The sequence below is a fragment of the Bremerella alba genome (assembly GCF_013618625.1).
In the GTDB taxonomy this organism is placed as follows: domain Bacteria; phylum Planctomycetota; class Planctomycetia; order Pirellulales; family Pirellulaceae; genus Bremerella; species Bremerella alba.
This window is the reverse complement of the sequence record NZ_JABRWO010000022.1, coordinates 1-47,936: the sequence shown is the minus strand read 5'-3', so window position 1 is coordinate 47,936 and position 47,936 is coordinate 1. Positions and strand designations below refer to the sequence as shown.

The following is a 47,936-nucleotide window of genomic DNA, read 5'->3' as shown; positions in this document are numbered from 1 at the left end:
GACCCCATCTCCCCCCACCCATGCAAGCGGACGTCCGACGAACGCGACTTCTCGACTTGGTTCGGTCTCGAGGCTTTGCCTCGCTGCCGGAACTTGCTCAGGAATTGGATGTCTCTGAATCGACAGTCCGCCGTGACGTGGAAATGTTGGAGGAAGCTGGGTCGGCCCGCAGGACGCACGGGGGTGTGTTTTACTCGGGGCCTTCTCCCAATCTGCCTCACTTTGAGCTTCGCCACGAAATGCAGTGGAGCAAGAAGCGGCAGATCGCGAAGGCTGCGGCTCTGCTGATCGAAGAAGGCGACACGGTCATCCTCGACGGCGGAAGCACCACGTATGAACTAGCCCAGATGCTCGTCGGGCGAACCCTGCAAATTGTGACCAACTCGCTGCCGGTGGCCAACTTGTTCATGGCCAGCACAACGACCGAGTTAATCCTGCTTGGGGGCTACGTTCATAACGCGACCGGTGTTTCTTTGGGCCCTTATGCCGACGAAATGATCTCGCGACTAAGTGCTCGGCGTGCCGTGCTCAGTGTCGCAGGGATAACCCAGCAAGGACTGTACAACAGCAACCTCCTGCTCGTTGAAACCGAGCGGGCCATGATGAAAGCTGGCGGCGAAGTGATCATTGTTGCCGACAGCACCAAGTTTGGCCGTCAAAGCCTCGCTCAAATGTGCGAGCTTTCCGAAGTCGACAAGCTCGTGGTAGATCACGAAATTTCGGAAGCCTGGCAAAAGCAAGTCCAGGACGCCGGAGTCGATTTGATTGTTGCCCCTGCCGAGATGGCGATCATTGATCGCCCCGTTTCCCATAAAGCAAGCTAACCCCAACTAGGGTTTGATACGAATGAGTTCCTCGCTGAATCTCGATCATGCCACCATCGAACGGATCGTTCGTCAGGTTGTCCTTTCGCAAAATGGCGCCCCAGTAGCGGCCCCTGCTCCTCCGGCGACCCCAAAGCTGGTGGTCAGTATTTCGGCTCGTCACATTCACCTGACCGACGCCCACGTCGAAACGCTGTTTGGTCCGGGTCATGTGCTAACTCCGATGAAGGACCTCTACCAAGACGGCTTCTTCGCGGCCGAAGAAACCGTCATGGTCGTCGGCCCACGTCGCCGGATGTTAGAGAAGGTTCGCGTGTTGGGTCCGACGCGGGATTACAGCCAGGTTGAGCTGGCATTCACCGACGCGATCTCCCTGGGCATCGACGCTCCTGTACGTGCGTCCGGTAAGATCGACGGAACGCCTGGTTGCGTGCTGGTGGGCCCCAAGGGTGCCGTTCAACTTGACCAAGGCGTGATCCGCGCCGAACGCCATGTGCACATAAACAACCGCGACGCCGAATTTTACGGTGTGAAAAATGGCGATCGCATGAACCTCCGAATCACCTCGCTAAGTTGCACGACCACGTTTGAAGACTTGCTCGTCCGAGCCGACGACGTCAGCAAACTGGAAGTCCACATCGACACCGATGAAGGCAACGCGTGCAACCTGGAAGCAGCTACCGAGATCGAGCTTTTAAAGAAAGAGCCCTGCGGCTGCAAGTCGAATCACTAGAACTAACTACGCTTTCGTTGGCCTCACTGATTTGCCACTGTGAGTCCTCTCCCGAGGCCAGCGAGAGCGTTTTTATGACCCCTGTTTTTTTGAAGACATCGCATCTGACTTTCAGGTGCGACAAGAAGTAACGGTTTCCTTTTTTGTTCGGGAGATAAAACCCCATGGCGAAAGTAATGGAAGCGTTGGGCATGATTGAAACCAAGGGCTTTGTGACCTTGGTGGAAGCCACCGACGCGATGTTGAAGGCAGCCAACGTGACGTTCGTTGGTTGGGACAAAGTTGGCAGCGGTTTGGTTTCCGCTTTCATCACCGGCGATGTCGCCGCTGTGAAAGCCGCCACCGATGCAGGTGCAGCAGCAGCTGGCCGTCTGGGCGAAGTTGTCAGCGTTCAGGTCATTCCACGACCGCACGAAGACATCGGAATCGTCCTGCCGCCACCGGTCAAGCAGGTTTACAGCTCCGAGTAGTCCCCCTTCCCACAAACAATTTATCTGCAAAGGAAACTTTCCATGCAAAACGCAATTGGTTTGATTGAAACCAAAGGTTTGGTCGGGCTGGTCGAAGCGACCGACGCCATGGCGAAAGCCGCCAACGTAAAGATCGTGAAGCGCGTCAACATTGGCGGTGGTTTGGTTACCACAGTTGTCAGTGGCGACGTCGGTAGCGTTCGTGCTGCTGTCGAAGCTGGTGCCAACGCCGCTTCGCAAGTCGGCGAACTGGCTGGCAGCCACATCCTGCCCCGCCCTGCCGAAGGTCTGGCTGACGTTTACTTCAGCTAAACCGACTTAACGTAAGCCGCTAGTCCGCGGTGCATCCCCAGCGAAAGGAGTCCCAGACTATGAAGGTCCTGGTAGCAAATCTCGGCTCGACCAGCTTCAAGTATCGCTTGTTCGATATGAACAACGAAACCCAGTTGGCCCGTGGCGGGATCGATCGAATTGGATCTCCAGAAAGTTCTTGCAGCGTTCAGATTGGCGATTGGAAAGAAGAAGTCACGGATCACATGCCTGATCATGCCGTGGCGGTTCGCAAATGCCTTTCCCAACTGACCGACGCAGAGCACGGGTGCCTAAAGGACGCCGCCGAAGTATCGGCGATCGGCTTTAAAGCGGTCCACGGTGGACGTGTATCGGGCGTGCAAAGGGTCAACGACGACGTCCTTTCTGCCATGGCAGAAATGAACGAAGTCGCCCCGGCCCACAACCCGCCTTATATCGCCGCCATGCGATTACTTTCCGAGCAACTTCCGGAGATTCCGCTAGTTGCCGCCTTTGAGACGGGCTTCCATCAAACGATTCCCGACCGGAATCGCTACTACGGAATTCCCAAAGCTTGGTCGGACGAGTTCCAGATCAAGAAGTGGGGCTTCCACGGAGCGAGCCATCGGTACATCGCGACGCGAAGCGCGGAACTATTAGGGCGTGACGATTTGCGAGTCATCTCTTGCCACCTTGGTGGAAGCAGCAGCTTGTGTGCGATCAAAGATCGCCAAAGTGTTGCGGCAACCATGGGCATGAGCCCGCAAACCGGACTGCCGCAAAACAACCGGGTTGGGGATTTCGATCCCTACGCCCTGCCGCTTCTGATGCAGCGTACTGGCAAGAGCCTGACCGAAGTTCTCGTGCATATCGGGAACCAAGGTGGACTACTTGGCCTCAGTAGCGGCCTCAGCGGCGACATGCGAGACCTGGAAGAATCCGCCGCCAACGGCAATGCGGACGCGCAGTTGGCTTTAGACATGTTTACCAGTGAAGTTCGCCGATACCTCGGTGGCATGCTGGTCGAACTGGGAGGAGCCGACGCGATCGTCTTTACCGGAGGCATCGGAGAGAACGGTAAGCAGTTACGCAAGGACGTATGTGCCAACTTGCAAGAGTTGGGAATCGAATTGGACGAAGCACAGAACGATTCCGTCAAAGGAGAGTCTTCGTTCCATTCGGCAAACAGCAAAACGCAGCTGTGGGTGATTCCGACCAACGAGGAAATCATCGTTGCTCGTCAAACCCGGCAGTTGCTGGAGTCGACCTAAAATGTTTATCGCCAAAGTAACCGGATCGGTTATTTCCACGCAGAAAGTCGACACGATGGTCGGTCACAAGCTGCTTGTGGTCGAGCCGTATCGGCTAGAAGCGAAAGATCGACAGTCGTTGGTGACCACCGGCCGAACGTTTGTTGCCGTCGATATGCTTGGTAGCGGCGTGGGCGACTTCGTGCTGATTACCCAAGGTTCAAGTGCCCGACTGACTCCGGAAACGAAATCCCTTCCGATTGACTGTGTCGTGATCGGCATCGTTGATCGCGCCCACATCGAAAGCACCTGTGTTTTCGACCGGGCAGAAGACACGGATCAACCGCCAGCCAAGGCCCAGCCCACTCCGGCCCCGAAACCGAAGCCGAAACCAAAGTCGGTGCCGAAACCTGAGCCAACGCCATCCCCAGAAAAACCGTCCGAGCAAGACTCGGAGAGTTAGCCTGCCGTAACATTCACGCGCTGACGCGAGGATATAGACATCATGCAATTTGACGAATCCATCATTCGCAACGTCGTGGCCCAAGTACTGGCCGAAGTGGGCAACGCTCCACCGGCAACCTCTGGGTTCAACGGTCGTTACGGGATCTTCGACTGTGCCGACGAGGCCGTGCGAGCCGCTCGCGAGGCTTTCGAAAAGCTCTCGGAACGCACGATTGAAGATCGCAAGCGAATCATCGATCACATCCGACGTATCTCAATCGATCAAAAGGTTGAATTGGGAACGATGGAAATGAACGAGACGAAGATTGGTCGTCTCGCCCATAAGATCGAAAAGCTGGAACTGCTGGGCCGCAAAACGCCCGGTGTCGAGTTCCTCCGCAGCGAGGTCTTCAGTGGCGATCATGGCCTGGCCGTGATTGAGCACGCCCCCTTTGGTGTAATTGGGTGTATCACTCCGGTAACCCACTCGCTTCCGACGATTACTGGTAACGCCGTTAACATGATCGCCGGCGGCAATACGCTAGTTGTCAATCCACACCCAAGCGGTAAGAAGGTGGCCGTCGAAGGTGTACGTCGATTCAACAAAGCCATCTCCGAAGACCTTGGCATCGACAATTTGATTTGTGTGATTGCCGAACCAACTCTCGAGTCGGCCGACCTGATCTTCCATCATCGTGACGTGGCCATGATCTGCGTGACCGGTGGCCCCGCCGTCGCCCGTGCCGCGCTCAATAGCGGCAAGAAGGCTGTGGTTGCTGGTCCCGGTAACCCACCTGTGGTTGTCGATGAAACGGCCGATCTGGATCGTGCAGCCCGCTGCATCATTCAGGGTGGAGCCTACGACAACAACTTGCTTTGCATCAGCGAGAAAGAAGTGTTCGTCGTGAACTCGGTTTTCGACGACATGATGCGAGCCATGGAGCGAGCCGGGGCCGCTCGCTTGAACGGCAGCGAGATCGATCGACTGACCTCGGTCGCGATCACCGAATACGGCGATCCCGGCAAAAAGAAACAAGTGGCCGCCAAGGAATTCATCGGCCAGGACGCCGCTGTTCTCGCTCGTGCGGCCGGCAAGAACATTTCGCAAGACGTAGAACTCGTCTTTGGCGAAACGGACGAACACAACCCATTCGTCCCCGTCGAACAAATGATGCCGTTCATTCCTTTTGTTCGCTGCCACGATGTCGACGAAGCGATCGAAAAGGCAAAGTACTACGAACATGGCTTCCGTCATACGGCCCTCATCCACAGCAACAATGTCCGCAATATGACCAAGATGGGTCGGGTAATGGACACCACGTTGTTCGTGAAAAATGGTCCGTGTGCTGCGGCACTGGGTGTTGGCGGCGAAGGTTATATTTCCTTCTCCATCGCAACCCCAACCGGCGAAGGTGTCACCACGCCGCTGACGTTCACGCGGGAACGACGCTGTTCGCTGATTGACGATTTGTGCATCCTGGGCCACCCGGCGAAAGGTTAGTCCTTTATGCAAACGGCACGCGTGGTCGGTACGGCCACCAGCACAGTACGACACGTGTCGATGCGGGGCTGGAAACTTTTGGTAGTGCAGCCGATGCAAGTCGACGGTACGACCCCAGATGGCCATCCGCTAATTGCGGTGGATGCCGTCAACGCAGGTCCCGGCGAGATGGTGATGATCACCAGCGATGGAAAATCGACTTCCGAACTTTTGAATTACCCCCGAACACCAGTCCGTTGGACGGTAGTCGGAATAGTTGACGAGTAAACGTGCAGTCCAACTTTAGTAGCCAAGATATCGAACGAATCGTCCGGATGGTCGTTGAGCGACTCATGCGGGACGGTGCGTCATCGCCTCAAGCGGCGACGGAATCGGTCGGCGAACTTCGTCTCGACGTGAAATTGGTCACCGTCGAAACGCTGAAGAACACACTGAACGAATCGATCACTGTGCTGTGCGTGCCCACCAAAGCGGTTGTCACTCCGGCAGTGAAAGATGAACTGAAACAACGCGGAGTCGAGCTTCGCCGAATCGACCAAACCGATTGTGGACAAAAGCAACAGACTCCGGCCGTGGTCAACGCCGCCAAGCTGTCCATTTCCGGTGCCTGGCAGTCGACCGCACGTACCGACCAAGTTGGCAACCTGAGTCAGGCCGTTGAGCGAGCGATCGCCACGGCCAAGAGCGACCAGATGGTAGTGCTTCTGTCGGAACAACCGGAACTCGCTGTGGCGGCTGCCAATCGCACCAACGGCGTCCGAGCGATGGTTGCCTGCGGAAGCCACAACTGGCAAGCAGCCGTAAAGAGCCTGGGAGCGAACCTGGTGGTTTGCAATCCCGGTCAATGGCAGGACTCGGATGTCCCGCGACTCCTGGCAACCTTGTGGAACCTTCGCGGAACCGCTGGGCCGAATTGGATCAAGTAACGAGAACACCATGCGTATCGCCAAAATCATCGGAAAAGTCACGCTCAGCCGCTCGGTCCCTGAATTTCAGGGTGCGGTGCTAAAGCTGGCCGTACCCATGATGCTCAGCGATATCGAGAACGAGGCAACGCCGCTGGATGACCTGCTTGTCGTTTACGACGAATTGGGTGCCGGCCAAGACAATTACATCGCGCTAAGTGAAGGGGGCGAAGCGGCCCAACCGTTTTACCCCGACATGAAGCCAGTGGATGCGTACAACGCAGCCATTTTAGATACGGTTGATATTCGTTATCGACCGAACCAATAAATCCTGTCCCCTCTTCCTTCCCAATGGAGAGCGGACAAGATCGCAGAATACATTAACGAAATCACCAAACGTACCCCTTGATTGCGAGATACGAATCGGCATGACGAACGTTCACAAGATCAAACAAGACATGTGCGATATCGGTCGGCGGATCTATAACAAAGGCTTCGCCGCCGCTAACGATGGCAACATCACTGTTCGCGTCAGCGACAACGAAGTCCTTTGCACGCCGACGATGCACTGCAAAGGTTTTCTGAAGCCAGAAGATATCTCGACGATCGACATGACCGGCAAGCAGATCGCCGGTAGCAAGCCGCGATCGAGTGAAGCCTTGCTGCATCTTGAAATCTATAAGCAGCGAAAAGACATCAAGAGCGTCGTGCATTGCCACCCGCCACACGCGACCGCGTTTGCAATTGCCCGCGAACCCATTCCACAGTGCGTGTTGCCGGAAGTCGAAGTCTTCCTGGGGGACGTGCCGATCACCCAGTACGAAACGCCTGGCGGTCAATCGTTCGCTGATACGATCATTCCTTTCGTCGATCGTACCAACGTTATCCTGCTGGCCAATCACGGTACCGTCAGCTTCGGTGAGAACGTCGAGCGTGCTTACTGGTGGACAGAAATTCTAGACGCCTACTGCCGCATGCTGATCCTGGCCAAGCAACTTGGTCATGTTGAATTCCTGAACGAGAAGAAGTCGCGTGAACTTCTCGACCTGAAGGACAAGTGGGGCTGGAAAGATCCTCGCAACACCGAACAGTACAAAGATTGCGACATCTGCGCGAATGATATTTTCCGCGACAGTTGGGAAGACTCCCACGTCCAGCGACGTGCGTTTGGTGCCCCGGAACCGATGGGCCCCAACGCGAATAAGCCTGCTGCTGCAGCCTCGTCTGGCTCGTCAGATCAAGAAGCCCTGATTCAGATGATCACCCAACGTGTGGTGGCCGAGCTGTCGAAGCAACGTTAATCCACCCCATTGTTCGAGAAGAGAGTAACCATGAAAGTTAGCATCATTGGTGGCGGTGGCCTGGTAGGCTCATGTGCTGGATTTGCCCTGCAGTGCAGCGGCATTGTCCGCGAGATCGCCTTGCTCGACGTCAATGCCGACTTGGCCGGCGGTCAGGCACTCGACCTGCTTCACGGCGGACCTAGCACCGCAGACCAGATCATTTCCAGCGGCAGTTACGAACACATTCCCGATTCAGACGTCATCTGCATCACGGCCGGCCTACGCCGCAAGCCAGATGAGAGCCGCCTGGACCTGATCAATCGCAATGTCGACTTGTTCTTGACGATCCTCGATTCGATCAAAAAAGTCGGCTATAAGAAGGATGCGACTGTCTTTGTCGTTTCCAACCCAGTCGACATTCTGACCTACCTCGCTTCCACCCGGCTCGACCTACCAACCAACCGAGTGATTGGCCTGGGCACGCAACTCGACACGATCCGCTTTCGGGCCCTGATCGCTGAGTTCTGCAAGCTGCCACCTACGCAGGTCAAAGCGTTGATCCTCGGGGAACATGGCGACAGCATGGTACCGATCTGGTCGTCTGCTTCGGTCAATGGTCTGCCACTTGAGAAGTTCCCTGGCTGGAATCCCAACGCCGCGAACGAACTGTTCACTCGCACCAAGGGCTCTGGGGCAGAAGTGATCAAGAAGAAGGGTGGCGCTGGCTTCGCAGTTGGCATTGCCATTCGCGACGTCATCGATGCGATCGCATTGGATAGCCATCAGATCTTGCCGATCTCCAGCATTCAAAACGGTTGCTATGACATTCGCGACGTGGCGTTGAGCGTGCCCACCGTCGTCGGTAAGAACGGCGTGGAATCGACCTTCCAACTCGACCTCTGGCCCAAAGAAATCCAGGCCCTACGGCGTAGCGGAACGGTTCTACGGGAAACGCTTTCGACCGTGCTCAACCGTGTCGGTCGTTCATAGGTCTTCGGGGCCACAACCGAAAATAAACAAAAAGCCTCGCATAGTCTGCGAGGCTTTTTTATGTACTAATCGCTGAATAGACGTGTACTAGCCAGCTTTGCTGGATGTCGACAAACGGACGGTCGGTCCACCCAGTAGAGTTCTCAGCAACTCGTCAGGTTCTGAATTGTGAGAGTCGCGTTCCTTCCAGGTTGTTAAGACCTCCCGCGACATTTCTAGCTCGCCAAGTGCGGCCAACGTTGTTGCATACCATCGCAGGCACAATGGCTCACGAGATCCCTGTCGATAGGCGGCTTCGAGATAAGGACGAGCGGCAACCCAATTTTCTTTCGATGCCAACGACGCTCCCCGAACAGCACTTCGCAGCGATTCAATTTTGGGATAGTCGGACGGCAACTTATCGAGTTCGACGATCGCTTCCTGGCGTCGGCCGTGCTTGACGTGGGTCTCGATCACCTGGCGACGTAGTCGAACCGATCGGGGACAATCCACAAGAGCTTCCATCAGGATCCGCTCTGCTTCTTCTTCCCGACCAACAGCGTGTGTCGTAATCGCCAGGCATGACGCGGCGATCTCGTCGATGTCGTCGATATGCCAGGTTTCCAGATTGATTTGGCCATGCTTGTAGGCGGTTTCAAAAGAACGTCTCGCCAAATCGAGGTGTCCTTTCGATTGCAGGTAGCCACCAATCGCACAGAGCAGTTGGGCATCGAGTGGAAAGATCTCTAATGCCGTCATGCAGGTTTGAATTTGTGTATCAAGGCCATCAGGTCGACTATCAAGCGCCGTGAGAATGCCGTAGAAAGCCTCGAGCATCTCGGCCGATCCATGCTCCGACAAACGGCAAGCCTGTTCGTAGAACATCAGCGCGTTGGCCTGATCGTTTAGTGTCTGCACGGCTTCGCCCATGCAAATCATCAGGCGGGCACTGGGGCCCGTTTCTTTGATTTCGCGTTCGACCAGTTTGGCGTCGCGACTGGCACGTTTGATCTTCCAGTTGGAATCGCTCTCGATCCCATTGCGCTGCACGAGAAATGGAACGGCTTCGATCGACATGCCACATTCGGCGAGCGATTGAATCACGTTTTCTCGCACACGCCCTTCATAACGAATGCCAGGATGATTGGGGTGCAGACGAACCTGGCCGATCTGTTCGCTGCCGATGGCTCCGGGAGCTTGCGGCGCGCGGACCAGCAGCACGTAGGCCGTCATAATGTCGACTTGGCTGTTGACGAACTGGCGAAGACTAGCCGCATCTTCCGCAGCGATCGTTTCGCCTGGATCGAGCCACAGGATCCATTCGCCAGTCACATGCGCTAGCGCGGCATTGCGTGCCTCGCCGAACGAATCCTGCCAGGCATGGGCCACAACGCGGGCCTGAAACTCACTGGCAAGGGACGAGATTGCGTTCGTGTTACCAGTATTCAACAGCACGATCTCATCCACAATCTGACGCACACTATTTAGCGTCTCGCGGATTAGATCCGTCTCTTCGTTGACTACCAAGACAGCAGTCAGCTTACGATTGCGAGATTCCTTGGTCATTGCAGATGAATACCTCAGGGACATAGCGGTACATAGACGTGGCGATGCATGATGGAAATTGAAAGCTGCGTGGGGCGATATGCAGCAACTTTGTTCGGCTCTAATTCCTGCCGTGGCGAGAGTGTAGCGAGCGCCGCATTTTGCGCAAAGACGTATTTCTGCTAGCAGCGAGAAGAAGATTGCCCCAGAGCACACCGAGAGAAAAGTGTTCAACCACGAAGCACACGACTGAACACGTACAAAAAGAGAAGTAATTCGTGTGCCGCTGGCCGGCCCGTGTTTAGGATTGGGATTCAATAAGGTGAACGCAACCCAGATTCGCACTGGCAAGATGCCAGTGGCAAATCATTTATCCATTTCTTGTCCGTGAGCAAGAAGCCTATAGCCGTAGCAAACGTCCTAGGTCCGGTATTCCGAATTGAACTTCACGTATTCGACAGTGAGGTCGCTGGACCAGTAGCGAACCTTGGTGTCTCCTTCGGTAAATCGAAGGGTGACATCGGTCTCGAACTTGTCCTTGATCGCTTGACTGACCGTTTTCTCGTCGAACTTAACCGGCGTGCCTTTTTGGTAGAGCAGATGTCCGTTGACTCGAAGTTCCATTCCCAGAGGGTCGAACTGTACGCCGGAATAACCTGCGGCAGATACGATACGTCCCCAGTTCGGATCGCCACCGGTAATGGCAGTCTTGACCAGCGCACTGTCGGCAACAGTCTTGGCGATTCGAAAGGCGTCGTCTCGATTTGCGCACCCTTCGATGTTGATCTCGATCAAATGGGTCGAACCTTCACCGTCGGCAGGAATCTGCTTGGCCAAGTCTTCACATAGCTGTTGAAGCTCAGCTTTGAAATTTTCGAGCGCCGCTCCAGAGATTTCGCCCGTTTCGGCTTTGCCGCTGGCCAGCAGTAAAAGCGTGTCGTTCGTGCTGCGGTGGCCATCGACGGTAATGCAGTTGAACGTACTGTTAGTCACCTCGGCCAGAACTTCTTTGGCCTGCTGTGGACTTAACTGCGCATCGGTAAGAACCACTGACAACATTGTGGCCATGTTCGGAGCGATCATCCCGGCCCCTTTGCACATGCCGATCAATTTGACAGGCTTTCCGTTGACTTCACAATCGCGTGAAGCCACTTTCTTACCTTTGTCGGTGGTCATGATCCCCCGAGCGGCCGCGTCGAAGTGGCTTTCGTCGGTTCCTAGTCGCTGGAACACTTCATCGAGCCCGACTCGAATTTTTTCCATCGGCAGGTGATGCCCAATGATTCCGGTCGACATCGTGAGAACCTGATCGGCAGAGGCACCGAACTGTTTGGCAACCAAGCCAGCCATCTCAGCGTTGTCTTTAACTCCTTGCTCGCCAGTGCATGCATTGGCATTGCCTGAGTTGGTGATGACTGCCCGGATTTTGTCGGAAGGGGTACGTGCTTTGTCCCATACGACAGGGGCGGCTACGACAAGGTTGGTCGTGTATACGCCAGCCGCGACGGTGTCTTCATCACAGACAATGAGCGACAGGTCTTCTTTATTGGGATTTCGCTTGAGTCCGCAGTGAAAGCCACCGAGTCGAAATCCAGCGGGAATGGGCGAAGTCATCCTTAGTCTTCCTTCATCTTGCAATCAAAGCAGTGCGGTCGTTTCCGCGAAACCATACATCAAGTTGAAATTCTGAACGGCCGCACCAGACGCACCTTTGACCAGGTTGTCGATGGCCGAAATCGTCAGCACGCGATCCTTCACGCGGCGGACCGTGATATCGCAGAAGTTTGTTCCTGAGACATGCTTGGTTGCCGGCAAATCACTACGCACGCGGACAAACGGTTCGTTGGCGTAGGTCTCTTCCAGCAGCGAAAGCAATTCCTTTTCCGATGCATCGTTATCCGGCAAGGCGTAACACGTGCTCAAGATTCCGCGGTCCATGGGAACCAGGTGGGGTGTAAAGATCACGCTGGCTGGCTTGCCGGCGTAGACCGTCAGGTTTTGTTCGATCTCTGGCATGTGGCGATGCGTACCGACACCATAGGCCGTGAAGCTTTCGTTGCACTCGGGGTAAAGCGTTGCCATCTTGGGTGTCCGCCCTGCTCCGCTTGCCCCGCTTTTGCAATCGGCGATGATGCCGTCGGCCCGGATGAAACCATTCTTCAGCAGTGGCGCCAAAGCAAGCGTTACGCCCGTCGGATAACAGCCAGGATTCGCAACCAGTTGCGCTTCAGCGATCCCCTTGCGAAAGAGTTCCGGCAAACCGTAAACAGTGGTCTTCATGCGCTCGGCATCGGGATGATCGCCGCCGTACCACTGCGTGTAAACTGCCGGATCGTTGAGACGATAGTCCGCGCTCAAGTCGACCACCTTCAGCCCGGCTTCCAAAAATTCAGGAATGACCGAGGCGGACGCGGCGTGCGGCAAACAACCGAAGACGCAGTTGCAGTGCTGGGCAACCTCTTGCGGGCCCCAGTTTTCCAGCCGTAGATCGAGCACTTTATGAAACTGCGGGTGAATGGCACTTATGTGCGGACGATCTTCCTGGCGAGTCGTCAGCGCGGTGATTTCCACCTCGGGATGGCGAACCAAGATTTTCAGTAATTCCAGAGCCGTGTAACCGGTGGCCCCGAGAATCCCCACACGTACCGTCATGGCATTCAGTCCATTGTTTGTGTCAAAAAAGAGAACCGACCGGTTAGTATAAAGGACCACCCGCCTGCGAACATAGGGAGGCCCCAACCAGTGGGCGAGATGAATTCTAAGAACCTGGAATACCCATTCCAACCAAAGACAGGCATTTCAGCAAGCACTTATTTGGCCGAAGTGAGGGCTTCCCCCAATTCGACCAACATACGCAGCGTCGCCCCCCACACACGATGTCCATCGACATTCAAGTGCAAGGCAGAGAATTGGACGCGGCGGCGGATAACCTGGTGCATGCCGAATTTCCTGGGATCCATCAAGTGCGCGAGCGGTAAGAAGATGAGCCCCGCAACTTCACACGGATCGGGGCTCCATACGGGCAAAGAGTCCTCAAGTGCGACAAAGGTTCGCACCTGGTGATTGCTTGCCCAAACATTGGTGGGGGGCAATTCGCCAAGCACCGATTTTACGGCAACCTGATGTCCGGTCTCCTCGTGGAATTCGCGTAGGGCCGTTTGTTGGGCTGATTCTTCCGGCTCGCACCTTCCCCCAGGCAGGGCGATCTCGCCGGCGTGAATACCTTCCGTTTCCGCGCGAATCATGAGGGGGATTGTCCAGTCCCCTTGCTCGCTGGGATAAAGCAGAATGAGGTTCGCGGCGTGTCGAGCGCGGGGGTAAGCGGGTGCCTTATGGCGACCATACGAGAGGTTAGGCGCTGAGTGCCGCAGTTCCGGAAAGACCATCTCGGACGCACCGAGGGTCTGTTGAAGTTTCAGAAGCCACGGCTGCTTTCTATTTTTTCCGGTCGGTAATCTCATAAACTTCGTAACTGGAATCTTGTTCGGTGCTGACGGGATAGACGCGGGGAAAGCCCCAGGAAATGGATATCTTATCTTTCCGAGCCAGGGCCCGATCGACAACCACAAAACGGATTCCATACTTCTCAGCCAACTCGCGGAGATCGTCCTCGGTCAGACCGGCCAGGCTAAGCGTTTCTCGATTATGAAAACTGCGCCAATGGGTATCGCCACGACGCTCGCGCCACTGAAGAAGCTTCAAATCGTCTTGCGGGACATCCTTGGTCGTTACCACTTCAGCACGCTGTGCATACCACTTGAACGTTGATTGCAAACGGGGCGTAAGAAATATGGCGTCCTCAGGCGTATGGTCTCGAATCCAGTAACAGGTCTCTTCCCAGTCCTTAGGGTTTGTCACCAGACTACTAAGATCCGCCGGACTCGCCATCGCCGTCCATCGGTCGCCGATCCGGAATGCCATTGCTAAGAAAACTAGAACCACGAGTCCGGTGATGCACACGCCGGTGAGACGAGGAGCGTTGAGGCGGTACTGGCGGCATAAAACGACCGCGTTAATTGCCAAGCCTAATGGCACCATCACATCGGCAACGCGGTACCAATAAAGCCGCAATAGTTTCGTTCCGGTCAACCAGTCCTGCAGCACAACAATGAAAATCTGATCGATGGCAATCCCAATGAGAACGAGCACGACGCTTCCGGCGACGACACCGTTCAAGATCCGAAGTTTGTCGTCGCTACGAAGCAGCCAGGCCGTGATCGCCCAGACAATTGCCGCCAAGGCAAAACGCACCTGGAACTGCCAGGAAAATGTGTGCACCACGAGGTGATGGGCCAATCGCTCGTAAACGTAGTAATAGCTGGCCCAGGAACTTTCGACCGGACTGGCTTCCCCATTCAACAGCAACAGCGGCAAAACGCCGACCAGCGAAATGCTCCCACCGATCAATAGCCCTGGCAAAATGGAAACGAGACGGGGACGCTGCTTCGGACAAACCAACCAACTAAACATCAGGCAAACCACCATCCAGCCCCCCACCAATACGTGAAACGCACTGGCGACACCCAGAAAAATCCAGGCCCGATTCCAGCGATCCGACAGGGCATCACCCAGTGCCCAGAAGGCAAACGCATACGCAAAGCATTTTGCTTCGACCCCACCTACCAGCCATTCGCCGGCCATGTGCAGATAAATGATGCCAATCGCTCCGGCAACGACGGCATAAAAGCCAACCCAAGGGCGAGGATCAATTTTGGCGATCATGCGTTGCCAACTGTAAGCGATCGCTCCCCAACAGATAATTCGTCCGATCCAGGCAGCCGCCGGAAACGACACCAGCGTCGTGATCCACCCGAAGCTCCAATAGAAGACGCCGTGCGCGTCTCCGGAGTTCAGAAAATGGTCGCTAGGGCACCACGCAGGATTCCAGTAGTGACGAGCCTTGGAAAGATAATGCGGTTCGTTGACTTCCGGTGTCAGGGGCCCCACTAGCAAAAAGAAGAAGAGGACAATGAGCCCAAATTCGATCCACCGCGGCGACATCATTGTCTGCGGCTGGCCCGCTTCCTGCGGTTCGCTGGGGGTCGATGGATTCATGGATAATTAAATTCGATTGGGATCCGTAAAAGCTAATTTGCTTTCACTTTACCATATCGCACTCCTGTCGCTTGCGTGGGACGTCGATAAATCCCATTGCCGCACGTCACGTAGAGCCAATCGAGTTCAGGGCCGGCGAAGGCAACATTGGAAAGAAACTGATCGGTTGGCTTGTGCATCACCCCGCTGATACGTGCGGTCGAATCGAACATCTGGAGCCCAACCTCTGTGGCCACGTAAAGACGACCGGCCGAATCGACGGCCATTCCGTCGGCTCGACTGGACGCGTCTTTCTCTTTCACCCGGCAGGTATAGACCGGTGCACCATAGCGAAGCGAACCATCTTTTTCCACTCGGTAGGCAATCAGGTTTTGCCCTGCCGAGTCGGACACGACCAACGTTCCCTCCTGCGGCCACAAGATGATTCCGTTGGGAGTCGTTATATCCGTTGCCACCACTTTCTTTTCGCCGGTAGGTCGCACGAGCCAAATCTGATGCCCCTTGGGGTCGGTGCAGTAAATGTTTCCATTACTAGCGACAACCAGGTCGTTGGCTCCCAGATCATCGGCAATCACCTCCATCTTTCCGGCGGTGTTGAATGCAACAATTTTGCGATCACGATTCTGGCTTCCGTACAGACGTCCATCTGAGCCAAACATCAAGCCGCTTGTGGCCCCCTGCCCTTGAGCGAAGGTGCTGACCTGCTTGGTTGCGTGGTCGATCTTCAGGACCAGTTGATTCGGCACATCGACGAAATAGACATCCCCATTTGCGTCGACCGCAGGGCCTTCCGTAAAACGGTAGCCGTCGGCGACCAATTCCCAGTCTTGGCCTGGGATCAACACATCAGAAAGAGGCATATCTTGGGCCGCTGTCCATTGTGCAAAAGCGAATAGCAGCGTCACTGAAAGTAGGATACGCATGGTCTATATCTCCGTTACGTTCGGCGGGAAATTAACGCAGGCAGCTAGTTCTGAGACACCACGTCGCTCCACACCCACCGCATGGTATCGGGGAAGATGGCTCCCCCGTGTCGCGCACTGTGCTTTCCTTCGCCGTAAACGAACTTGTAGTCATATCCCACAAATTTAAGTGCGGCGGCCATTTGCTGATTGGCAAGGGGCCAGTTTCCATGCAAGTTATCGAGGTCGTTACTACCGTCTTGCAAGAAGACCTTGATCGGCTTGATTTCGGTTTTGCGAATGACGGCCGGATAGACGTGCCCACCACGGATGTTGGTGAAGCTGCCGATGTGGCTAACGACTTTACCGAACGAATCAGGCCGTTCCCAAGCCGCAGTGAACGCACAGATACCGCCGGAACTGTTTCCGCAAATGGCTCGGTGCTTGGGGTTATCCGAGATTTCGTACTGGCCGCCGACATCCGCCAGAATTTCCTCGAGCAGGAAACGTACATACTGATCGCTGAGAGTGTCGTATTCGAAGCTCCGGTTCTTGCGAGGCCCCTGGCCAGGCTTCGCAGGCGGCACGACGCCTGGCTGGATGAAGACACCGATGGTGACCGGCATTTCTCCCGCGTGAATCAGATTATCAAAGACAACCGGTACCCGCGTGTGCCCTTTCTCGTTGACGAAACCGGCCCCATCTTGGAACACCATTAAGCAAGCTGGCTTCCCTTTTTCATATTGTTTGGGGACATAGACCCAATAGTCGCGCACGGTACCTGGGTAAATTTCGCTTTGATCCCAAACATGTTTTGTGACCGTGCCTTGGGGAACCCCTTCCTTTCGCTCGGCGTCGGGGCCAGGCGAGTATTGCTCGTCCTGAGCCGATGAATTCGAGGTAAACAAACAGCCAGAGATCATCAACGCGAAAAGTAATCGCATCATCGTGAGATTCACTTTGTAAGGAGGGATAGCAGAAAGGAGGCAAGGCTAGAGAAATCAGCCTAATCGCTCTGCCTGGCAGGCTCAAGCGGAGGAGCTTACTTGGGGAACTCGACTTCCAATTCTAACTCAATCATGCCGCGCAAAATTCGCACCGGAATCTTTTTATCGAGCGTTGTACCGCGAACGGCTGTCTTTAATTCATCAATTGAGGTGATATTCGTTGCCCCCCAACCGGCAAGGATATCTCCACTGCGAAGTCCTGCCTTTTCGGCGACACTCCCCTGGGTAACTTTAATGATCGGAATACCACCAGGCTGCGGGTCTCCGACTTGAACACCTAGAGCGCGTTTTCCACCTTCTTTATTCTCCTTAGCAGGCTGCTGGCCACCGGATCCGATTCCACCGAAGTAAAGATCGAGAACAGAACCCTCGGCGTTCTTGATCGGAACGATCTGATCCTTCACCAAGTGCTGCAAGATCTCGACGTTCATGCCGACAATTTTTCGGATGCCGGGCACGTTGATATGCTCGATGTCATCGCTGGGTCGGTGATACTGCGAATGGAAACCGGTGAAGTCATGCATCACGGGAATCCCGCGACCGTAAAATGAAGCATGATCGCTCGGACCATATCCGCCAGGTACTTTTTTGATGTTGATCGCATGCTTGGCGGCCGCCTGGTCGATCCACGCTTCAAACTCTTCAGCCGTGTTGTGTCCATAGACCGTCAAGAGATCTTTTCGCAAGCGACCAACCATATCGTAGTTGAGCATGGCCACTGTGTTTTCCAGTGCGAAAAGCGGATGGCGGACGTAGTACTCGCTGCCGATGAGCCCTTGCTCTTCCGCCCCGAAAGCAATGAACAATATCGTCCGCAGGTCGGCTCCTTCCCAGGCAGCGCACTGTCGGGCCGTTTCCAATAAAGCCACTGTTCCGGAAGCATTGTCGTCGGCCCCGTTATGAATTTCCCGCGTCCAGGGCGCCAGAGACCCCGAGCCACCATAGCCGAGATGGTCGTAGTGAGCCCCGACAACAACCACTTCAGAAGCCAATTCCCCTTTGCCCGGCAGCACGCCGAGGACGTTCTGTTGGGTTCGTTCAGATGATTCAATCTCTACTTCACCCGCCACACGCACTTCGCCCAGGCCGAATGAGTTCGGTTTCAAGTTTTCATCGACGCTCGTTTCCCACTCGGAAAGCGACGGCTTGCCAGCTTCCTTGAGCAAGGCATCGACAACCGAACGCTTCATATGGATGACTGGAATCTTCGGTTGAAAATCCTTCGGCATGCGAATTTGGAACGAAAGAAGTTTGTCTCCGCCACTCTTTTCCTTTTGAATAGCCGCCTCATCGGTAACCAAGATTACCGCAGAAGCGCCGTGCTCGATTGCGTTGACCACTTTCGTCGAGAGATAGGCGAACTTGGAATTGCCGGAACCTGCAAACTTTTGCGTGCGGCCGGCCTGATCGGGCTCGTGCCGAAGCACGATCACCGCTTTGCCGGTCGCGTCGAGCTGGGCATAGTCGTCGTAGGCATCACGCGGGGAACTGATTCCATAACCAGCAAACGCCAACGGTAAATCGAACGCCCCACTGATACTCGGAGATAGCGGTCGGTAATCATCGCCAATTACGGTTTGCGATCTTCCATCTGCTCGTTCAAAGGCGAGACGATTTCCCTCTCCTAAATCAACACGCTCACGACTGGCAAAGACTTGGAAAGGTTCGCCTTGAATCAGTTTGGTATTAAGACCTGCACTGGAAAACTGCTCGGCGATGTATTCCGCGGATGCTTGCAGCCCCTGAGAATAGGGCCCTCGTCCCTCTTGTTCATCGGAGGCCAGGAAATTGAGGTCCTCAGAGATACGCGAGTCGATCTGGGCGTCTGAGAAAGAATAGGTGGCAACCGGATACGATACTGCGATGGAGCTAGAAGCAACCTCTTGCTGCTTGGAATCGGGACTCGATGCGATCGACTCTTGCTGCTGACAACCAACACTGGTGATTGCGAGGAGAAGAACCAGTGTGATTGCGGGCGTAGGCTTCATGAATCCCCGTGCGATAAAATGATCGATTGATTGACCCTATCTTAATTCATGGGAGGATCGCACTGAAACACGTCGACGCGAATCAGTTTTGGGTCATTCGTCTCGCAATCGTAGTAGGCGGTGGCCTTCGCGCTAACACCCCAGGGCCCGAGATTAAATCCGCAAATGGACTGAACGACGCTCTGAACACCGATGGTCGCTTGAGCACGCACGGCGAATAGTGCTCCGCCGGGTCCTATGCTTTCCGCGATATAAGACTGACCGTTGTTGTTGTTTCCACTTGCGGCCGGGCATGGCAGATCTTGAATACCAGATGGATGAACAATGTAGTGGTCATTCCCTAAGTCGTCTTGCGTGGCAGGTGGATTGCCTACACAGGAATTGCTAGGTTCGTCGAAGTCCGTGTAATAACTATCTAGAATTAGCCCTAAGTCATCGCCATCGTTGGAGGCGTAAATACGAACGATCGTGCCATTTTGGCCAGGCGTCGGTATCGTCCTACCAATATCATCACCGCCGACTACCGAATTACCATCAAGGACACGAGCGGCAAAACGAAAGCGATCTCCGGGAGCGAGTCCGTCTTGCAGGAAGTCAATCGTTAAAACGGTCCCCCCGTCAGCACCGGAGAACACAACATCTGTATTGGGGTTTAAATGGCCGCCTACGAAGAAGTTATCCTGCTGTCCGTCAATTATCTCTGAAATATTATCCGTAATTTTACCGATGTCTGTACTGCTTGGCAGAAATTCAAACTCGAAATTATCAGGACTGACGTCAATCTCAATTCGATAGATCCGAAATGAACTATTGATGTCTTGATCGGAGCTCGTCGTGAGTGACACACCCCATTCGTTTCCATCTGAATTTCCAGCACCAAGGTTCCCTTGTGCCGTCACATCCATCACGATCAACGGCGAGTCTGCACCGCCGCCAAAGCAACTTGGCTCAACATCCGCATTAAAAATAACACTCTCTGCGGGGTTTCCCATATCTTCCGTTTGAACGATCGCCCCGAACACCATCACGCCTGGCTGCAAATAGCTGTTGTAGTCAGATATATCCGAACAGACCAAATTCTGATTTGGATTTGGCGACATGCCGCTGTTGTCATAATTGAGACGATCGGGGCCGTTGCTGAACGCAGTATTAAGCGTCATATCGGTCAGGTCGACGTCTTGCCGACGCACCGGATTAGCGATCGAGAACGCATTACCTACTTCACGGGCATCTAGCGTATCCCCACCGCCTGATTCAGCCCATTGCTTCACCGCTGCTAAAGCATTCGCTTCCAGGCTTTGCTCTAGTTCAACCCGGGCAAGCCAAATGTTACCGATCTCGACGGCAAATACCAAAAAGAGCACCAAGGCCGGAAAGGCAATAATGATCCACAGCAGCGAAACGCCACGCCGGGCACGCTTGCTCAGGAAGTCGAATCGTCGATGGAGTTGCGTCATGGAGAGGGTGCTCTAGAAGTTCATCTTGGTTCGATTCGGACCACTACCGGACAACCCTTGAAGCACCTGAGGATGCTGAGCGGCCACGTTGTTTAATTCTCGTGGATCGTCTGGCAGAAAGAAGAGTTGCTGGGAAGAACCAAAAATGGCCTTCCACGGCCCTTGCCTAATCGCGAACTGGTCTTCATCGCTAGGGTTAGTCCAGCGAAAGCGGCGACTCGACGTCGGTTTACCATCCATCCACGGTAGAAGCGACATTCCGTTGTGCGGGGGAACTCGGCTACTGGTGATCACACCGGCCAGAGTCGGAAGCACATCTAGCAGGCCACATGGCTCTTCGATTTTGGCAACATTATTTTTGGTGGATCGATAGATCATAAGCGGAACCTGGAGATTGCTCTCGCTGAGCACTCCCTTTTTTTGCGGCTGGTCCGCACCAGGCAGACCAGCAACCACCATAACCATCGATCGCCCGCTTCGCGCGACATGCATCGCATGGAACAGCCGCCCGATCGACTGATCGATTTCGGCGATCTGCTGCGTACGTATTTCCTGATCGTGCGATGTGACCGAGAAATGAAACTCGACGTAGACGGGACGTTTCGTAGGACGATTCTGCAGCAACTCGCGAGACTGACCCACGAGAAGTTCTGTCGTGGAAACGTTGTCGTCGGCATCTTCATTTAAGTTGGAAACGATCTTTGCTTCGGCGCCATTGAAGCGCAATTTCGTGGGGAGGCCTGTCTTCTCGTCGACTACCGCCAAAACATCTTCATCGTATTGGCGACGATCGTGAGCTGACATCCAATTCGCACCATCCACAAGAATCGTTCGATAGCCAGAGTTCCACATCATCTCAGCTATTCGATTATCTCGTGCTTTTCCTTTGCTGAAGCCTGAGCCGGTCTCCAGCATGAACCTTGCGATATCAACCGTAGGGCCTGCGTAGCATGACTCGAAGACCGTTCCTTGCTCGGCCAAAGCTTCAAGCAGTGGAGTCTTGCCGGGCTCGCCGTAGAAACCAAGTTCATCCTTAGTTACCCCTTCCAACACCACCAGCATCACCAACGGCGAGTTCTGACCGGGAATGCGGATCTGGCGATTGGCGTTTTTCATTGCACTGCGAATCTCGGATTTGACACCGGACAAGCGTCGATCCGCGTCTTCAATTTGATCTCGCAGTCCGTTTTCTGAGTCTTTGAACACCTCGCCATGCGAGGCCAGCATGCCATCGAGAGCCCGAGTGAGCGGATTTTGCATCTCCGAGACGTGAGGGTTGTCGTCGGCAGTCAGTGCTTGGGGATCGGCTGTGAGTTCCGGAAGCGTCTGCGCGGTCGGTTCTCCTTGTGCCGTGGGCGTGTTCGCGGCATTGCCACTGCCTGAACGCCATGCATCGGGCCAGAGAATCGCCGCAGCGATGACCAGCAATGCAAAGAGCACGATCGATCTACCTATCCAATGCATCGAGGATCTTACGGGTTTGAAGGAACGAAGTTGACCCGAGACAGCTCATGACGAAATAAACTCGTCATCATGACGTCACGTCCGGAGTAATCGACGCCAAAACAAGCCATGGCATTGGGTGCCAGACGCGTTGTCGGAATACAAATAGTCACTTGGACATAGTGATAGTTCGGATAAATCGTCGCTGGGGGATCGCATCGTTCCGTGAAGAAGAGTTCGCTTTTAAGCACGGTCATAGTGCTCGGGTCGTATACAGAATAATTCAGCTGCACGCGCCCGACCGTTTCAATCGATTCGTCAAAAGCTAGAATCCCGCCATGCCGCAGAACTTCGTCGATCGCATCAACAATCGCTTCATGAGGATTGTTCTCTGTTCCATCAATGACCAACTCTGCGGCAACCATTGCGCCGGCGCGACTGGCCATCTTGAGCGTTTGCTGATTGCTCTGAAGCAAGCCGAATTGAACAACGGCAAGCAGCAATACGAGAACGATCGGCAAACCGATGATGATCTCCAGCAGGCTGGCCGCGCGGCGTTTCGATTTGCGAAACTGCACCATGGATATACCAACTCCCCCCAAATACGTGACGATAGCTCTACCTATAATCACCAGCAACCGCTTTGCCAAACAGAATGCGGCTCTTCGGCAAGCAAACCAGAATTCCCCCTAAACACCCCACTCAACGAATTCGCTGGTTTCGATGTATTTTTTTCAAAATACCAAGGTTAGCTAGTTGAAACAAGGTTTCGTGCTTTTAAACTGAAACGTGTTCCACTTGAATTGACTATATGAACTAGTCAGCCCAAGTGGAAAAGTTCCTGGGAATTTACTGGCTTTTCTTAAAGCCTGTGATCATTTTATGACCTAGGGCAGGCAGCACATCTTCATGGGCAGAGGATTAACCATGACTTGGTTTAACAAGCAAATTCGACAGCTGGCGGGTGATTGTCGAGGCAGCGTATTCGTGGAATACCTGCTCTTACTCACGATCGTCGGCATTGGTGTTATCGCTGGTTTGGCTACCGTTCGCGGGTCTCTCTTGAACGAACTGCTGGAATTAGCAGAAGCCATAGCCAGTCTCACTCCGTAGAAGATCTCTCGCCGAGAGATCTTGCGGAAAAATACTAACAGACGTTTCGGGGGAGCGTACTGGTGCAATCTTATTCCTATTCCGGAGTGCGAAGAGCGCGACGCGGCATTCAGGTGCTCGAAGTCTTGCTGCTCTTTCCGGTGTTGCTGATTGCAACTTTCTCCTTCTTCGTTCTTGGACCAACCGTTACGGTTCGACAAACCGTGCAACACGCAGCCGAAGAAGCGGCACGCGAAGTCGCCAAGAAGACCGGAACACAAACCACGACCATTATCGCCGAGGAAGTCGTAGATCAGGTCCTAGCCGTACACGGTTTGGACCTCTCCATGCCCGGTATTCGTGCCGACGTGTGGGAATATGACGTCATCGGGGGCTCGATTGTCTCGACAGAGCTAGGCGACTTGAGCCTGCCAGATCCAATCCAGCCCAATGGAATTGTCGACCCGAACCAAGATCTCGACGACCCCAATCAGGTCATCGTCCAGGTCACGGTTGCTATAGGCGATACGCCGATTCCCAAAATATTAAGCAACATGAATTTCGACATCACAGGCCGCTACCTGGTGCATCGCGCATCGGCCTTTCGAGATCCTTAGACACGTTTGAAAGACCATTGTGATTCGCACGGATTCGCGAATCCTTTTCCGCATGGATGCCAAGCAGCACGCGTAAATGTCTGTTGGCACTTTGTCCACGTACCAAGAATCAACCCTGAATACCAATCGATACGAGCTGGAATCCCTGCTCAGTGATCGGTTCGTGCTCACCTGGCGACACCTTTCGGTCGTGGGGTTGGTCTGCGTTCTGTTTGTACTGCTCAGTTTCACGCCGCTGACCTCCCATACCACGTGGCTATTCGCGACCCGGGGAGAAGCCATTCTCGCGCAAGGGCAACTGCCGACGACCGACGTCACGCAGTCTCTCTCGCAAGGAATGGACTATCGCGAGACCTCTTGGCTTGCGAGCATTTTTTGGGCGGTCGTGGCCCGGCAATCGCTCGAGGCTGTTTCCTGGGCAACCACGCTACTTGCCACCCTCGCCATACTGCTTGTAAGCATTCCCTTATGGCAGGCAACGCGAAATTCGCTCCTCACGGGGCTAGGCATTTTGTGGTTTGCTTTGTTTGCCTGGAGCTCGTTAGGCCTTGGCGGATCGTTGCTTCTGGTCCTTCCACTCTGGATCGGAATGATTGTCCTCACCCTACGTGGCAGCAAAAACATCACGCTCCTCCAAAGCGGCGGCACACTTGCCATCGTCTTACTGTGGGCCAATCTTGATGCCTCCGTTTTCGTCGGGGTCAGCTTCCTGGCTTTGGCATGGTTGGGCAACTCGGCGACCACGCTAATCGAAAATAACAACCACTGGAAAAAGCTCTTCCAGGATCGAAATTTCCAAGTCGCAGCCATAACGCTCGAGCTTTCCCTGCTCGCAACATTGCTGACGCCGCTGGAAATTGGCCTTTGGACGGAAGCCTTCCAGGCCTGGTCGCTGCGTGATATGCCACTCGAAGTCACCAGCATCGCCGGGCTTTGCTGGTTGGTGGCGATGGTTCTGCTAGGGGTCATCCTGCGCAAGCATCAAGGACGACTACCAATCGTCGAAGTCCTTACCGTTTCTGCGTTGGGCCTAGTCTGTCTTTCGTATGCGTCCCATCTCGTTTGGTTCGCTCCGCTGGCAGTCTTAGTGCTCGTTCCCCGGATACAAACGGCCCTGGGCATTGCCGCTGATCCCGCTCTGGTTCCGCCGGTTACCAATGATGAAGCCGAAGCCAAGCCTCCGATGCTGCGTTTCGCTTATTCGCTTGGGGCCGTGCTGCTCTGCTGGATCGCTTTCGCCATTTCGCCCCTCAGTCAAGCAGTCTTAGGTGGTCAGCCAAGGACGATCGGGCAATTGTTCGACAGCACCACGCCGGTCGCGGCCACGCGGTACCTGCGCGAGAACCCAATCGATGGCATCGTCTTCGCACCGGCAGCCTGGGGTGATCTGCTGCAAAGCCAACAAGGTGGACAGGCCGACGTCTTCGCCACGACATCGATGATTCATCTGCCGCAACAGGCCAAGTACGACTACAACAAGCTCAACCGAGGCGAAACGATTTGGGATTCAATCGCCGATCGTTACGACATCCATGCCTTGGTGATCGACAAAAAGAATCAGTCCGCACTGCTGGAAACCGTTCGCGATAGCGACGAAAACTGGCAGGTCGCGTTCGAGGATAACCTCTCCCTCATCATGCGAAGGAGAGGCCAATGATGCGGAACCAACCAGCGACGCGCCGCGGCTTTGGCCACGCAGGCATGGTGTTTGTCCTTTCCCAGGTACTTTTAATCGGTGGGATCGCGGTCGCGGCTGTCTATGCCTTGCCCAGTAGCGTCGATCCTGTCCCTTCACTACGCAACGAACCTCGCTCGGTCACGCTGAACTACAACTGGCCGCACGTCATCACCGACGCGCAGCTTACCTTCGTGATGACCAAGCTTCGTCCGCAATTGCGTCACGAGCGTCCCAAGATCAACCACGTCGACCACGCACTGCGTTGCTGGGGGCAAGCGGCCTCGTTTGAAGACCCCAGTTGCCTTAGCGGTGCCGAGATGGTCGCCATGCTGACCGACCAAAACGCCTATGCAGCGTTCTGGGGTGACGACGCCGCACCACTACTGCTCAGGGGTGAATTTGGCCCAGGCTTCCGCACGCAAGAAGGCGAGGCATCGGCCAGCCACGTCGACCACACATTAGGAACATTAGCCGAGATCGGCATTCCGCTCGATCACCCCATCATTCTGAAAGATCAAGTTTCGCCGTTGGTCGTCAAGCAACTACTGGTCGCGGCCATGCTCGACTTCCGGCTCAATCAAAAGGAATACGAGTGGACGACGGTTGCCGCCGCGTCTTATTCCACCGGGCCCACGCAGTGGCTTTCGCAAGATGGCGAGTTGATCACGTTCGACTTGCTCGCCGAGAGGCTAATGCGGCAAGACTGGGTCGATGGCGTTTGCTACGGCAACCATCGGCTGTATGCCCTGGCCATGCTGCTGCAGTTTGACGATCAGGCCCAGTTGTTCCGCGAAGTGGAAACCCGCCAGAGGGTGTTGGCCCACTTAAGCGAAGCGACGTCTCGCCTGATCAAAAGCCAAGCGGCCGAAGGGTACTGGGACGAGAACTGGGAAGACGCCACTCGCCCTGCCCAAGAGGCGGAAGCAGGCGGTCCCACGATGCGTCGCATTTTGGCAACTGGTCACGCGCTCGAGTGGTGGGCCATCGCTCCCCGGGAAGTCCTTCCACCTCGCGAAGTGATCGTCCGTGGTGCCCAGTGGCTGGTCGTCGAAATCGAACAAATGGAAGCCGCTTCGGTGGTCAAAAATTACACATTTCTCACGCACGTGGGACGCGCATTGTGTTTGTGGCGGGGCAAGTTCCCGCACCAGTTAACTCCCTTACAGAATCCACCAACCGGCGCGGATGGATAACGCCGGAGTTCCTCATAGATATAGGTAGCATGCCATGTTGACTACGCTGAAGAAATTATGGAACGACGAACGCGGGTTCGTGAACTCGATGGAATTGATCCTCATCGCGACACTCGCGGTGCTAGGCCTGATTGTTGGCTTGGCGACTTTCCGCGATGCGGTGACGCAAGAGCTAGGCGACTCGGCGGCAGCCGTAGGGCAGTTGAATCAATCCTATAGCGTATTCGTTGGAGACAACAACGCAGGCGGGATGAATCCAGGCCCCCAGATCAACGAGAACAACGGCGTGGTGACGGTGACCACCAACTTACAGTTCGTCAACACCCAGGCCACCTTCAACAACTTCAGCTACGAAGACCTGCCCGATGAAGGGGACGTTCCAGATGTGGCTGGCGATGCCCCTGCGGAAATCACCTTCGTTGCTCCTACTAACGAAGGAGGTCCGTAATGGACTTACGTCTACCCAAATCATTTCGCACCACTAAGCGGCGCGGGAACACGGCCGTTATGGCGATGGTGCTGCTGATCACCCTCCTAGCCATAGGGGTGATCGTGGGAGGTGTCAGCCTCCGTAATCAAATCGTTCAAGAGTTCGGCGATGCCGCAGTAGCACTCGACAACCTCGATCAATCCTATTCCTACTCGATCGACATCGATACGAACCTCAATGGTGACTTCACCGATGATGGGCCGATCCAGTGCTTTGCGGAATATATCGATCCGGCACCAACGTTAATGGATCCGGCTGCATCGGATGCCAACGATCCATCCGATGGTGCCCCTGCTGGAATCATGTTTATTCCGGTAGATCCCAATAATCCACAAGAAGCGGGCGTTCCCATGCCTTCGGGAACGCTTCCTTAACCAAATCACTTTGATTGTTTGGAGTGAACCTTCCTGCCCAGGGGCAGCATTAGGCCGAGGCGGTCGGCCTAGGACACGTCACGAGCGGGAAGTAACTTTTTCGTGTGTTTTTTATCTTTAGGAGAATGAGCTAATGAGCCTCATTAAGCGTTTGTGGAACGACGAAGCTGGTTTCGTTGTCTCCGCTGAATTGATTCTGATTGCAACGATCGCTGTCCTCGGTTTGATCGTTGGCCTGAGCTCCGTTCGTGACGCTGTTACGAGCGAACTATCCGACGTCGCTGGTGCTCTGCAAGACGTGAATCAGTCGTATAGCTACTACAGCATCATTGGTCACTCGGCCGCAGTTGCTGGATCTGACTATACCGACATGACCGACTTCTGCGACGGTGTCGAAGACACTGCCGACTCCGATGACAATTGCATCGAGCACACTGGCGGTCCAGTCAACGAAAATTCGACTGCTCCAGTCGGCAGCGTAGCAACTGGCAACTAAGCCATCTGCTTTGAGTGAATTGGTTGTTTTCGCGTGTCACTCTGTGTACGCCTGAAACGACAACAAGCGAGTTAAGGGCGAACCAGACTGGATCTAAAAGCTAGTCTGGTCGCCTGCACTCGCACCATTTTTTGACCTTTGGAATCTACCGCCATTCCTTAGGTCAGCCTGTGTTGGACCCTTAAGAGATTAGCATCACGGAGATTTAGCGTCGAACACAGCCTGACTTAAGGCGTGTGAAACGTCCGAATGTTGTTTTTCGAGCACCCCACCATCATGATCCCACAACTTATCATTTTGTTGTTTGTCGCTGCGTACACCGCCACCGGTGCTGCGTGGGACATGAAGACCCGCAAATTGCCCAACTGGTTGACGGTCAGTGCGTTCGGTCTCGGTTTGGTTTTCCATACCGTGGTTGGTGCATTTACCGAACAAGGCGCGATCGGCGGACTGCTGTTTTCGCTGGCCGGTTTTGGCGTGGGCTTTGGCATTCTGTTCGTTCTGTTCGCCATTGGCGGCGGAGCTGGCGGCGATGTCAAATTCATGGGGGCACTCGGAGCCTGGGTGGGCTGGAAAGCCATCCTGATAATTTTTATCGGCAGCGGGCTGATCGCAGCGATTAGCCTGGCTGTCGTGTTTATATGGAGTCTGATCGCCGGTTCCGCGCAAGCGAATGATGAGGAAAAGCAACAATCCTTGTCCGATCGGCGTCTGATTCCCTACGCGATCCCCGCAACGATATCTGCCTGGCTCGTGCTGGGGGGATTATTCACGTTGAAATGGGTAGCCACTTCGGGATCGCCAATTACACTAGAAAACTAATTCAACAATCGCTGCGAATTCACTCGCACATACTCGGAGTAGACGAGCAATGAGGGTAAGTCCGGGAACACTTCTTTTGGGCGTCGTAGCAGTCATGTTTGGACTGCTGGGAGCGTACATTGTCCAAAAGAACATGCATCAACCTCAACCAGTCGCCGTGGCCAACGCACCGCAAACCTACTCGGTTCCGCGAGCAAGTATGGACCTGACGGCCGGTCGAGAAGTCACCATGGGTGACATCATCATCCACAAGTTAACCGCGCAACAAATGCGAGACCAAGGTCTGCCGGCTTCGTACATGCCTCGGCCATCGGACATCATCGGCCGCACCGTGCGGATCGATCTGCCCAAGGGTTCGTCGTTTGACACGCACGTCTTCTACCCAGAAGGAACGGGCCCAAGCATCGTCGAACGCCTAGACCCCGGTATGCGTGCCGTGACCATCAAGGTCGCATCCGACGAAGCAGTCGACATGTTCGCCACGCCAGGCACCTGGGTCGACGTGCTGTTCCGAAGCGAAGAAGACAGCCAGGAAGATCTGCCGGAAATGACCGTCAGCTTGCTTGAAGGCGTCAAGGTCTTGGCCGTCAACAGCACCACTACCGAGATGCGAACGATCCGCGGCCAGCGTGAGTCTCGCCAACAAACGTCGGTCACGCTTTCGGTCACGCCAGATCAAGCGGTCGCATTACGCGTGGTCGAAAACCGCGGCACCATGGCTTTGGCCCTGCGTCACCCTGACGATGTTCACGCCAATGCCCAGTTCGCCGGGATGACCATGGACGAGCTTTTGAATCGTCCCGTCTCACGCGAGCGGATTGAAGTTTACCGTGGCCATTCGATCTCGCAGGTCGAATTTCGCGAACGCTTCCGAGCGAACTTCGATCCTGAGAAGCTGGCCAAGCAAAACCTGAACAAGCAGGCCAAAGCCGACCCGCCTGTGAAAGCAGAAGCCGTCAAGTAACCGCGACTGCAACGATGATGCCGCCTGCCAATCACGGCTCGCGGCCTGGTTCTCCTTTTTCCCAACTGGCCCGGCCATGATTCGATTTACCTCTTCGCAGCCCAAGTCGGAAACGCCTCTTAGCGAGATCGATTTCCAATGTCTCAAGGCGGACATCCACGAGCAGTTGGTCGAGTCGCTGGACCTATCTCTGGTCGCACGAATCGACGACGAGCGGATGCGGACCAACGTCGAGAATCTGGCCAAGGAAGTCATTCGCGACTATCGTCCGAAGATCGACAAAGACCTCCACCCGCGACTGCTGGAAGATCTTCAAGCCGAGGTATTCGGCCTGGGGCCACTCGAACCGCTGATGGACGACCCAACGATCAGCGATATTTTGGTCAACAACGCCCACGAAGTTTACCTGGAACGCCTGGGTCGGCTCGAAAAGTCGGACATCGTATTTGCTGACGACGCCCACCTGATTCGGATCATCCAACGCGTCGTCGCCCGCGTCGGTCGCCGGATTGACGAAGTCAGCCCTATGGTCGACGCCCGACTGCCGGACGGTTCGCGTATCAACGCGGTAGTTCCCCCGCTGGCCTTGAATGGGCCCAAGCTTTCCATTCGCCGTTTTGGTGTCGAGCATCTTCGTCTCGAGAAGTTGCTCGAGAACGAAACAATCAGTCAACCGATGGTCGATTTCCTGGAAGCCGCCGTCCAAGGTCGTGTCAGCTTCATGATCTCTGGCGGTACGGGTGCCGGTAAAACGACCATGCTCAACGCTCTGAGCAAGTCGATCCCTCACGACGAACGCATTGTCACCATTGAAGACTCTGCCGAACTTCTGCTGCAGCACTCGCATGTGGTTGGCATGGAAACACGCCCGGCGAACTCGGAAGGGCAAGGAGCCGTCACCCCGCGTGACCTGGTTCGCAACAGCTTGCGTATGCGTCCCGATCGTATTCTCGTGGGCGAAGTCCGCGGGGCCGAAGCTCTGGACATGCTGCAAGCCATGAACACGGGTCACGAAGGCTCGCTAACGACAATTCACGCCAACGACGCCGCAGATGCTTTGCACCGCTTAGAAATGATGGTGGCGATGGCCGGCTTCGAATTGCCGGTCAGTGTCATTCGCCGCTACGTTGCCAGCGGCATCCGCATCATTGTTCACGTGGCGCGTCTCAAAGGTGGTGTGCGTAAGGTGATGCGAATCGCCGAGATCGCCGGCACCGAAGGGGGCGAGTATCAGCTGAACGACATCTTCCGCTTCGAGCATCAAGGGCTCGATGCCGACGGCAAGGCCACCGGCCGATTCGTCGTTACCGGCTACCAACCGCAGTGTGTCAATCGGTTCCTGGAGTCAGGCGTTAGCATCGACACGCAAATCTTCCAGGCCACCACCTAAACCATCGCACCCCAAGAGAGAGTCCCGCCGTGGATCAACTAGCCCTCGCTCTGAATGCCAACTCTCTGCCGATCTTCGTGTTCGGTGGAATGGCCGCCGCACTCGGGGCGTTGCTGATGGGTGTTCGCGATTTGTTCGTCTCGCGTGAATCTCGCTTGATGGCATCTCCGATTTTGAAGAAGTTGCCTGCTCGGATTGAAGAAGCCGACGCAACCGGCGTCGGTCGGTTTGACGCGTGGCTGGAACGAGCCATCTATATGACCGGAATGAACACAAGCATCACCATGGCGGCGATGCTATTCATTTTGATCGGGATCACCGCAGGCATGGCCGTCTTTGTCTTCACGGAAGACATTCTGTATAGCGTCGTGGCAGGAATTTTCGGAATCGCCGTGTGCTTCATCATACTTTCGATCACTTACAAACGCGTGATGAAGCAGTTTGAAGACCAGTTTCCCACGGCCCTCGATCTTCTAGCGCGAGCCGTTCGTGCCGGAGAAAGCTTGGATCAGGCATTGGTCATGATTGGCGGATCGGTGAACGACCCTGTCGCGGGAGAATTCCGCCGGATTGCCAAACATTTAGAGATGGGCCTCTCGCTATCGGCGGCCATGAAAAGCTTTGCCTATCGCGTGCCCACCATGGACGTTCGTATTTTCGCCTCGGCACTAAGCGTTCACCGTGAAGCGGGTGGTAACCTGCCCAAGACCTTGGAACGTCTGGCCAGCGTAATTCGTGATCGGATGAGCTACCAGCGACAACTTAAGAGTGTGACCGGTGCCGGGCGTATCACGGCCCTCATCATTTCATGCTTGGGTCCATTGCTATTTATGTACCTGTTCTTCGTTCAGCCAGAGTACAGCAGCTCGTTATGGAACGACCCGACAGGCCGACTCGTGCTGATTGGTGCGGCCATTTCGCAAGTCGTTGGCTTGCTAATCGTCAGCCGTATGTTACGTAGCCGTTATTAATCAAGAGTTCTCATATGCCTTTTAGCTTGGAAGTTGTCGGAGCCTTTCTCGGAATTAGCATTTTGCTGTTTCTGGTAGGCAGCCTTATGCTTTGGCTGGGGCGTAATCGAGCCCAAGATTACTTGGAAGCCTCGAGCGGTAAGTCGTTGGGTGTTTTCACCAAGCTTTTCGCTTACATGATTCCTATCGCCAACGAAAGTCGCGACAAGCTTCAATCGGAGCTGGTCAAAGCAGGCCACTACGGTAAGTACGCCGCCGAAGATTATCTGGCACTGCGTAATGCGGCAGTTCTCGCCTGGCTGGCTTTTGTCGCCGTTGCACTCGTTTTGACGATCAACGATGGCGCGGAAGCTCAGCAGTTTTACTTTATCGTCGGTGGCATCGTCCTGATATTGATCTGGGGGCTACCGCGAATCATTTTGTCGTCTTCGGCATCGGCCCGCGTACAACGGATTCGCTACGGCCTTCCCGACGCTTTGGATATGGTAACGATGACGGTATCGGCTGGCATGCCGCTCCAGAGAGCCATCGCCCACGTCAGCCGCGAACTTCGAGGCTCGCACAACGACTTGTCTTGCGAGTTGACGATCCTTGAAGGGCAAGGCTCGGCTCGATCGCTCGATTACGCGTTGAAAGAATTCGCCAAGCGTGTCGACGACCCCGATGTGACCGCGCTTTCGACAATGATTCACCACGCCGAACGTCTGGGCGGAAACGTTGCCAATGCGTTTCACGAGTTTGCCGACAGCATCCGAGAAACGCGTCGCCAACGGGCAGAAGAAGAAGGGAATCGCACATCGATCAAGCTGCTATTCCCGGTGATCTTCTTCTTGGCCCCACCGATCTATGTGCTATTGCTCGGACCGGCTTTGATGGAGCTTCGGAACTTTTCCCAGCGAGAAACGGCACCCGGCGGAGCGTTGAATCAGTCAGCGACCCAAGCTTCCATCTCTGCGATTCCGGACAGCCAGACGGGCGTTTCCCCGACCGGCAATTAAGACTACTTGGTCGACGCCGCTTGCAGCGCACCCATGATCTGCTGATTGAAGCTTTCAGCGGACGCCGACTGCATCGCTCCGATTTGTGTCGATGCTCTGGCAGGCTGCTGAACATTCGACGTGGCAGGTTCGTCAGAGATCTGGAACACCGCGGGATCGGCTCTCATGCTTTGGGTGGGAATGGTCAACGCTGCATTACCACTGGTCGCTGGGGCCTTTGCAGATTCGCCGCTATATTGCACCTGCTGTACGGACGTTTGTGATTCCGCGAATCGAGATGCCGTGCGCAGCGGATTGTTGGTCGCCGATTCGGGTGTTTGGGAAGCAACGGCAGAAGTTTGCGGAGCGAACTGAGAAGCCGCTGGAATCGAGGATCGTGATTGTGCGACCAATTCCTGTTGCTGCTGCTCTTGGGTAGGAACGACATGTGGTCGTACGTTCGGACGATCTGTGACGTCCCCAGTCATCTGAGCAATCTGAATCAGTGCCTCGGCTGCCGGACGGAGGCGTTTATCAATATCGAGGGCTCGACTGTAATTCGCCTGGGCGAGTTCAAGGTCGCCCCGCTGGCTTTGGATGTAGGCCAGGTTGGAAAGGGCCTCGGCTTCATCTGAAATCTGACGGAAATGACTCAAAGCAATGTCATATTGGCCCAGTTCAGCGTAAACGACTGCCAGGTTAGTGCGAGCAGCCTCGTAGTCTGGGTCTTCGGCCAGTGCGCGTTCTAAGGTCGTTTTGGCCAACTCTTGGTTGTGTTGCAGATAGTAAACATAACCAAGATCCGATAGCATTTCGGCAGAAGGATCATCGACCGTTGCCCCATGTGTCAAGTATTCGACTGCTTGGGCGTACTGACCTTCTTTACCCGAGATGACGCCCATGCGATGCAGGGCGACTCGATTCTCTGGGTCTCTCGATAGGATGTGGCGATAAAGCTTCTTCGCTTTCACGTTATCGCCATTGCGTTCCGAAAGTCGGGCGAAACTCATCTCTTGGGTGAAATTGTTCTCGACCGACGCTTCCGTCATAGAGAACATGGACCCCATGCCTGGTCGGCTGGTGGCACAACCACTAACCACCAGACATGATGCGATCATTACGATTGGCAGAACCACGTGATAGTTCATTCGGCTCGTCATTTCTAAAAGTCGCAGGTTCAAGGTCCATTTCCGCTTGGCAGACTTCCTCGATTAGAAGAAGCCGCCTCCACCACCAAAGCCACCACCAAAGCCACCGCCTCCACCAAAGCCGCCGCCACCGTATCCGCCGCCATAGCCACCGCCATAGGACATTCCACGTTGGTAGGCTGCTGCAGCTTCGCCGCTGGTCAAACCTTCCGAGAAGGATGGTGCGACAACGACTCGCGATTCAGCATCGGTAACACCCATTGCGGTAAGTGCAGCCACAACACAGCGTCGACGCTTCTCGTCTAGCTCATCGTTGTAGTGGAGCGGGTATTGGTATTCAGTGCCAGGCTTTGGTGAAGTCTGGCTTCGTTCGACAACTACTGGAAGCTCGTCACCACGAAGCAAGTTCGCGGCAATTTGTTTCAGGTGATCCTCGCCGTAATCGTTAAGCTTCCAAGCGTTCTTTTCGCCTTTGCTATCGACGAAGTTCGGCTCGAATTCGTGCTGATAGACGACGTACTTGGCTGCTTCCGCATTCAGTTCCTGAGTGCGGTTCATTTCATCAAGTGAGGCCCCCAACATAGTCGGAGGTGCGGGCTCGATACGAGGGCCGCTTTGGCAACCAACCAGGCCAGCCGCCACCAGGGCAAGCGTCAGGCCTCCAGCAGTTCGATTGAATAGGGTCATCTTGGCTATCCTCAATTTGGATTCGTCGCGGGAACGAAAAAGGTGCTGGGTCTTGCCACCTTTGGGCCTAGTTAGTTGGAAAAACCTTGTGGTCCGGAGATGTAGTAATCTTCGCACTCGTGGTAATGTCGGCTGGCTTTGCGAGCATGTCGCTGAGCCTTGAGAATCTCGTGATTCTCATGGTGAATCTGGTGTCGCATTGCTGGCCATACTGTGCTGCGGTAGTCGTAGCCAGGGCGACCTTCAATTTGCTGATGCCAGAAGAACTCTTTATTGGTTGGGTCGGTCACATCAGTACCAGGCAGGAACAAAGGAAGCTGTTCGACTTCCATTGGATGAACCAGTTCTGGACTGACAAGGACCACCAATTCGGTCTCCGATCGGGTTGTGGTCTGACGACCAAACGCGGCACCAATCAGAGGAATATCGCCAATTCCAGGCAGACGAACACGGCTGCCTGCAAGTTCGTCCTGGATCAGGCCAGCAACGGCAAGCCATTGGCCTTCTCGCAGATCAACGGTGGTCGTGACACCTCGGATATCCAAGCCAGGGATGCCATCCACCGTGTTACTCGAGTTAATCGAGCTGAACGATGGTGCAACCTGTAGGCGGATCTTATCTTTGTCGAGAACGGTCGGGGTGAACGCGAGCTGCGTACCGAAACCTCGGAAGGTCGTCGACACGGCCCCGATACCACCAACACCGACAGCTGTTGGCACGGCAAATTCACCACCGGCGATGAAGTTGGCCGACTTACCACTGATGGTAACCAGCGTCGGTTCAGCCAAAATCTTGGCCATCCCGTTGCTGCTTGTCGCCTGTAAAAACAGTTCGACATCGCCGCCATCGAGAATCGCAGTAAGATTGCCTGCTCCGGCACCAATAATATGGGACACGTCGTAGTTTTCGCCACTGACGCTAAAATCGAAACCAAGGTTTCTGGCAGCGGTGCGTTGAAGCTCTGCAATGCGAACTTTCAACATCACCTGTTGTTCACCAGGAACTTGCAGCAAGTCAATAATGCTGGTCGTTCGAAGGTCTTCCGCTCCCGGAAGAATTGCCGCCGTACCCAGGTTCGCTCCCATCGTAAGATTGCCGCTCTGGTCGATTGATTGACCGCCGAGTACGGCGATAATCTGAGCAGCCTCTTGGGCGTCGCGAGCTTGGCCGCGGACAATCAGTTTGTCGGAAACAGGAATCAGCTGAACGATGCTATTCGGGAATAACTCGTTGAGGCGAGATTCAAGCTTGCCGTATTCGATTTCCGCACGGCGTTGTTCTTCGCTGTTGGCAGCGACCTTGACCAGATAACGGAGAACGGTCGATGTTCCGTCCGGAGCTGCAAACCAGATGGTCATCGTGGTTTCGCCGGCCTTCAAACCGATTACTTCCACTTCCGTCGTGCTGAATTCGTTGATTTCAACAATGTCTGGACTGGTGATCGCCACCCGAGTCATTGGAAGTTTTGTTTTCAGAATCTTCGACCGCGTCGGCTCGACTCGGAAAATTAATTCCGGTTCGAGGACCTCTTGGATCAGGTTCGATTCTTTCATCAGAACCGATTCACTCGGCTTCTCGATGAGTTGCTCGTTTCGCGGGCCGGGTAGTTCAGCGGCAATTTGTGCCTGGGCAGTTGCGGGCATAAGGGTAAATACCCCAGCCATGGCCGCGGCGATAGCCGTGCGACTGCCATACTGAACGGTAAGTTGGAACAAACTTTTCATGGGATACCTACCACCACATACGCTGGTTGGGAACGGTCGTGATCGGCAAGACTGCTTACGAAAGGGTCATTCTCGCCCGCCACCCGATATCAGGGCGGAACGTGGATCACTTATGGTTTCGGATGTTCCGATTGTGTTAGTTGAGCCGTATTTGTGCCTAATACGATTTGTTAGGGAATTATCCCCACCGGTGACCTGAACGAAATACACTAGTTATGGAGTTGGGTTTAGACTCTATTTATCTTATGTAGCGATTATCACCTGTGAATCTGGGGGGACTGCGTCAACTCAAACGGACGATACGATATTTTCGTAGAGATGGTTCGGAAAGTGCCGAACGTAACAACGACGCACTTACATTGCGCACGACACCAACTCACATTCCTCAATCCTCCAACAAAGGTTGAGTTACCATGACCACCGTATTTGTTATCGCTGCCGTTCTTCTCGGTGCCGAGGGTGGCGAACCCGCCCCAGTCATTAAACTTAAGCAACCTGTTGCTGCCGAGCAGGCCGAACCAGTTGTAGTTATTTTGGGGGTCATGCCAGCATCGCAGTTAAGTCAGGAAACTGGCGGTGGATTAGTGAAAGCGGTGGGTTATGAACCCTCGCGGACAACGATTCAACGACCAATCAGAGTTGCCACTGTCTCCAAATCCGGACGATTTTCGCTGATGCAAGACGTTTCTCCCTCGGATAGCGTCAGCCCGCACGCCATGCCGACACCGCCGAAAGCCATTCAGCTGCAAAGCATGAATGAAAGCACCGTTAGCAGCTCTTACAACGCACATGAAGATTACTCTTCCGTAAGCTGCGGTTGTGCTTCCTCGTGTGAAAGTAGCTGCAATTCGTGTGGTTCCTGCAAAGCACATGGTTGCAACCTGGGTTGCAGCGGTGGGTGTCATGGATTCGGACACGGCCATGGTGGTTTCTATGCTCGCCACTGCTTGCCATCTCCTTGGCACGCTCCAGGCAACATGGTTGCCCACATCCCCTATGACGCTTACCCAAAGACCTACTACTACTTCCGTCCTTACAACATGCTGCACATCCCAGATCAGCAGGCCCGTGCCGCCGCTTGGGTTGAAAATCCAGCTCTGCCTTACTCGAATCGCATCTTCGATAAGGTCTATGCCGAACTTGAACCAATGCTGAATGACCCAAGTGAAGAGATCGGCGCGGTGCGATAGTCGTCGCAAACCAGACGCTGCTACCAAGGCTCGATAGTCAATCTATCGGGCTTTTTTTCGTTCGAATTCGGAATGCGGTTGATTGCTCGATTCCTGGTCGCGGATGGTTTAAAATACGAACTCCTCTCTCAGAGTTCTCCCATCACTCCCCAGACTAGAGCTAGTTCATGCGTACTTTCCTTTCTTTCACCGTCTGCTTTATCCTGATAAGTTCGGCAGTGGCCCAAGCAGACGAGGCCAAAAAACCCAATATTCTTTTCATCTCGATCGACGACCAAAATGACTGGATTGGTTGCCTTGGTGGACATCCACAAGCCAAGACACCGCATATCGATCGTATCGCAGCACGTGGAACTGTTTTTCTGAATGCTCATTGCCAATCGCCCTTGTGCAATCCATCCCGAACAAGCTTGATGACCGGGCTTCGTCCCTCGTCGACCGGTATTTACGGATTGTCTCCCTGGTTTCGCGATGTACCGGAACTAGCCGAACTGGTCACACTGCCACAGCATCTCCATGCCAACGGGTATACCAATTACTCGACGGGAAAGATTTATCACGGTGGATATGGTCGCAAAGGGAAGGATCAGGAATTTCAAGTCCTTGGGCCTCCGGCCTCGGTGGGAGCAAAACCGAAACAAAAACTCGTCAATACACCATCCGCTCATCCATTAGTCGACTGGGGTGTGTTTCCTCACAAGGATGAGGACAAAGGGGATTACCAGGTTGCATCCTGGGCAGTTAATACGCTGAATGAGAAGCCCAAAGAACCGTTTTGCTTGTCGGTCGGTTTCTTCCTGCCTCACGTCCCGTGTTACGCTACGCAGGAGTGGTTTGACCTTTATCCCGAAGACGAACTAAAAGTTCCTGAGATCATCGCTGACGACCGCGCGGATACACCACGTTTCAGCTGGTATATGCATTGGAAGTTGCCTGAACCCCGCTTGAAGTTCTTAAAGGACGACGATCAGTGGAAGAACCTGACGCGCAGCTACCTAGCCTGCACTAGCTTTGTGGATGCCCAAATCGGTCGGGTTATCGAGGCGTTGGAAAAGAACGAATATGGCGACAACACCATTATCGTTCTGTGGTCCGATCATGGTTGGCACATCGGCGAGAAAGAGATCACCGGCAAAAACACATTATGGGATGACGGTACCCGCGTTCCGCTTATCTTCGCTGGCCCAGGCGTTACCGAAGGCCAACGCTGCACACAACCAGCGGAACTGCTCGACATTTATCCAACACTAAGTGAACTGACCGGTTTGCAACAGCCCAGCGGCTTGGAAGGGCACTCGCTCGTTCCTCAACTGAAGGATGCGAATACGAAACGTGATTTTCCGGCTATCACAACCCACAATCACGACAATCATGGCATCCGCACTGAAAACTGGCGGTTCATTCAATACGCTGACGGTTCGCAGGAACTGTACGACATGCAGTCCGACCCCAATGAATGGACCAACCTGGCTGGCGATAAAAAGTACGCTTCTAAGATCAAAACTCTAAGCAAATTTCTGCCAGCGGAAAGCAAGATGCCAGCACGCAACAGTCAGCATCGCATACTGACATACACCGATGGCATCGCGATTTGGGAGGGGGAAAAGATCGAGAAGGATGCCCCCATTCCTGAAATCGACTAGTGGCTATTCGGTAGGCTCAACACGAAGCCCAAGGCCGAGTTAATCCTCGGCCCGGCTTCCGTCGCCGCACATTTTGACAATCTTCGGGTCGAAGCGTCCTACGATATCGACCAGATCGCTCTGGGCCGCCATGACTTCATGAATGTCTTTGTAGACACCCGGGACTTCGTCTGATCCAGCCGATAAAATGTGCACTCCCTTTTCCTTGAGTTCCTGCCGCGTGTTTTGAATACGAAACGTATCTTTCGCCTTCTTTCGTGACATGCAGCGACCTGCGCCATGAGATGCTGAGTCAAAGCTACTCGCCGCTCCCTTACCGCGCACGACGAACCCAGGCGTACCCATAGATCCAGGAATCACCCCCAGCACTCCCTCACCGGCCGGAGTTGCTCCTTTGCGGTGGACAATCATCTCTCGCCCATTGTGCTTCTCCTTCCAGGCAAAGTTGTGATGGTTCTCGACACCTGCGATGATCTCGGCGCCTAAGAGTTCACTTACCAGACGGTGGATCACTTCGTGATTCGCTGCGGCATAGCGACCCATTAAGTTCATGGCTTCCCAGTACTCCTGACCTTCTTCACTTTCCAACGTCAACCAAGCCAGGTTTTTCAATGCCTCATACTTTTTAGGCAACTTGGTACGCGCGATGTTACTGTAGGTGTTACAAACTGTCGCTCCCGCGCCACGGCTTCCGCTGTGGCTCAGCAACGCGACATACTCGCCTGGCTCCAATGCGAACGAATCTCCAGCAGTGTCACCTTCGCCGATCGTCAGAACGCCGAATTCAGCGAAGTGATTCCCTGAACCTGACGTTCCCAATTGTTTCCAAGCCTTGTCCTTCGACTGGCGTGTGACTTTCGTGATGTTCCAGTTTTCGTCCATGACCTCGTGCTGTTGTGGCTTCTGATGGACCGATCCAACGCCGAACCGCGTTCCATTTTCGAGCGCTCGGCAGAAGTCCTTGAAGCGAGAATCGAGAGTTTCCAACTTCATGTCCAAGACGCTGAGCTTCATGCGGCACGCGATGTCGACACCAACCGCATAGGGCACAACGGCCCCTTCCATGGCTATGACACCACCAATCGGCAAACCATATCCCAAGTGAGCATCCGGCATGAGTGCAGCGCCCGACGCATGAGGCAATTTACATGCTTCCCGCATTTGCGCATGAGCCATCTCATCGATGTCTTCACCCCAGGTACGATAGCCGACGTTTTCACGAAGTGGCTCGATCGTCTGGTCTTCCGTCAGCGTCGTGGCCAATGACCCGTAGCACGGATCATTCACGAAATCATTCGGCGCAGCGAGAACCTCCTTCACCTGCCGCTTCAAATCCGCACCTCGCAGTCGGTGGGTGGTAGCCGCGCTCGATACCGCCTTAACCGCTTCGGCCAAAGCGTATTCCGGAACTCCCAACTGTGTTAACTGACGACGATTCATGATGCCCTCGTATTGATTCGTTCATTTACTTCTTCGAACGCATTAGTCCCCGTTGGTCGTCTGGAGGTTCACCCTTAGAAGTCCAAAACATCGGCCGACTGCTCGGCAATGAAAGCACCAATATTCAAGGACGCGGTCGCAGCTGGACTCGGAGCGTTGAGAACGTGGATGAAGTTGCCTTCCTTCTGAATGACGAAATCATCGACGAGCGATCCATCATTTCGCAAAGCCTGGGCTCGAACCCCCGAAGTTCCCGGCAGCAAGTCCTGGGCTCTTACGGCGGGAATAAGTCGTTGAAGTGAAGCGAGAAAAGCCGACTGAAAATAGGAGCGGCGCATCTCCTCGATGCCAACACTCCAATGCTTTGCGGCGAGCTTGTGAAAACCACGATATCCGACGGCGTCCCATAGATCTTGCCAATTAACATCCCATTTGCGATACCCTTCGCGAGCAAATGCCAAAACCGCATTCGGACCGCATTCAACGGTACCAAAGGTCGTTCGCGTGACGTGAATACCTAGAAAGGGAAACGCAGGGTCTGGCACAGGATAGATCAGGTTTTGACACAGATGCTGTGCATTTTCCGAAAGCTCGTAATATTCACCCCGGAAAGGAACGATTTTTACTTCGGGTTGATGCCCGCACATTTTCGCGACTCGATCGCTTTGCAAACCGGCACAATTGACCAAGAGTGAAGTCTGAAACGATCCATTGGTAGTTTCGAGAACAATCTGCCTTTTGAGCTGCGAAACACCTAGCAACCGGGTGTCTGTATGAATCGCTCCACCACTTTCGAGGATTAACTCACAAAGTCGAAAGCAAACGCGGCGGTAGTCAACAATTCCAGCGGACTTGACGTGGATCGCAGCGATTCCCCTGCAGTAAGGTTCGAGGGCCCGTAGCTGATCGGCGTTTAGTTTGGCACACTCGATGCCATTGAATTGGCCCCGCTGATAGATCTCGTCGAGGCGTCCCAATTCGCTCTCATCGGTCGCGACGATGACTTTGCCACAGATCTCGTGAGGAATATCATATTGCTCGCAGAAGGTTTGCATTGCCAATCGCCCGTCCCGGCAATTAGCGGACTTCAGCGAGTCTGCCCGATAGTAAATCCCCGAATGGAGCACCCCCGAGTTACGGCCAGACTGATGCAGAGCGAGCACCTTCTCTTTCTCAAGCACGATGACTTGATGCTCAGGAAAACGGCGCGAGATTTGGTAAGCAGTCGCCAGACCGATGATTCCGCCACCCACCACAACAACGTCTACTTCAGGCGTATCCATACTTGGGCCGATTCCTATTCCGGTGTGCTAGGAGGCTGAATCGTCTTCAAGGAGACATCCACCTTTTCTAAAACACTTTGGACCTTCGAGTTGAGCCGACCTTGGTAACCTCGACGATAGTCCAGCTTAGCCGTACACGTTACACGATCGCAGTCTTCGGCCATTGCTTCCAAGCATTTCTGCATAACAGCTAGCACCTCATCAATCTCTCCCTCGATGATTGTGCCCATCGCATGCAAGCGATAATCGAGCCCGCTAGCAGCGATAATTTTTAAACTTCGAGCGACGTATTCGCTCACAGAGTCTCCTTTATTAAGAGGAGACATACTGAATTCTAAGAGAACCATGAAAGCCGTTTCTTGTCTAAAACACGAGTGTTTGAATTTAGTTTACCAATGCACTATTTTGATAAAAAGTGATCTTGGGGTCCACCTTGCACCTCGTTACACTTCGCTGTCATCCTCGGTACCCGATTATGCCGATAAGCATGGTTATCACGGATGTATTAAACAAAATGCTATCAGGTACTCCCCACCTTGCGATGATATTAAACGTCCGGCTCGCAGTCATTTTGATTCTAAGCAGCTTCGCGCTCCCGTCGTGGGCTAGTGCGCAGACCGGACTGGGTTGGCCTGACCCAACGAATATGTTCCCAGGACAAAGATCCCCTTACCTGGAACCCATTCTTGATTTTCCCACAGATGAACGGACACCTCAAATCCGGTCAGTCGCCTACGATAATCCGCTTGGACAACCCGTAGTCGAAAGCGGCCTTACGATGATCAATCAACCAGGTCCCGGCCAAGTTCCTTGGGTAGAGCCGACCTATCCCGATTCGGTTTACCAACGGCCAATCACTGTGGTTGAAGAAGAGGCTCCTTACGAATGGACCGTTCTTCCTAAAGGGATGGTCTACAAGTCGTATCTAACCGGGCAAAAAGAATCTCGTCTGTCTGCTCAGCTGGTAAAAATCACCGACGACAATTGGATGCTGGACGGCAACCTGGGCGGACGCTTTGGTGTTTTGCGATATGGACGTGATTCCTCGTTTCTGTCGGATGGTATTCAGTGGGACGTGGAAGGATCGTCTCACGTACGTCTTGATATCCCCGAAGATGTTGACGTTCGATCAGCCGATTTCCGCGCCGGAACGCAGCTTACATGGAGCTACGCCGCCGATCCACGCCATCGCTCAAGATTCGGCTATTACCACTTGAGTTCCCATTTGGGAGACGAGTTTCTGCTAAAGAACCCTGGCTATGACCGTTTAAACTATGCCCACGACCTAATTATCTTTGGGCATTCGTATTACTTCACTCCGAGGCTAAGAGTCTATGGTGAAGCAGGCTGGGCGTTTTACCATTTGGTCGCCGATCCTTGGGAATTTCAATTCGGTATCGAATGGGCTCCCAACGAGCGAACTAGTCCGTGGGGGGAACCCTTTGTCGCCATAGGAACCCACTTGCGTCAGGAAGTGAACTTCGGTGGTAGCTTTGTCGTGCAAGCCGGGTGGGCCTGGGTTGGAGACATTCCTGGACGAACTCTGCGAATGGGCCTTCATTATCACAATGGAGATAGTACCCAGAACTCGTTCTACGATAACTTTGAACAGCAAATTGGCTTCGGTATCTGGTACGACTTCTAATCGCCGACCGCCCAGTCTTTCAATTGCCGCAGGTTTCTCTGGGTTCTATAATTTCTCCCAGATCGCAATCGTATGTTTTTCGGTCCTTTTCGCGCAAGCCCTTCAATCATTCAGGTGAGGATACCATTCCATGCCGTGGAAAAACCACTTGCTGTTCGTTCTGATTCTGGCCTTCGGAACGTCCAATCTTGCAACCGCAGTGGAAGTCGCCAAGAGCGAAGACCCAACCGATCCTGACAACGTCTATGCCAATGTTGACGAAGAGTATGTCGAGCTGATTCAGCTATTCGCGGATACGCTCGATCAGGTCGACCGGAATTACGTCAAGGACGTGGACCGTCGAGAGTTGATGGAAGCCGCCATTCGGGGCGTAATCTCCAAACTGGACCCCTATTCCAATTATATCGCTCCGGAAGATCTCGAACGCTTCAAGACGGGCGTAGAGAGCGAGTTCGGTGGTATCGGCATTCAAGTTTCTACACGAGACGGGCAATTGGTCGTCACGAGCCCATTGTTCGGAACGCCAGCTTACGAGGCCGGAATTATCGCCGGAGATCGCATCACGCATATTGAAGGGGAAGAGACCAAAGGCCTGACGATCGATGATGCCATCAAAAAGCTCAAAGGACCGATCGGCACCGATGTCACGATGACCGTCTATCACCCTAGTACTTTCACCAGCGAGAAAGTCACCGTTCGCCGCGAACTGGTTCAGATTGAAACGGTGCTTGGTGACGAACGCCTGGAGGGGGGCACCTGGGACTTTATGTTCGATCATGCCGATAAGATCGGGTACGTTCGGGTTTCTGCGTTCAGCCGGCATACTGCCGATGATTTGCATCAGGCAATCACTCGACTTTTGGATGACGGAATGAAGGGGCTTGTGCTCGATCTTCGATCCAATCCCGGCGGACTCTTAACCTCGGCGGTTGAGATCTGCGACATGTTTATCGAAGAAGGCAAGATCGTTAGCACCGAAGGGCGAAATTCCCCCAAACGAGTATGGACAGCAGAAAAAGACGGAACATTGCCAGACTTTCCGATGGTCATTTTAATCGACCACTACAGCGCTAGTGCCAGTGAAATTTTGTCGGCGTGCCTGCAAGATCACGATCGAGCCACGATCGTTGGCGAACGAAGCTGGGGCAAGGGTAGCGTTCAGAACATCGTCGAACTTGAGGAAGGTAAAAGTGCTTTGAAGCTTACGACTGCCGGCTACCAGCGTCCCAGCGGCGAAAAGATCCACCGATTCGAAGGGGATACGGACAGCGACAAGTGGGGAGTCTCTCCGGACGAAGGCCAGGATGTAAAGTTGAGCCGAGAGCAGAAAGTGGCCTACCATACCTACCGTCGGATGCGGGATCAGGATACGATCATTCCACACCCGCCGGCCCCACAATCGGTACTTTCTGAAACCGACCCGGTGTTAAGCAAAGGGCTCGAACACCTCAAGGCGGAGATTTCTTCTTCCTGAACCGCAACGCTCAAGCGATGAAAATACTGACGATTGAATCGACCTGCGATGAGACAGCCGCAGCCGTTATCACCGATGATCTACAGGTACTTTCTTCGGTCGTAGCTTCACAGGATGAACTCCATCAAAGGTTTGCCGGAGTCGTTCCCGAAATTGCCGCCCGGGCTCACCTGGAACGATGCTTGCCTGTAATCGACGAGGCAATCCTTAAAGCGAATATCCAATTGGCGGATATCGATGCCGTTGCCGTCGCGAATATGCCGGGGCTCGCTGGCTCACTTTTAGTCGGCGTCACTGCGGCCAAGACCCTGGCATGGCTTCTCGACAAGCCGCTGATCGGCATCAATCACCTGCAAGGGCATATCTATGCGTGTCAGGTCGCTTTCCAAAGACCTATTTTCCCCTGCATTGGGCTGATCATCAGTGGGGGTCACTCGACAATTTACCACTGCAAAAGCCCTTTCGACTTCGAGCCTCTCGGAGGAACAATCGACGACGCGGCAGGTGAATCGTTTGACAAAGTTGCATCGATGCTAGGACTACCGTACCCAGGTGGCCCCTCGCTCTCGAAGTGTGCCATGAACGGAAATCCGAAAGCTTTCGCATTTCCACGCCCGTTTCTGAAAGATTCATCCCGACTCGACTTCAGTTTTAGCGGACTGAAAACGGCGGTGCGATACGAGATTGCCGGTCCTGGCGCTGTCGACTTCAAATCGTTGACTATCGACGACCAACGCAAAGCGGATATCGCGGCAAGCTTCGAACAGGCGGTCATCGATTGCCTGGTGGGAAAGACGATGCAGGCCATGAAGACGACAGGGATTCAGCGGATTTGTGTCGGAGGTGGTGTCGCTGCGAACAGACGATTCCGTGCGGCCTTGGAAGAAGAAGTGGCAGCTACCGGCGGAGAGCTGCTAATCGCTCCCATGCACTTGTGCACTGATAATGCCGTCTTAGGCGCGATCGCTGTAGAAAAAATAAAAGCCGGGCAGGTCGACGATCTCTCGCTCGACGCGTTGCCCGGCTTAATTCGTAATTAAAAGCACATCCGCAAAAGACAGAGCCACTGGCTCAGCCGTCACGATTATTGGATGCCAGTATTCCCACCGGTGGTATCCATGGCACCAGTATTGGTCCCCTGGAAGGTGTACGAGACAACTTCACCGATCGAAGAGAACAGTGGCGTGCCGTTAAATCGCACGTAGCGACGGTCGGCCGAAACCACAGCGAATGCGGAGAAGTTCGTACCTTCAGGAAGCGTCGTGATCACCGGACGGTAACCGACTGAATTTCGGACCCGGCGAACGAAATCGTTCGATCCTTTGTCGACGTCTGAAACGTATTCTTCCGAAGCGGTCGAACCCTCCGAAGCACTATTCAGCTTTGCAGCAACCAACTCGCGAGTCATTGCAGCTTGGGTTTCCACAGCAACCTGAACTTGTTGTTCTGACAGACTCTCTGTTCGCCGGCCTTCCGGTACGGTGAACGTCACGAGTGCTCCGTCTTTACCCAATTCCAGCTGCTGTCGCTCGTGCCGTTGGTCTTCCGTTCCATAGTTGGTGAACACATCAACGGTGATCTTACCGGCAGTCACATCGCCCCAAATCTTGCGAACGAGCATCTTGTAATCACCCTTGAAACCCTTGGGGACAACGTAGGCCTCGTAGGCACCATCCGTACCAGCATCCCCTAGAGACGAGACCGCATCACCCAGGAAAATACCACCCGAGATGGTTCGCGGATTGTGCTGCGAGCAAACGCTTCCGCTTGGTTCCTCGATGATTAAGTCCAGGTCAGATTGCCCCGACCAGGTCACTTTCACAATCGCATCGCGAACAAGTGCTTCACGGATACGCTCGTTGAACTGCTCGGCCACATCATTCTTCTTGTCCGCAAGCAACTGCTGGAGCTGTGCTTTGGCGGTATTGAAAGCTTCCTGACGAATATCGAGTTGTTCTTTTGGCCATTCCTGCGAGAGAATTCCAATGCAGGCCCAGCGAATCGCTTCTTCGTCTTCTAAACGCTTAGCAGCTTTCAAGCCCCAGGAATAAGGCTCTGGTCGCAGCGGTTCCATCTGAGCGACATCTTGATAAAGCTTCAAAGCTCGGGCATCTAAATTTAATCGCGACATCAGAGAAGCGACAACAAGCATGTGGTTCGGTCCACTCGAGAAGTCGATGGCACTCATCAATGCCCGTTCGATCTCTTGCTTGGGGGCATGATCCAGCTGCATTGCCAGGGCCATTGCTTCGTACATCCAAGGCTGAAGCTGACCGTCTCGCAAAGCAAGCTGAATGACCCCAGTAACATCACTGTAACGTTTGGAAGCCATCGCTCGACGGACTTCACTTCGCACGGTGATCGCAGGAATCGTTACTCCAGAATCAAAGGCTCGCTCCCAAGCTTGAAGACGAGTTTCACCTTCGTTGACCTTCAAGATGAAAGCTTCCTGCTCCACTTCGGCTGGTTTGGCCGAAGCATCTGCAGCTGGCTTTTGGACAGCTTTCACGTCCTCGACCTTGGAGACAGCTTTTTCGTCAGCCACGGCAAACACGCCGCCACCTCCACCGC

At 54.3% G+C, this 47,936-nt stretch carries 46 protein-coding genes and 1 pseudogene; 29 read left to right on the top strand and 18 right to left on the bottom strand.

Features of this window, described 5'->3' with window-relative positions; genetic code table 11:
- The 12 genes from HOV93_RS24920 to HOV93_RS24865 form a co-directional block, all read left to right on the top strand.
- A partial coding sequence (locus tag HOV93_RS24920; protein WP_315853474.1) for a DeoR/GlpR family DNA-binding transcription regulator occupies positions 1 to 824 on the top strand: 824 nt, incomplete at its 5' end.
- 22 nt (positions 825 to 846) lie between these two features.
- The gene (pduL, locus tag HOV93_RS24915) at positions 847 to 1,557 is read left to right on the top strand and encodes a phosphate propanoyltransferase (protein ID WP_207399271.1); all 711 of its coding nucleotides are present in this window, start codon (positions 847 to 849) and stop codon (positions 1,555 to 1,557) included.
- A gap of 164 nt (positions 1,558 to 1,721) precedes the next feature.
- Positions 1,722 to 2,027 carry a BMC domain-containing protein gene (locus tag HOV93_RS24910; protein ID WP_207399270.1) on the top strand — a complete coding sequence of 102 codons (306 nt, stop codon included), beginning with the start codon at positions 1,722 to 1,724 and terminating at the stop codon, positions 2,025 to 2,027.
- A gap of 42 nt (positions 2,028 to 2,069) precedes the next feature.
- Entirely contained in the window at positions 2,070 to 2,339 is a 270-nt protein-coding gene (locus HOV93_RS24905) for a BMC domain-containing protein (RefSeq protein WP_207399269.1), read from the top strand.
- A 59-nt stretch (positions 2,340 to 2,398) separates the two neighbouring features.
- A complete protein-coding gene (locus HOV93_RS24900) occupies positions 2,399 to 3,589 on the top strand; it encodes an acetate/propionate family kinase (RefSeq protein WP_207399268.1) in 1,191 nt (396 codons plus the stop codon).
- Position 3,590: 1 nt separating this feature from the next.
- On the top strand, positions 3,591 to 4,031 hold the full coding sequence (locus tag HOV93_RS26540; RefSeq protein WP_207399267.1) for a EutN/CcmL family microcompartment protein: 441 nt from the start codon (positions 3,591 to 3,593) through the stop codon (positions 4,029 to 4,031).
- A gap of 42 nt (positions 4,032 to 4,073) precedes the next feature.
- Positions 4,074 to 5,513: an aldehyde dehydrogenase family protein gene (locus HOV93_RS24890; protein ID WP_207399266.1), complete on the top strand. Its 1,440-nt coding sequence runs from the start codon at positions 4,074 to 4,076 to the stop codon at positions 5,511 to 5,513.
- 6 nt (positions 5,514 to 5,519) lie between these two features.
- Positions 5,520 to 5,780 (top strand): EutN/CcmL family microcompartment protein, encoded by a 261-nt coding sequence (locus HOV93_RS24885; protein ID WP_207399265.1) that lies wholly within the window; start codon positions 5,520 to 5,522, stop codon positions 5,778 to 5,780.
- Positions 5,781 to 5,782: 2 nt separating this feature from the next.
- Complete coding sequence (locus tag HOV93_RS24880; RefSeq protein ID WP_207399264.1) at positions 5,783 to 6,439, top strand: hypothetical protein; 657 nt, start codon at positions 5,783 to 5,785, stop codon at positions 6,437 to 6,439.
- 10 nt (positions 6,440 to 6,449) lie between these two features.
- The gene (locus HOV93_RS24875; protein WP_207399263.1) at positions 6,450 to 6,746 is read left to right on the top strand and encodes a EutN/CcmL family microcompartment protein; all 297 of its coding nucleotides are present in this window, start codon (positions 6,450 to 6,452) and stop codon (positions 6,744 to 6,746) included.
- 100 nt (positions 6,747 to 6,846) lie between these two features.
- Positions 6,847 to 7,719 (top strand): class II aldolase/adducin family protein, encoded by an 873-nt coding sequence (locus HOV93_RS24870; protein ID WP_207399262.1) that lies wholly within the window; start codon positions 6,847 to 6,849, stop codon positions 7,717 to 7,719.
- A gap of 30 nt (positions 7,720 to 7,749) precedes the next feature.
- Entirely contained in the window at positions 7,750 to 8,691 is a 942-nt protein-coding gene (locus HOV93_RS24865; protein ID WP_207399261.1) for a lactate/malate dehydrogenase family protein, read from the top strand.
- Between the two features lie 87 nt (positions 8,692 to 8,778).
- On the opposite strand, the gene HOV93_RS24860 is transcribed toward HOV93_RS24865, so the two are convergent.
- The 11 genes from HOV93_RS24860 to HOV93_RS24810 form a co-directional block, all read right to left on the bottom strand.
- Positions 8,779 to 10,236 carry a glycosyltransferase gene (locus HOV93_RS24860; RefSeq protein WP_207399260.1) on the bottom strand — a complete coding sequence of 486 codons (1,458 nt, stop codon included), beginning with the start codon at positions 10,234 to 10,236 and terminating at the stop codon, positions 8,779 to 8,781.
- 399 nt (positions 10,237 to 10,635) lie between these two features.
- Positions 10,636 to 11,829 (bottom strand): bifunctional glutamate N-acetyltransferase/amino-acid acetyltransferase ArgJ, encoded by a 1,194-nt coding sequence (gene argJ / locus HOV93_RS24855; protein ID WP_207399259.1) that lies wholly within the window; start codon positions 11,827 to 11,829, stop codon positions 10,636 to 10,638.
- A gap of 24 nt (positions 11,830 to 11,853) precedes the next feature.
- Complete coding sequence (gene argC, locus HOV93_RS24850) at positions 11,854 to 12,867, bottom strand: N-acetyl-gamma-glutamyl-phosphate reductase (RefSeq protein ID WP_207399258.1); 1,014 nt, start codon at positions 12,865 to 12,867, stop codon at positions 11,854 to 11,856.
- A 158-nt stretch (positions 12,868 to 13,025) separates the two neighbouring features.
- Positions 13,026 to 13,676 (bottom strand): NUDIX hydrolase, encoded by a 651-nt coding sequence (locus HOV93_RS24845; RefSeq protein WP_207399257.1) that lies wholly within the window; start codon positions 13,674 to 13,676, stop codon positions 13,026 to 13,028.
- Positions 13,651 to 15,270, bottom strand: coding sequence for a DUF6798 domain-containing protein (locus HOV93_RS24840; protein WP_207399256.1), 1,620 nt, complete (start codon positions 15,268 to 15,270; stop codon positions 13,651 to 13,653). Before HOV93_RS24840 ends, HOV93_RS24845 begins: the two co-directional genes overlap by 26 nt.
- Before the next feature lie 32 nt (positions 15,271 to 15,302).
- Positions 15,303 to 16,193, bottom strand: coding sequence for an SMP-30/gluconolactonase/LRE family protein (locus HOV93_RS24835; RefSeq protein WP_207399255.1), 891 nt, complete (start codon positions 16,191 to 16,193; stop codon positions 15,303 to 15,305).
- Positions 16,194 to 16,237: 44 nt separating this feature from the next.
- A complete protein-coding gene (locus HOV93_RS24830) occupies positions 16,238 to 17,119 on the bottom strand; it encodes an alpha/beta hydrolase (protein ID WP_207399254.1) in 882 nt (293 codons plus the stop codon).
- Positions 17,120 to 17,214: 95 nt separating this feature from the next.
- Positions 17,215 to 19,167, bottom strand: a complete 1,953-nt coding sequence (locus HOV93_RS24825; RefSeq protein WP_207399253.1) for a M28 family peptidase — start codon at positions 19,165 to 19,167, stop codon at positions 17,215 to 17,217.
- Positions 19,168 to 19,208: 41 nt separating this feature from the next.
- Positions 19,209 to 20,624 (bottom strand): TadE/TadG family type IV pilus assembly protein, encoded by a 1,416-nt coding sequence (locus tag HOV93_RS24820; protein ID WP_207399252.1) that lies wholly within the window; start codon positions 20,622 to 20,624, stop codon positions 19,209 to 19,211.
- A gap of 12 nt (positions 20,625 to 20,636) precedes the next feature.
- The gene (locus tag HOV93_RS24815) at positions 20,637 to 22,064 is read right to left on the bottom strand and encodes a sulfatase-like hydrolase/transferase (protein WP_207399251.1); all 1,428 of its coding nucleotides are present in this window, start codon (positions 22,062 to 22,064) and stop codon (positions 20,637 to 20,639) included.
- 32 nt (positions 22,065 to 22,096) lie between these two features.
- A complete protein-coding gene (locus tag HOV93_RS24810) occupies positions 22,097 to 22,648 on the bottom strand; it encodes a TadE/TadG family type IV pilus assembly protein (RefSeq protein ID WP_207399250.1) in 552 nt (183 codons plus the stop codon).
- Between the two features lie 346 nt (positions 22,649 to 22,994).
- On the opposite strand from HOV93_RS24810, the gene HOV93_RS24805 reads away from it, so the two are divergent.
- The 12 genes from HOV93_RS24805 (at position 22,995) to HOV93_RS24750 (ending at position 33,152) form a co-directional block, all read left to right on the top strand.
- Positions 22,995 to 23,180, top strand: coding sequence for a hypothetical protein (locus HOV93_RS24805; RefSeq protein WP_207399249.1), 186 nt, complete (start codon positions 22,995 to 22,997; stop codon positions 23,178 to 23,180).
- A gap of 62 nt (positions 23,181 to 23,242) precedes the next feature.
- Entirely contained in the window at positions 23,243 to 23,776 is a 534-nt protein-coding gene (locus HOV93_RS24800) for a TadE/TadG family type IV pilus assembly protein (RefSeq protein ID WP_207399248.1), read from the top strand.
- 76 nt (positions 23,777 to 23,852) lie between these two features.
- A complete protein-coding gene (locus HOV93_RS24795; RefSeq protein WP_207399247.1) occupies positions 23,853 to 25,433 on the top strand; it encodes a hypothetical protein in 1,581 nt (526 codons plus the stop codon).
- Positions 25,430 to 26,647, top strand: a complete 1,218-nt coding sequence (locus HOV93_RS24790; protein WP_207399246.1) for a hypothetical protein — start codon at positions 25,430 to 25,432, stop codon at positions 26,645 to 26,647. The genes HOV93_RS24795 and HOV93_RS24790 overlap by 4 nt, the downstream gene beginning before the upstream one ends.
- 34 nt (positions 26,648 to 26,681) lie before the next feature.
- Positions 26,682 to 27,095 (top strand): Flp family type IVb pilin, encoded by a 414-nt coding sequence (locus HOV93_RS24785; protein WP_207399245.1) that lies wholly within the window; start codon positions 26,682 to 26,684, stop codon positions 27,093 to 27,095.
- Complete coding sequence (locus HOV93_RS24780) at positions 27,095 to 27,511, top strand: hypothetical protein (protein ID WP_207399244.1); 417 nt, start codon at positions 27,095 to 27,097, stop codon at positions 27,509 to 27,511. Before HOV93_RS24785 ends, HOV93_RS24780 begins: the two co-directional genes overlap by 1 nt.
- Before the next feature lie 133 nt (positions 27,512 to 27,644).
- On the top strand, positions 27,645 to 28,007 hold the full coding sequence (locus tag HOV93_RS24775; RefSeq protein WP_235991012.1) for a Flp family type IVb pilin: 363 nt from the start codon (positions 27,645 to 27,647) through the stop codon (positions 28,005 to 28,007).
- Positions 28,008 to 28,256: 249 nt separating this feature from the next.
- Positions 28,257 to 28,829 carry an A24 family peptidase gene (locus tag HOV93_RS24770; RefSeq protein WP_207399243.1) on the top strand — a complete coding sequence of 191 codons (573 nt, stop codon included), beginning with the start codon at positions 28,257 to 28,259 and terminating at the stop codon, positions 28,827 to 28,829.
- A gap of 76 nt (positions 28,830 to 28,905) precedes the next feature.
- Complete coding sequence (gene cpaB / locus HOV93_RS24765; protein WP_207399242.1) at positions 28,906 to 29,793, top strand: Flp pilus assembly protein CpaB; 888 nt, start codon at positions 28,906 to 28,908, stop codon at positions 29,791 to 29,793.
- Between the two features lie 76 nt (positions 29,794 to 29,869).
- Positions 29,870 to 31,183, top strand: a complete 1,314-nt coding sequence (locus tag HOV93_RS24760; protein WP_207399241.1) for a CpaF family protein — start codon at positions 29,870 to 29,872, stop codon at positions 31,181 to 31,183.
- 29 nt (positions 31,184 to 31,212) lie between these two features.
- Positions 31,213 to 32,154, top strand: coding sequence for a type II secretion system F family protein (locus tag HOV93_RS26535; protein ID WP_207399240.1), 942 nt, complete (start codon positions 31,213 to 31,215; stop codon positions 32,152 to 32,154).
- Between the two features lie 14 nt (positions 32,155 to 32,168).
- Positions 32,169 to 33,152 (top strand): type II secretion system F family protein, encoded by a 984-nt coding sequence (locus HOV93_RS24750; protein WP_207399239.1) that lies wholly within the window; start codon positions 32,169 to 32,171, stop codon positions 33,150 to 33,152.
- A gap of 2 nt (positions 33,153 to 33,154) precedes the next feature.
- Here HOV93_RS24750 and HOV93_RS24745 read toward each other — a convergent pair whose 3' ends face one another.
- The 3 genes from HOV93_RS24745 to HOV93_RS24735 all read right to left on the bottom strand — a co-directional run bounded on the left by HOV93_RS24745 (position 33,155) and on the right by HOV93_RS24735 (position 36,690).
- On the bottom strand, positions 33,155 to 34,189 hold the full coding sequence (locus HOV93_RS24745) for a tetratricopeptide repeat protein (protein ID WP_207399238.1): 1,035 nt from the start codon (positions 34,187 to 34,189) through the stop codon (positions 33,155 to 33,157).
- A 153-nt stretch (positions 34,190 to 34,342) separates the two neighbouring features.
- Positions 34,343 to 34,966 (bottom strand): hypothetical protein, encoded by a 624-nt coding sequence (locus HOV93_RS26275; protein WP_261358665.1) that lies wholly within the window; start codon positions 34,964 to 34,966, stop codon positions 34,343 to 34,345.
- A 71-nt stretch (positions 34,967 to 35,037) separates the two neighbouring features.
- Positions 35,038 to 36,690 carry a type II and III secretion system protein family protein gene (locus tag HOV93_RS24735; protein ID WP_207399237.1) on the bottom strand — a complete coding sequence of 551 codons (1,653 nt, stop codon included), beginning with the start codon at positions 36,688 to 36,690 and terminating at the stop codon, positions 35,038 to 35,040.
- A gap of 413 nt (positions 36,691 to 37,103) precedes the next feature.
- On the opposite strand from HOV93_RS24735, the gene HOV93_RS24730 reads away from it, so the two are divergent.
- Positions 37,104 to 37,880: a hypothetical protein gene (locus tag HOV93_RS24730; protein ID WP_207399236.1), complete on the top strand. Its 777-nt coding sequence runs from the start codon at positions 37,104 to 37,106 to the stop codon at positions 37,878 to 37,880.
- Positions 37,881 to 38,047: 167 nt separating this feature from the next.
- Positions 38,048 to 39,523 carry a sulfatase gene (locus tag HOV93_RS24725; RefSeq protein ID WP_207399235.1) on the top strand — a complete coding sequence of 492 codons (1,476 nt, stop codon included), beginning with the start codon at positions 38,048 to 38,050 and terminating at the stop codon, positions 39,521 to 39,523.
- 39 nt (positions 39,524 to 39,562) lie between these two features.
- Here HOV93_RS24725 and HOV93_RS24720 read toward each other — a convergent pair whose 3' ends face one another.
- From HOV93_RS24720 to HOV93_RS24710, 3 genes are all read right to left on the bottom strand, one after another.
- Positions 39,563 to 40,963: an RtcB family protein gene (locus HOV93_RS24720; RefSeq protein ID WP_207399234.1), complete on the bottom strand. Its 1,401-nt coding sequence runs from the start codon at positions 40,961 to 40,963 to the stop codon at positions 39,563 to 39,565.
- A gap of 74 nt (positions 40,964 to 41,037) precedes the next feature.
- Positions 41,038 to 42,246 (bottom strand): L-2-hydroxyglutarate oxidase, encoded by a 1,209-nt coding sequence (gene lhgO / locus HOV93_RS24715; protein ID WP_235991010.1) that lies wholly within the window; start codon positions 42,244 to 42,246, stop codon positions 41,038 to 41,040.
- A 14-nt stretch (positions 42,247 to 42,260) separates the two neighbouring features.
- Positions 42,261 to 42,593: an MTH1187 family thiamine-binding protein gene (locus HOV93_RS24710; protein WP_261358664.1), complete on the bottom strand. Its 333-nt coding sequence runs from the start codon at positions 42,591 to 42,593 to the stop codon at positions 42,261 to 42,263.
- Between the two features lie 431 nt (positions 42,594 to 43,024).
- On the opposite strand from HOV93_RS24710, the gene HOV93_RS24705 reads away from it, so the two are divergent.
- The 3 genes from HOV93_RS24705 (at position 43,025) to tsaD (ending at position 46,405) form a co-directional block, all read left to right on the top strand.
- Entirely contained in the window at positions 43,025 to 43,891 is an 867-nt protein-coding gene (locus HOV93_RS24705) for a DUF1207 domain-containing protein (RefSeq protein WP_235991009.1), read from the top strand.
- Positions 43,892 to 44,021: 130 nt separating this feature from the next.
- Entirely contained in the window at positions 44,022 to 45,365 is a 1,344-nt protein-coding gene (locus tag HOV93_RS24700; protein WP_207399231.1) for a S41 family peptidase, read from the top strand.
- A gap of 17 nt (positions 45,366 to 45,382) precedes the next feature.
- A complete protein-coding gene (gene tsaD / locus HOV93_RS24695) occupies positions 45,383 to 46,405 on the top strand; it encodes a tRNA (adenosine(37)-N6)-threonylcarbamoyltransferase complex transferase subunit TsaD (RefSeq protein ID WP_207399230.1) in 1,023 nt (340 codons plus the stop codon).
- Between the two features lie 44 nt (positions 46,406 to 46,449).
- On the opposite strand, the pseudogene HOV93_RS24690 reads toward tsaD, so the two are convergent.
- Positions 46,450 to 47,936 (bottom strand): annotated as a pseudogene (locus tag HOV93_RS24690) (hypothetical protein); the annotation flags it as partial.

What these genes read in the sequence shown, in the direction of transcription:
- pduL (WP_207399271.1), top strand. Translation starts at nt 847, where the DNA reads ATGAGTTCCTCGCTGAATCTCGATCATGCCACCATCGAACGGATCGTT.
- HOV93_RS24910 (WP_207399270.1), top strand. Translation starts at nt 1,722, where the DNA reads ATGGCGAAAGTAATGGAAGCGTTGGGCATGATTGAAACCAAGGGCTTT.
- HOV93_RS24905 (WP_207399269.1), top strand. Translation starts at nt 2,070, where the DNA reads ATGCAAAACGCAATTGGTTTGATTGAAACCAAAGGTTTGGTCGGGCTG.
- HOV93_RS24900 (WP_207399268.1), top strand. Translation starts at nt 2,399, where the DNA reads ATGAAGGTCCTGGTAGCAAATCTCGGCTCGACCAGCTTCAAGTATCGC.
- HOV93_RS26540 (WP_207399267.1), top strand. Translation starts at nt 3,591, where the DNA reads ATGTTTATCGCCAAAGTAACCGGATCGGTTATTTCCACGCAGAAAGTC.
- HOV93_RS24890 (WP_207399266.1), top strand. Translation starts at nt 4,074, where the DNA reads ATGCAATTTGACGAATCCATCATTCGCAACGTCGTGGCCCAAGTACTG.
- HOV93_RS24885 (WP_207399265.1), top strand. Translation starts at nt 5,520, where the DNA reads ATGCAAACGGCACGCGTGGTCGGTACGGCCACCAGCACAGTACGACAC.
- HOV93_RS24875 (WP_207399263.1), top strand. Translation starts at nt 6,450, where the DNA reads ATGCGTATCGCCAAAATCATCGGAAAAGTCACGCTCAGCCGCTCGGTC.
- HOV93_RS24870 (WP_207399262.1), top strand. Translation starts at nt 6,847, where the DNA reads ATGACGAACGTTCACAAGATCAAACAAGACATGTGCGATATCGGTCGG.
- HOV93_RS24865 (WP_207399261.1), top strand. Translation starts at nt 7,750, where the DNA reads ATGAAAGTTAGCATCATTGGTGGCGGTGGCCTGGTAGGCTCATGTGCT.
- HOV93_RS24860 (WP_207399260.1), bottom strand. Translation starts at nt 10,236, where the DNA reads ATGACCAAGGAATCTCGCAATCGTAAGCTGACTGCTGTCTTGGTAGTC.
- argJ (WP_207399259.1), bottom strand. Translation starts at nt 11,829, where the DNA reads ATGACTTCGCCCATTCCCGCTGGATTTCGACTCGGTGGCTTTCACTGC.
- argC (WP_207399258.1), bottom strand. Translation starts at nt 12,867, where the DNA reads ATGACGGTACGTGTGGGGATTCTCGGGGCCACCGGTTACACGGCTCTG.
- HOV93_RS24845 (WP_207399257.1), bottom strand. Translation starts at nt 13,676, where the DNA reads ATGAGATTACCGACCGGAAAAAATAGAAAGCAGCCGTGGCTTCTGAAA.
- HOV93_RS24840 (WP_207399256.1), bottom strand. Translation starts at nt 15,270, where the DNA reads ATGAATCCATCGACCCCCAGCGAACCGCAGGAAGCGGGCCAGCCGCAG.
- HOV93_RS24835 (WP_207399255.1), bottom strand. Translation starts at nt 16,193, where the DNA reads ATGCGTATCCTACTTTCAGTGACGCTGCTATTCGCTTTTGCACAATGG.
- HOV93_RS24830 (WP_207399254.1), bottom strand. Translation starts at nt 17,119, where the DNA reads ATGATGCGATTACTTTTCGCGTTGATGATCTCTGGCTGTTTGTTTACC.
- HOV93_RS24825 (WP_207399253.1), bottom strand. Translation starts at nt 19,167, where the DNA reads ATGAAGCCTACGCCCGCAATCACACTGGTTCTTCTCCTCGCAATCACC.
- HOV93_RS24820 (WP_207399252.1), bottom strand. Translation starts at nt 20,624, where the DNA reads ATGACGCAACTCCATCGACGATTCGACTTCCTGAGCAAGCGTGCCCGG.
- HOV93_RS24810 (WP_207399250.1), bottom strand. Translation starts at nt 22,648, where the DNA reads ATGGTGCAGTTTCGCAAATCGAAACGCCGCGCGGCCAGCCTGCTGGAG.
- HOV93_RS24805 (WP_207399249.1), top strand. Translation starts at nt 22,995, where the DNA reads ATGACTTGGTTTAACAAGCAAATTCGACAGCTGGCGGGTGATTGTCGA.
- HOV93_RS24795 (WP_207399247.1), top strand. Translation starts at nt 23,853, where the DNA reads ATGTCTGTTGGCACTTTGTCCACGTACCAAGAATCAACCCTGAATACC.
- HOV93_RS24790 (WP_207399246.1), top strand. Translation starts at nt 25,430, where the DNA reads ATGATGCGGAACCAACCAGCGACGCGCCGCGGCTTTGGCCACGCAGGC.
- HOV93_RS24785 (WP_207399245.1), top strand. Translation starts at nt 26,682, where the DNA reads ATGTTGACTACGCTGAAGAAATTATGGAACGACGAACGCGGGTTCGTG.
- HOV93_RS24780 (WP_207399244.1), top strand. Translation starts at nt 27,095, where the DNA reads ATGGACTTACGTCTACCCAAATCATTTCGCACCACTAAGCGGCGCGGG.
- HOV93_RS24775 (WP_235991012.1), top strand. Translation starts at nt 27,645, where the DNA reads ATGAGCCTCATTAAGCGTTTGTGGAACGACGAAGCTGGTTTCGTTGTC.
- HOV93_RS24770 (WP_207399243.1), top strand. Translation starts at nt 28,257, where the DNA reads ATGTTGTTTTTCGAGCACCCCACCATCATGATCCCACAACTTATCATT.
- HOV93_RS24760 (WP_207399241.1), top strand. Translation starts at nt 29,870, where the DNA reads ATGATTCGATTTACCTCTTCGCAGCCCAAGTCGGAAACGCCTCTTAGC.
- HOV93_RS24750 (WP_207399239.1), top strand. Translation starts at nt 32,169, where the DNA reads ATGCCTTTTAGCTTGGAAGTTGTCGGAGCCTTTCTCGGAATTAGCATT.
- HOV93_RS24745 (WP_207399238.1), bottom strand. Translation starts at nt 34,189, where the DNA reads ATGTTCTCTATGACGGAAGCGTCGGTCGAGAACAATTTCACCCAAGAG.
- HOV93_RS26275 (WP_261358665.1), bottom strand. Translation starts at nt 34,966, where the DNA reads ATGACCCTATTCAATCGAACTGCTGGAGGCCTGACGCTTGCCCTGGTG.
- HOV93_RS24735 (WP_207399237.1), bottom strand. Translation starts at nt 36,690, where the DNA reads ATGAAAAGTTTGTTCCAACTTACCGTTCAGTATGGCAGTCGCACGGCT.
- HOV93_RS24730 (WP_207399236.1), top strand. Translation starts at nt 37,104, where the DNA reads ATGACCACCGTATTTGTTATCGCTGCCGTTCTTCTCGGTGCCGAGGGT.
- HOV93_RS24725 (WP_207399235.1), top strand. Translation starts at nt 38,048, where the DNA reads ATGCGTACTTTCCTTTCTTTCACCGTCTGCTTTATCCTGATAAGTTCG.
- HOV93_RS24720 (WP_207399234.1), bottom strand. Translation starts at nt 40,963, where the DNA reads ATGAATCGTCGTCAGTTAACACAGTTGGGAGTTCCGGAATACGCTTTG.
- lhgO (WP_235991010.1), bottom strand. Translation starts at nt 42,246, where the DNA reads ATGGATACGCCTGAAGTAGACGTTGTTGTGGTGGGTGGCGGAATCATC.
- HOV93_RS24710 (WP_261358664.1), bottom strand. Translation starts at nt 42,593, where the DNA reads ATGGTTCTCTTAGAATTCAGTATGTCTCCTCTTAATAAAGGAGACTCT.
- HOV93_RS24705 (WP_235991009.1), top strand. Translation starts at nt 43,025, where the DNA reads ATGATCAATCAACCAGGTCCCGGCCAAGTTCCTTGGGTAGAGCCGACC.
- HOV93_RS24700 (WP_207399231.1), top strand. Translation starts at nt 44,022, where the DNA reads ATGCCGTGGAAAAACCACTTGCTGTTCGTTCTGATTCTGGCCTTCGGA.
- tsaD (WP_207399230.1), top strand. Translation starts at nt 45,383, where the DNA reads ATGAAAATACTGACGATTGAATCGACCTGCGATGAGACAGCCGCAGCC.